The 57,671-nt window shown below is 71.6% G+C and carries 47 protein-coding genes and 2 tRNA genes (2 of these 49 cut by a window edge); 40 read left to right on the forward strand and 9 right to left on the reverse strand.

Annotated features, from left to right (window positions below; genetic code table 11):
* The 4 genes from ACFY3C_RS06050 to ACFY3C_RS06065 all read left to right on the forward strand — a co-directional run.
* Nucleotides 1–290, forward strand: partial view of an amino acid permease gene (locus ACFY3C_RS06050; RefSeq protein WP_390769867.1) — the end only. The gene continues 2,350 nt to the left of window position 1, outside the view; 290 of the gene's 2,640 nt are visible here — the last part of the coding sequence; its start codon lies off the left edge, out of view; it ends in the stop codon at nucleotides 288–290.
* 121 nt (nucleotides 291–411) lie between these two features.
* A complete protein-coding gene (locus ACFY3C_RS06055) occupies nucleotides 412–1,395 on the forward strand; it encodes a polyphosphate kinase 2 family protein (protein ID WP_390769868.1) in 984 nt (327 codons plus the stop codon).
* The gene (locus ACFY3C_RS06060) at nucleotides 1,392–4,109 is read left to right on the forward strand and encodes a cation-translocating P-type ATPase (protein ID WP_390769869.1); all 2,718 of its coding nucleotides are present in this window, start codon (nucleotides 1,392–1,394) and stop codon (nucleotides 4,107–4,109) included. The genes ACFY3C_RS06055 and ACFY3C_RS06060 overlap by 4 nt, the downstream gene beginning before the upstream one ends.
* A gap of 10 nt (nucleotides 4,110–4,119) precedes the next feature.
* Nucleotides 4,120–5,859 (forward strand): SulP family inorganic anion transporter, encoded by a 1,740-nt coding sequence (locus tag ACFY3C_RS06065; protein WP_390769870.1) that lies wholly within the window; start codon nucleotides 4,120–4,122, stop codon nucleotides 5,857–5,859.
* Between the two features lie 2 nt (nucleotides 5,860–5,861).
* Here the strand turns inward: ACFY3C_RS06065 and ACFY3C_RS06070 are convergent, their stop codons facing one another.
* The gene (locus tag ACFY3C_RS06070) at nucleotides 5,862–7,169 is read right to left on the reverse strand and encodes a diacylglycerol/lipid kinase family protein (RefSeq protein WP_390769871.1); all 1,308 of its coding nucleotides are present in this window, start codon (nucleotides 7,167–7,169) and stop codon (nucleotides 5,862–5,864) included.
* Between the two features lie 79 nt (nucleotides 7,170–7,248).
* Nucleotides 7,249–7,392, reverse strand: coding sequence for a hypothetical protein (locus ACFY3C_RS06075; protein ID WP_390769872.1), 144 nt, complete (start codon nucleotides 7,390–7,392; stop codon nucleotides 7,249–7,251).
* A gap of 119 nt (nucleotides 7,393–7,511) precedes the next feature.
* On the opposite strand from ACFY3C_RS06075, the gene ACFY3C_RS06080 reads away from it, so the two are divergent.
* Nucleotides 7,512–9,554 (forward strand): restriction endonuclease, encoded by a 2,043-nt coding sequence (locus ACFY3C_RS06080; protein ID WP_390769873.1) that lies wholly within the window; start codon nucleotides 7,512–7,514, stop codon nucleotides 9,552–9,554.
* Between the two features lie 58 nt (nucleotides 9,555–9,612).
* Here ACFY3C_RS06080 and ACFY3C_RS06085 read toward each other — a convergent pair whose 3' ends face one another.
* Complete coding sequence (locus ACFY3C_RS06085; RefSeq protein WP_386571827.1) at nucleotides 9,613–9,966, reverse strand: DUF805 domain-containing protein; 354 nt, start codon at nucleotides 9,964–9,966, stop codon at nucleotides 9,613–9,615.
* A gap of 117 nt (nucleotides 9,967–10,083) precedes the next feature.
* Nucleotides 10,084–11,298 (reverse strand): alpha/beta hydrolase family protein, encoded by a 1,215-nt coding sequence (locus tag ACFY3C_RS06090; protein WP_390769874.1) that lies wholly within the window; start codon nucleotides 11,296–11,298, stop codon nucleotides 10,084–10,086.
* A gap of 213 nt (nucleotides 11,299–11,511) precedes the next feature.
* Between ACFY3C_RS06090 and ACFY3C_RS06095 the strand changes: the two genes are divergently transcribed.
* From ACFY3C_RS06095 to ACFY3C_RS06145, 11 genes are all read left to right on the forward strand, one after another.
* Complete coding sequence (locus ACFY3C_RS06095; protein WP_390769875.1) at nucleotides 11,512–12,603, forward strand: hypothetical protein; 1,092 nt, start codon at nucleotides 11,512–11,514, stop codon at nucleotides 12,601–12,603.
* A gap of 46 nt (nucleotides 12,604–12,649) precedes the next feature.
* Nucleotides 12,650–13,426 (forward strand): TIGR03936 family radical SAM-associated protein, encoded by a 777-nt coding sequence (locus ACFY3C_RS06100; protein WP_386571832.1) that lies wholly within the window; start codon nucleotides 12,650–12,652, stop codon nucleotides 13,424–13,426.
* 262 nt (nucleotides 13,427–13,688) lie between these two features.
* On the forward strand, nucleotides 13,689–18,017 hold the full coding sequence (locus ACFY3C_RS06105) for an Rne/Rng family ribonuclease (RefSeq protein ID WP_390769876.1): 4,329 nt from the start codon (nucleotides 13,689–13,691) through the stop codon (nucleotides 18,015–18,017).
* A 240-nt stretch (nucleotides 18,018–18,257) separates the two neighbouring features.
* A complete protein-coding gene (gene rplU, locus ACFY3C_RS06110; protein WP_030749991.1) occupies nucleotides 18,258–18,578 on the forward strand; it encodes a 50S ribosomal protein L21 in 321 nt (106 codons plus the stop codon).
* Nucleotides 18,579–18,592: 14 nt separating this feature from the next.
* Nucleotides 18,593–18,847, forward strand: a complete 255-nt coding sequence (gene rpmA / locus ACFY3C_RS06115; protein ID WP_023550764.1) for a 50S ribosomal protein L27 — start codon at nucleotides 18,593–18,595, stop codon at nucleotides 18,845–18,847.
* 122 nt (nucleotides 18,848–18,969) lie between these two features.
* The gene (gene obgE / locus ACFY3C_RS06120; protein WP_386571835.1) at nucleotides 18,970–20,418 is read left to right on the forward strand and encodes a GTPase ObgE; all 1,449 of its coding nucleotides are present in this window, start codon (nucleotides 18,970–18,972) and stop codon (nucleotides 20,416–20,418) included.
* Nucleotides 20,419–20,741: 323 nt separating this feature from the next.
* Nucleotides 20,742–22,295, forward strand: a complete 1,554-nt coding sequence (locus ACFY3C_RS06125) for an alkaline phosphatase D family protein (protein WP_390769877.1) — start codon at nucleotides 20,742–20,744, stop codon at nucleotides 22,293–22,295.
* A gap of 60 nt (nucleotides 22,296–22,355) precedes the next feature.
* The gene (locus ACFY3C_RS06130) at nucleotides 22,356–23,510 is read left to right on the forward strand and encodes a hypothetical protein (RefSeq protein WP_390769878.1); all 1,155 of its coding nucleotides are present in this window, start codon (nucleotides 22,356–22,358) and stop codon (nucleotides 23,508–23,510) included.
* Nucleotides 23,511–23,696: 186 nt separating this feature from the next.
* On the forward strand, nucleotides 23,697–25,193 hold the full coding sequence (locus ACFY3C_RS06135; RefSeq protein WP_386571839.1) for a D-ribitol-5-phosphate cytidylyltransferase: 1,497 nt from the start codon (nucleotides 23,697–23,699) through the stop codon (nucleotides 25,191–25,193).
* Between the two features lie 172 nt (nucleotides 25,194–25,365).
* Complete coding sequence (locus ACFY3C_RS06140; protein WP_390769879.1) at nucleotides 25,366–27,477, forward strand: hypothetical protein; 2,112 nt, start codon at nucleotides 25,366–25,368, stop codon at nucleotides 27,475–27,477.
* Nucleotides 27,478–27,787: 310 nt separating this feature from the next.
* Entirely contained in the window at nucleotides 27,788–28,993 is a 1,206-nt protein-coding gene (locus ACFY3C_RS06145) for a glycosyltransferase family 2 protein (RefSeq protein WP_386571841.1), read from the forward strand.
* 21 nt (nucleotides 28,994–29,014) lie between these two features.
* Here the strand turns inward: ACFY3C_RS06145 and ACFY3C_RS06150 are convergent, their stop codons facing one another.
* The gene (locus ACFY3C_RS06150) at nucleotides 29,015–30,433 is read right to left on the reverse strand and encodes a polysaccharide pyruvyl transferase family protein (protein ID WP_390769880.1); all 1,419 of its coding nucleotides are present in this window, start codon (nucleotides 30,431–30,433) and stop codon (nucleotides 29,015–29,017) included.
* Nucleotides 30,434–30,645: 212 nt separating this feature from the next.
* Here ACFY3C_RS06150 and proB point away from each other — a divergent pair, with 212 nt between their 5' ends.
* The 5 genes from proB to ACFY3C_RS06175 all read left to right on the forward strand — a co-directional run bounded on the left by proB (nucleotide 30,646) and on the right by ACFY3C_RS06175 (nucleotide 35,497).
* Entirely contained in the window at nucleotides 30,646–31,752 is a 1,107-nt protein-coding gene (gene proB, locus ACFY3C_RS06155) for a glutamate 5-kinase (protein ID WP_390769938.1), read from the forward strand.
* 122 nt (nucleotides 31,753–31,874) lie between these two features.
* Nucleotides 31,875–32,303 (forward strand): hypothetical protein, encoded by a 429-nt coding sequence (locus tag ACFY3C_RS06160; protein ID WP_386571843.1) that lies wholly within the window; start codon nucleotides 31,875–31,877, stop codon nucleotides 32,301–32,303.
* An 89-nt stretch (nucleotides 32,304–32,392) separates the two neighbouring features.
* Nucleotides 32,393–33,679, forward strand: coding sequence for a glutamate-5-semialdehyde dehydrogenase (locus ACFY3C_RS06165; protein WP_389174563.1), 1,287 nt, complete (start codon nucleotides 32,393–32,395; stop codon nucleotides 33,677–33,679).
* 85 nt (nucleotides 33,680–33,764) lie between these two features.
* Nucleotides 33,765–34,337, forward strand: coding sequence for a hypothetical protein (locus tag ACFY3C_RS06170; protein WP_390769881.1), 573 nt, complete (start codon nucleotides 33,765–33,767; stop codon nucleotides 34,335–34,337).
* Between the two features lie 89 nt (nucleotides 34,338–34,426).
* The gene (locus ACFY3C_RS06175) at nucleotides 34,427–35,497 is read left to right on the forward strand and encodes a hypothetical protein (protein ID WP_386571847.1); all 1,071 of its coding nucleotides are present in this window, start codon (nucleotides 34,427–34,429) and stop codon (nucleotides 35,495–35,497) included.
* A gap of 24 nt (nucleotides 35,498–35,521) precedes the next feature.
* On the opposite strand, the gene ACFY3C_RS06180 is transcribed toward ACFY3C_RS06175, so the two are convergent.
* A complete protein-coding gene (locus ACFY3C_RS06180) occupies nucleotides 35,522–36,616 on the reverse strand; it encodes a M48 family metallopeptidase (protein WP_386571848.1) in 1,095 nt (364 codons plus the stop codon).
* A gap of 104 nt (nucleotides 36,617–36,720) precedes the next feature.
* Between ACFY3C_RS06180 and ACFY3C_RS06185 the strand changes: the two genes are divergently transcribed.
* The 9 genes from ACFY3C_RS06185 to ACFY3C_RS06225 all read left to right on the forward strand — a co-directional run bounded on the left by ACFY3C_RS06185 (nucleotide 36,721) and on the right by ACFY3C_RS06225 (nucleotide 41,718).
* Nucleotides 36,721–36,885 carry a hypothetical protein gene (locus ACFY3C_RS06185; protein ID WP_386571849.1) on the forward strand — a complete coding sequence of 55 codons (165 nt, stop codon included), beginning with the start codon at nucleotides 36,721–36,723 and terminating at the stop codon, nucleotides 36,883–36,885.
* 143 nt (nucleotides 36,886–37,028) lie between these two features.
* Nucleotides 37,029–37,193 carry a hypothetical protein gene (locus ACFY3C_RS06190; RefSeq protein WP_386571851.1) on the forward strand — a complete coding sequence of 55 codons (165 nt, stop codon included), beginning with the start codon at nucleotides 37,029–37,031 and terminating at the stop codon, nucleotides 37,191–37,193.
* A 55-nt stretch (nucleotides 37,194–37,248) separates the two neighbouring features.
* Nucleotides 37,249–37,977, forward strand: a complete 729-nt coding sequence (gene nadD, locus ACFY3C_RS06195) for a nicotinate-nucleotide adenylyltransferase (RefSeq protein WP_390769882.1) — start codon at nucleotides 37,249–37,251, stop codon at nucleotides 37,975–37,977.
* 16 nt (nucleotides 37,978–37,993) lie between these two features.
* Nucleotides 37,994–39,688: a LytR C-terminal domain-containing protein gene (locus ACFY3C_RS06200; RefSeq protein ID WP_390769883.1), complete on the forward strand. Its 1,695-nt coding sequence runs from the start codon at nucleotides 37,994–37,996 to the stop codon at nucleotides 39,686–39,688.
* Between the two features lie 124 nt (nucleotides 39,689–39,812).
* Nucleotides 39,813–40,256 (forward strand): ribosome silencing factor, encoded by a 444-nt coding sequence (gene rsfS / locus ACFY3C_RS06205; protein ID WP_386571855.1) that lies wholly within the window; start codon nucleotides 39,813–39,815, stop codon nucleotides 40,254–40,256.
* Nucleotides 40,256–40,924: a histidine phosphatase family protein gene (locus ACFY3C_RS06210; RefSeq protein WP_390769884.1), complete on the forward strand. Its 669-nt coding sequence runs from the start codon at nucleotides 40,256–40,258 to the stop codon at nucleotides 40,922–40,924. Before rsfS ends, ACFY3C_RS06210 begins: the two co-directional genes overlap by 1 nt.
* A gap of 82 nt (nucleotides 40,925–41,006) precedes the next feature.
* A tRNA-Ala gene (locus ACFY3C_RS06215) sits at nucleotides 41,007–41,079 on the forward strand.
* A gap of 228 nt (nucleotides 41,080–41,307) precedes the next feature.
* Complete coding sequence (locus tag ACFY3C_RS06220; RefSeq protein ID WP_386571858.1) at nucleotides 41,308–41,481, forward strand: hypothetical protein; 174 nt, start codon at nucleotides 41,308–41,310, stop codon at nucleotides 41,479–41,481.
* Nucleotides 41,482–41,484: 3 nt separating this feature from the next.
* Nucleotides 41,485–41,718: a hypothetical protein gene (locus tag ACFY3C_RS06225; RefSeq protein WP_386571860.1), complete on the forward strand. Its 234-nt coding sequence runs from the start codon at nucleotides 41,485–41,487 to the stop codon at nucleotides 41,716–41,718.
* Here ACFY3C_RS06225 and ACFY3C_RS06230 read toward each other — a convergent pair.
* Nucleotides 41,697–42,920: a glycosyltransferase 87 family protein gene (locus ACFY3C_RS06230; protein WP_390769885.1), complete on the reverse strand. Its 1,224-nt coding sequence runs from the start codon at nucleotides 42,918–42,920 to the stop codon at nucleotides 41,697–41,699. The two genes, ACFY3C_RS06225 and ACFY3C_RS06230, sit on opposite strands and share 22 nt — an antisense overlap.
* A 139-nt stretch (nucleotides 42,921–43,059) precedes the next feature.
* On the opposite strand from ACFY3C_RS06230, the gene ACFY3C_RS06235 reads away from it, so the two are divergent.
* Nucleotides 43,060–43,132 (forward strand) — tRNA-Ala (locus ACFY3C_RS06235).
* A gap of 114 nt (nucleotides 43,133–43,246) precedes the next feature.
* Here the strand turns inward: ACFY3C_RS06235 and ACFY3C_RS06240 are convergent.
* Nucleotides 43,247–44,857, reverse strand: a complete 1,611-nt coding sequence (locus tag ACFY3C_RS06240) for an NADH-ubiquinone oxidoreductase-F iron-sulfur binding region domain-containing protein (RefSeq protein ID WP_386571863.1) — start codon at nucleotides 44,855–44,857, stop codon at nucleotides 43,247–43,249.
* Complete coding sequence (locus ACFY3C_RS06245; RefSeq protein ID WP_390769886.1) at nucleotides 44,854–46,152, reverse strand: cytochrome b/b6 domain-containing protein; 1,299 nt, start codon at nucleotides 46,150–46,152, stop codon at nucleotides 44,854–44,856. Before ACFY3C_RS06245 ends, ACFY3C_RS06240 begins: the two co-directional genes overlap by 4 nt.
* A 416-nt stretch (nucleotides 46,153–46,568) precedes the next feature.
* On the opposite strand from ACFY3C_RS06245, the gene leuS reads away from it, so the two are divergent.
* From leuS to ACFY3C_RS06290, 9 genes are all read left to right on the forward strand, one after another.
* Entirely contained in the window at nucleotides 46,569–49,445 is a 2,877-nt protein-coding gene (leuS, locus tag ACFY3C_RS06250) for a leucine--tRNA ligase (RefSeq protein ID WP_390769887.1), read from the forward strand.
* A 180-nt stretch (nucleotides 49,446–49,625) separates the two neighbouring features.
* Nucleotides 49,626–50,366, forward strand: a complete 741-nt coding sequence (locus ACFY3C_RS06255; RefSeq protein WP_390769888.1) for a hypothetical protein — start codon at nucleotides 49,626–49,628, stop codon at nucleotides 50,364–50,366.
* Nucleotides 50,367–50,438: 72 nt separating this feature from the next.
* Nucleotides 50,439–51,284, forward strand: a complete 846-nt coding sequence (locus ACFY3C_RS06260; RefSeq protein WP_390769889.1) for a DegV family protein — start codon at nucleotides 50,439–50,441, stop codon at nucleotides 51,282–51,284.
* A 121-nt stretch (nucleotides 51,285–51,405) separates the two neighbouring features.
* Entirely contained in the window at nucleotides 51,406–52,503 is a 1,098-nt protein-coding gene (locus tag ACFY3C_RS06265; RefSeq protein WP_390769890.1) for a helix-hairpin-helix domain-containing protein, read from the forward strand.
* The gene (locus ACFY3C_RS06270) at nucleotides 52,500–55,028 is read left to right on the forward strand and encodes a ComEC/Rec2 family competence protein (RefSeq protein ID WP_390769891.1); all 2,529 of its coding nucleotides are present in this window, start codon (nucleotides 52,500–52,502) and stop codon (nucleotides 55,026–55,028) included. The genes ACFY3C_RS06265 and ACFY3C_RS06270 overlap by 4 nt, the downstream gene beginning before the upstream one ends.
* Nucleotides 55,029–55,056: 28 nt before the next feature.
* Nucleotides 55,057–55,893 carry an arylamine N-acetyltransferase gene (locus ACFY3C_RS06275; RefSeq protein ID WP_390769892.1) on the forward strand — a complete coding sequence of 279 codons (837 nt, stop codon included), beginning with the start codon at nucleotides 55,057–55,059 and terminating at the stop codon, nucleotides 55,891–55,893.
* 65 nt (nucleotides 55,894–55,958) lie between these two features.
* The gene (locus ACFY3C_RS06280; RefSeq protein WP_386571875.1) at nucleotides 55,959–56,204 is read left to right on the forward strand and encodes a hypothetical protein; all 246 of its coding nucleotides are present in this window, start codon (nucleotides 55,959–55,961) and stop codon (nucleotides 56,202–56,204) included.
* Nucleotides 56,205–56,290: 86 nt separating this feature from the next.
* On the forward strand, nucleotides 56,291–57,280 hold the full coding sequence (gene holA / locus ACFY3C_RS06285) for a DNA polymerase III subunit delta (protein WP_386571876.1): 990 nt from the start codon (nucleotides 56,291–56,293) through the stop codon (nucleotides 57,278–57,280).
* A 103-nt stretch (nucleotides 57,281–57,383) separates the two neighbouring features.
* Nucleotides 57,384–57,671, forward strand: partial view of a nuclear transport factor 2 family protein gene (locus ACFY3C_RS06290; protein WP_386571877.1) — the 5' portion only. It continues 108 nt past the right edge of the window; the window shows 288 of its 396 coding nt (coding positions 1–288); it begins with the start codon at nucleotides 57,384–57,386; the stop codon falls past the right edge of the window.

The raw sequence follows: 57,671 nt of genomic DNA on the forward strand, positions 1-57,671 counted from the left end.
ACCTGGCGTTCACCACCGAGCTGATCGTCAGCGAACTGGTCACCAACGCCATCCGCTACGCCGGCGGCGGCCCGATCCAGGTACGCCTGATCCGCGACCGGAACCTGATCTGCGAGGTCTCCGACACCGGCCACACCACGCCCAACCTGAAGCACGCGGAAAACGACGACGAGGGCGGCCGGGGCCTGTTCATCATCGCCCAGATGACCCACCACTGGGGCACGCGCTACACCCCCACCGGCAAGACGATCTGGACCGAGCAGGACCTGCAGCCGGCGGACGGGCCGTAGCCCCCCGCAACCACCCGCGGAGGGTGAGGCCGGCACCGCCGATCGGTTCGACCCTGTCGGGAGGGCGACCCGGCGCGAGGCCGGGCCGACGGGTCGGGCCAGGGTGGAAGGCGGGCGGACGATGGCCGACGACAGGGCCGAACGCATAGCGGAGTTCATCAGGCCACTGCGGGTCGAGCCCGGCAGGAAGGTGCATCTGGCGGACGACTTCGATCCCGGCTACAAGGCGGGCATCCGGAAGAAGAAGGAGGGCGTCGAGCTGCTCCGCACCGGTGTCGAGCTGCTCGCCGACTACCAGCGGCGGCTGGCGGCCCAGGACACGTACGGAGTGCTGGTCTGCCTGCAGGCGCTGGACGCCGGCGGCAAGGACGGGACCATCCGCCATGTGATGAGCGGCGTCAACCCGCAGGGCGTGCAGGTGTCCAGCTTCAAGGTGCCCTCGACCGAGGAGCTGGATCACGACTATCTGTGGCGCTACGCCTGCAGGCTGCCCGGGCGCGGCGAGATCGGCATCTTCAACCGGTCCCACTACGAGGAGGTCCTGGTCGTACGGGTGCACCCGGAGAACCTCGACCGGCAGCGGCTGCCGGACTCGGCGCGCGGCCCGGACGTGTGGGACCGGCGATACCGGGAGATCAACGACTGGGAGCACTATCTGACCGACAACGGGTTCCGGATCGTGAAGCTGTTCCTGAACCTGTCGAAGGAGGAGCAGCGGATCCGCTTCCTCAAGCGCATCGACGTTCCCGAGCGCAACTGGAAGTTCTCGCCCGCCGACGTCAGGGAGCGGGCCCGGTGGGACGACTACCAGCGCGCGTTCTCGCAGATGCTGTCCGCCACCAGCACCAAATGGGCGCCCTGGTACGTCGTACCCGCCGACCACAAGTGGTTCGCGCGCGTCTGTGCTGCCGCGGTGCTCGCGCACACGCTGATCGAGATCAACCCCCAGTACCCGCGGGTCAGTGACGAGACCCGGCGTGGGCTGGCCGAGGTCAGGCGGGAGCTGGAGCGTGAGGCGCCCAAGGGTGCCGCGCCCGACCCGTACGCCGCATCGGTTTCCAAAGGCGAATCCGGCAACAGGAAGCCGAGGAGGCGCGCGCCGTGACCGCGCAGACGGATGCCCCGCACGAGGGGGCGACGGACGACCGGGCCTGGTACGCGCGCTCCGCGGCGGAGGTCGCCGCCGGGTTCGGGGTGGATCCGGCCGTGGGGCTGTCCTCGGCGAGGGCCGCGGAGCTGCTGCGGGCGAACGGCCCGAACGCGCTGCCGGAGGAGAAACCCCTGCCGGGCTGGCGCCGCTACCTGGCCCAGTACCGCAGCTACATGCAGATGGTCCTGGTCGCCGCCGCCGTGGTGTCGTTCCTGATCGCGGAGTGGCACACGGGCATCCTGCTGGTCGTGCTGACGGTCCTCAACGCGGTCGTCGGCATGCGACAGGAGGGCAAGGCGGAGAGCGCCATGAACGCGCTCAAGTCGATGCTGAAGGCGACCGCCCGGGTGCGCCGGGACGGGACGGAGTCCGAGATCCCGGCCGAGGAGGTGGTCGTCGGTGACGTCGTCCTCCTCACCGCCGGGGACGAGGTCCCCGCCGACGGCCGGATCATCGCGGCCAGCGCCCTGCAGATCGACGAGTCGGCGCTGACGGGCGAGAGCGTGCCCGCCGCCAAGGACGCGACGACCCTGGCCGGCGGCGACCTGGGCCCCGGGGACCGGACGAACATGGCGTTCATGAACACGCCGGTCACGCACGGCAGCGCGACGGTGATCGTCACGGCCACGGGCGCCGGCACCGAACTCGGCCGTATCTCCGGGATGCTGTCGGCGACGCCCCGCGAAGCCTCCCCGCTGGACCGGGAGCTGAACCGGCTCACCCTGTGGATCACGGGCGCTGCCGGACTGACGATGATCGTGATGTTCGTCCTGGGGCGCAGCCGCGGCGAGGCGTGGGACACGCTGTTCGTGAGCGCCGTCTCGCTGGCCATCGCCGCCATCCCGGAGGCCCTGCCCACGGTGACCCAGACGATCCTGTCGATCGGCGGGGTGGACCTGGCCCGGCGTCAGGCGATCGTGAAGGACCTGCCGTCGGTGGAGTCGCTGGGGTTCACCTCGGCGATCAACTCCGACAAGACCGGCACCCTCACCATGAACCAGATGACCGTCGTGGAGGTCATCGATCCCGGCGACCGCTACACCGTCTCCGGCACCGGTTACGGGCTGGAGGGCAAGGTCCATCACGCCGTCGGCAGCACGCCCGGCATCGAGGACGCGATCCTGCCCTACGTGGTCGCCAGCGACGCCGGGCTCGTGGACGGCAAGGTGGTCGGCGACCCCACCGAGGGCGCCCTGCTGGTGCTCGGCAACAAGGCCGGGCTGGACATCGACGCCACCCGGGAGCGGCTGCCCCGGCTGGCCACGCTGCCGTTCGACCCGTCGTACAAGCTGATGGCCACCTTCCACTCGGCCACGGACGCGGCCGGCCGCCCGGTCGTGCGGTGCTTCGTGAAGGGGGCGGCGCCCGCGGTCATGGCCCGGGCCGCCACCGCGCTGCGCGACGGCACGACCGTCCCCTGGGACGCGGAGTTGCGCGAGCGGGCCCAGACACACGTCGAGCGCATGGGCGGCGAGGGGCTGCGGGTGATGGCCGCCGCGCGCCGCGACCTCGACCCGGCCGCCTTCGAACCGGACGGGGACCTGCTCGCCCACGTCACCGACCTGCAGATGACGAGCCTGGTCGGCATGGTCGACCCGCCGCGCGCGGAGTCGCGGGCGGCCGTGGCCGACGCGCAGGCCGCGCACATCCGGGTGCGGATGGTGACCGGCGACGACGTCGTCACAGGCGCTGCCATCGCCCGGCAGCTGGGCATCGAGGGCGAGGCGCTCCTCGGCGCCGAGTTCGCCGCGCTGCCGGAGAGCGAGCGGCTCGCCCGCATCGACGACATCGGAGTGGTCGGCCGCGTCGCCCCCGAACACAAGGTGCTGCTCGCCGACACGCTCAAGAAGAAGGGCGACGTGGTCGCCATGACCGGGGACGGCGTCAACGACGCCCCGGCCATCAAGGCGGCCGACATCGGCATCGCCATGGGCTCTGGCACGGAGGTCGCCAAGAACGCCGGGCGGATGGTGCTGTCCGACGACAACTTCGCGACGATCGTCTTCGCCGTCGAGCAGGGCCGCAAGATCTACGACAACCTCACGAAGTACATCCGCTTCGTCCTCGTGCTCCTCGTGGTGTTCGTCCTGACCTTCCTCGGCGCGACCCTGTTCGACATCGCGGCGGGCGAACCCTTCAGCCCGGCCCAGGTGCTGTGGATCCACTTCTTCGTCAACGCGGCCTTCGGCTTCGCGCTCGGCTTCGACCGGCAGAGCCCCGGACTCATGGAGCGCAGACCGCGTCCGCGCGGTGAACCCGTGCTGACCAGGGGCGTGATGGTCACGGTCGGGCTGTCCGGGCTGGTGATCACGATCGGCCTGCTCGCCCTGATCAAGCTCGGCGAGGCGCACTACGGCAGCACCGCCGTCGGCCAGTCCGTCGCGTTCACGTCCTTCGCGCTCTGCCTGATCGTGGCCGCGCTCGAATGCCGCAGCGAGACCGAGACCGTCCTGACCACCGCCAGCTTCGACAGCAAGCAGATGAACTGGGCGATGCTCGTGGAGTTCGTCCTCGCGGTGCTGGTCACACAGATGGACGGCTTCCAGCGGCTGCTGGGCACGACACAGATCAACGTGCGGCAGTTCGGCTGGGCGCTGGTGCCGGCGCTGATGCTGCTCGGGCTGTGGGAGCTGGGCAAGTTCGTCGCCAGGCGGGCCGCAAGGACGTGAGAGGCCGTAGATGGCGACCCGGCACGCCACCGCATGGGTACTGACCCGGCTGCGGGCCGTTCCCGGGGTCCGCGCCGCGTCGTCGTACCGGCGCGAGTGGCTGGCCAAGGACCTGGTCGCCGGAGTCGTCCTGACGACGCTGCTGGTGCCGCAGGGCATGGCCTACGCCGAACTCGCGGGCCTGCCGCCGATCACCGGCCTGTACACGTCGATCCTGTGCCTGCTGGGCTACGCGGTCTGCGGACCGTCCCGGATCCTGGTGCTGGGCCCGGACTCCTCGCTCGGCCCGATGATCGCCGCCACCGTGCTCCCGCTGGCCGGGGCGGGCGGAGATCCCGACCGGGCCGTCGCCCTGGCCTCGATGCTCGCCCTGATGGTCGCGCTCGTGATGATCCTGGCCTCGATGGCGAAGCTCGGCTTCGTCGCCGATCTGATCTCCAAGCCCACGATGATCGGCTACATGAACGGGCTGGCCCTGACCATCCTGATCGGACAGCTGCCCAAGCTGCTCGGCTTCAAGGTCGAGGCGGACACCCTGATCGGGGAGTGCGTCGGCCTCGTCGAGAAGCTGGCCGCCGGGGCGGTCGTACCGGCCGCGGCCGCGGTGGGGATCGGCGGGGTCGTGCTGCTGCTGGTGCTGCAGCGCCGGCTGCCGAAGGTGCCCGCGGTGCTGGTGATGGTGGTGCTGGCGATCGGCGCCGCCGCCGTGTTCGAGCTGGGCGCGCACGGGGTCGGCCTGGTCGGGGTGCTGCCGAAGGGCTTCCCGCCGTTCACCGTGCCCGACGTCCGGCTCGACGACCTCGGGCCGCTGTCCGCGGGCGCCCTGGGCATCGCCGTGGTCTCCCTGGCCGACACCATCTCCAACGCGTCGGCCTTCGCGGCCCGGACCGGACAGGAGGTCCGGGGCAACCAGGAGATGGCCGGGATCGGGGCCGCCAACCTGGCGGCGGGCTTCTTCCAGGGCTTCCCGGTGAGCACGAGCGGCTCGCGCACGGCGGTGGCGGAACGGGCGGGCGCGCGGACCCAGTTGACCGGGGTCGTCGGCGCGGCCCTGATCGTCCTCATGCTCCTGCTGGTCCCGGGGCTGTTCCGGAACCTGCCCCAGCCCGCGCTGGCCGCCGTGGTCATCGTCGCGTCCCTGTCCCTCGCCGACCTGCCGGGGACCGTACGGCTGTGGCGGCAGCGCCGCGTCGAGTTCCTGCTGTCGCTCGCGGCCTTCGTCGGCGTCGCGTTCCTCGGGGTGCTGGCCGGGATCGCGATCGCGGTCGCCCTCTCCGTCCTCAACGTCTTCCGCCGCGCCTGGTGGCCGTACGACGCCGTGCTGGGCCGGGTGCCCGGACTGGAGGGCTTCCACGACATCCGCTCCCACCCCGGCGCGCAGCGGCTGCCCGGCCTGGTGATCTACCGGTTCGACGCGCCGCTCTTCTTCGCCAACGCCAGGACCTTCCGCGATCAGGTCCGCCGGCTCGCCCACGGGGACCCGCGGCCGAGCTGGATCGTGGTCGCGGCCGAGCCGATGACCGACGTGGACACCACCGCCGCCGATGTCCTGGAAGATCTCGACGAGGCCCTCAACGCCGAGCACATCCATCTGGTGTTCGCCGAGCTGAAGGACCCGGTGCGGCGGAAGATCGAACGCTACGGGCTCACCCGCACCATCGACCCGGACCACTTCTTCCCCACGGTCGAGGCCGCCGTCGCCGCCTACCGCCTGCGCACCGGCGCCCAGTGGACCACCGGCGCCGGGTGACGTCACCTGCCCAGCGCGAGCCGTGCCACCCGTGGCCAGTCGGCGGCCGGCCGGGCGACCGGTGAACCGGGGCGGTGGCGCGGCACGCGGACGCGCAGGGCCCCGGCGTCTATCCGGCACACGACGGGTACGGGCAGCTCGACGTGCTCCCCGTCGATACCGGCCGGGACGGTGGACGCGTCCGTCTCGACGACGACCTCCCGCGCGGTCAGCCGGGTCAGCCCCGGCGGGCGCGGGCCGCGCAGCAGCCGGGCCGCCTGCGCGGTGCTGCCGACGCGCACGCACAGCACGCCGAGCCGTCCGGAGTTCAGGCAGACCCGGCGCCCCGGGCGGGAGACGTCGACGGCACGCCGGTAGGGGTTGTTGCTGACCAGCAGCGCCTGCAGGCCCGAGGCCCGCGTTCGTCCGGCCCGCATGCGCAGGCTGGGGGCCTTGTCACCGGTGAGGAGATCGGGCAGCTCCCGCAGGGCCGTGCGGACCTTCTGGTCCCGGTAGGCGGGATTGGCCACCACGACTGCGTACGTGCCGAAGGAGACGTTGTTGACGAACACCCGGTCGGCGGCGAACCCGAGGTCGACGCGGAACTCGTCGGCGTCGGTGAGTGCCGCCAGGGCGGCCGCAGGATCTTCCCGGTCCAGGCCGAGGTCCAGGGCGAAGTGGTTGCGGGTGCCGGCCGGGATCACGACGAAGGGCAGACCGTGCCGGGCCGCGACCTCGGCGACCAGAGCCTGCGTGCCGTCCCCGCCGGCCACCCCCAGCAGGTCGGCGCCGTCCGCCACCGCACGCCGGGCCAGCTCCGCCACGTCCTGGTGCCGTGTCGGGTCCAGCAGGACGACCTCGGCGCCCGCCGCCCGTGCCCGCTCCGCCAGGTGGCAGCGGGCCACCTTGCCGCCGCCGGAGTTCGGGTTCATCAGGACCCACGGATGGCGCGGCGGCTCGACGGGACCCCGGTCACGGTGGCGCGCGGAAGCACCCGCGGGCGTCAGGGCGATCTGCGCGGCCACCACCGCCAGCACCCACAGGCCCAGCGAGAGGAAGACCGCCCACAGCAGGTCGTGCGCGGCGTACAGCGCGAGGACCGCCAGAGGCGCGGCCACCGACAGCAGCGTCCCCACGGCCCGGACGACTCCGGTGTGCGCGAGGGCCCCCCACACCCCGGCGGCGGTGAGGGCCAGCCCCGCGACCCCCACCAGCACCCACAGCACGCTCTTCAGCCCGGCGACGACCAGCGGCACCGTCACGCTGCCCAGCAGGGCGAGCAGCGCCGCACGGGCCCAGCGGGCGGGAGCCGGGCCCAAAGCCGATCTCACTGTGTGCGTGGCCCACCTCGAAAGAAGTCGCAGAAGCCGTCATCGCGACCAGCTTGGCCACGGCGGACGCCGGACGGCTTCACCCGATGCGGGTGAACACGATCGGCGAGGTCACGGGCCGCAGGGTCACGCCCGGCGCCGAGCGGTGCGCACTCGCCGCATCCCGGATCAACCGCGGATCGCCCTCGGGCCCGGGAACCACCATGAACTCCGAACCCGGCATCTTGCACCTCGCATGTGCGGGACGGCACATGCCGGATAAAGTCGTCCGGTTACGACCGGTTGTGGGGGCAACCGGAGTTGGGTCGGCTGTGCCGACGTCCTGGGGAGGGCATACAGCGGATGAGTCGTCGCTCTGCTGGTTTGGTGGGGGTCTGGGCCGAAGTGCAGCGGCAGCAGCAGCGCCAGAGAGAAGCCGAGGCCCGGCAGCGTAGAGAGCAGGAGCGGCAGGCGCGGGCCCACCAGCGGCATCTTGCCCAGAGTCACCGTGAGTACCGGCAGGCCGAGGCGGGGCGCCGCACAGCCGAGCTGGACGCCCGGGTGGCCTCCCTGCAGGGGCTGCTGGCCGCCGGGTGCCGTGCCCCGGCCTTCCGGGCGGCGGTGCTGCTGCGCACCGAGGAGGTCCAGGCGTTCGACCCGGGACCCCTCGGATGGCCGGTGCGCATGCCGGATCCGGCGCAGTACCAGCCGCAGGGCGGCTGGACGGCGAACCGGCGCGCGCAGGCGCAGGCCGAGGCCCGGGCCCGGTTTGAGCACGACTGGCATGCCGCCCAGGCCGCCGAGGCGCAGCGGCAGCAGCAACTCGCCGCCTTCCGGAACGAGTACGAGCAGCGGACCGGCGCCCAGCTGTCGGAGGTGCGGCGGCACAACGCCGGTGTCGCCGAGCTGACCGAGGGCGTCAGGCGCGGCGAACCCGAGGCGGTGGTCGAGTACTTCTCGGCCGTCCTGTACGCCTCCACGACCTGGCCCGAGGGGTTTGCGCGGCAGGTCGTTGCCGCGTACGACGCACCGGCCCGGCAGCTGGTGCTGGACTGGGAGCTGCCCGGCTACGACGTCGTTCCCGAGGCGAAGTCCGTGCGGTACATGCCCACGCTGGACCAGGACAAGGAGACCCCGCGTCCCGTGGGACAGCGCCGGGCGCTGTACCGGGAGGTGCTCGCGCAGTGCGTGCTGCTCGTGGCCCACCAGCTGTTCGCGGCGGACGAGTTCGGGGCGCTGGAGTCCGTCGTGCTGAACGGAGTCGTGGACGACCACGATCCGGCCACGGGACGGCAGGCGCTCATCTGCCTGGCCACGGTCATGGCTCCGAGGGGCACGTTCACCGGTCTGCACCTGGCGCAGGTGGATCCGGTCAGCTGCCTGACCGAGGCGCTGCGGGGGCAGCTCTCGGCCCGGCCGGACCAACTCGCCGCGGTCCGGCCGAGCCGCCGGCCCCAGGACGTCCGGGACCGTCCGGTCACCCGTGGGGGTGACGAGGAACCGGATCTGTACGACATGGACCCGATCGCCTTTGAGTCCCTGGTCGCCGACCTGTTCCGGGCCATGGGCATGGAGGCGGTGACGACCGAGCGCTCGAACGACGGCGGGGTGGACGTCGACGCGGTGGATCCGACGCCGATCCGCGGCGGCAAGATCGTTGTACAGGTGAAGCGCTACCGCAACACGGTGCCGCCCACGGCGGTGCGCGACCTGTACGGGACGGTGCAGGACGTCGGCGCGAACAAGGGTGTGCTGGTCACGACGTCGGGCTTCGGACCCGGCTCTCGCACCTTCGCCCAGGGCAAGCCCCTCGAGCTGATCTCCGGCACCGAACTCGTCGACCTGCTCCACCGGCACGGGCTCCGCGGCCGTCTGGGGGAGCGGGGCCGGCCCGCTCCCAGGCCCGAGCCGGCGGCCCGCGAGGACTACAACGTGCTGGGGATGTTCTGGTCCGGTGACGTGGCGCTGGACATCTGTGCGCTGGTCTGCGCGGGCAACCGGGTACTGAGCGACGACCACTTCGTGTTCTTCAACAACCCGGCCACGCCCGACGGTTCGGTGCGTGCGGTGGCGGCCACGGCGCCCGACCGGGCCGCCCTGAGGGTGGCGTTCGACGCGCTGCCGGATCGCGCGGACCGTCTGGTGCTGGTGGCCGCCGTCGATCCGGAGGCCGACCCGCACGCGGATCTGTCCGGGTTTGCCGGCGCCGGTATCCGGTTGCTGGACTCCGCGATGACGGAGCTGGGCCGGCTCGACGTCTCGGACGGCCGGCCCTGCGAAACCGCCCTGGTGCTCGGCTCCTTCCGGCGTCGGACCGGCGGCGACTGGGACTTCGTCCTCGGCGGTCGGGGATACCCGGGCGGTCTGGCACAGCTCGTGCGCGATCACGGCATCGACGTCGAGTGAGCCGAGAACGGGAAAGGCCCGCCGGAGAACCCCGGCGGGCCTTTTCGCTGACGGCGGCTCAGTGGGCCGGTGCGTACTTCGGGTTGGGGCCGTACTGGTTCGGCTCCGACTTGCCCTCGGTGGCGAGGAAGACGATCAGGATGATCGTGCCCACCAGCGGGATGAGGGCGATGAGGATCCACCAGCCGGAGCGGCCCGTGTCGTGCAGACGGCGGACCGCGACGCCGAGGTACGGGAGCAGGACGGCGAGGGCGTAGATGACGCTGAGGATGTTTGAGTCGATGGCGTTGCCGACGACCGTCAGCACGATGCTGACGATCAGGTTGAACAGGAAGAACATCCAGAATTCCTGCCGCCGCGCACGGCCGCTGAACACCGCGTACTTCTTGAGTACATCCACATACCAGTGCATTGTCTCGCCCCCCTGGGATTCGCGTGATTGCTTCCCATCGAATCAGTCAGGGTGACTTGAAACCATAGTTTTGGCGTGCGCGGGTCAATGTGTTATCCGGCCGCTGCCGTTCGGTGATCAGACCCCGTCGGCGGCGGCGAGCCGGTCGTCCAGCCAGTCGAAGACGCGCTGTTCGAACAGAGCGCGGCCCAACGGCTCGCAGTGCCGGTGCGCCCCTTCCGCCTCGGTGAAGCGGACCAGGTGCTTAGGGCCGGTCAGGGTGTTGTACAACTCCCGCGAAGCGCCTGGCCAGAAGTGCTCGCCGTCCGGGTCGGTGATCAGCAGCGGGGTGGTGATCCGGTCGACGACCGGCATGACGTCGTACCGGGAGATCTCGGCGACGAGGTCGAACGGCGAGTCGATGCCGTACGGCTTGGCCCGCCAGCGCCAGGTCGCGGCGAGTGGCCCGTCCTCGGCGAGGGCGTCCTCGATGACGCGGTCGAAGGTGGCACGGTCACCGGACTCCCACAGGTAGCGCAGATCGGGGCCGAGGTTGTGCCACCAGCTGTCCACCACGCGGGTCACCCCCGGGTCGGCGACCGCGGCCGCGATCCGGTGCTCGTACGCGAGCGCGCGCGGGACCCAGTAGCCGGCCTGGCTGATGCCGGCCAGGACGATCCGGCGGGGGTCGACGTCGGGCCGGGAGAGGAGGAAGTCCACCACCGGGGTGATGACGTTCTCCCAGTCGGGCCGGAAGGTCACGCCCCGTTCGAAGAGCATCGACTGCTGGCCCGGGCCGTCGAAGAGCAGTACGCGGTACCCGCGGGCCACCGCCGGCGCGCCGAGCAGCGTCCAGGCGCAGCTGAGCGGGCCGTCGCTGCCGTTGTTGGCGATCAGCGTGGGAAGGGGGCCGGAGGCGCCGGGCGGGCTGACGAGGTAACCGGGCAGGGGCGTGTTCTCGTACGGGATGGCGACCGGCTCGGCGGGCGGGTCCAAGGACGTCAGAAAGCGGTCCAGGCAGGCGCGGTGCTCCGGGAACACCTCGGCCAGCCGTCTCTCGGGATCGGCGACCGCGTCGACGCCCACCAGGGCGGTGCCGAAGTAACCGGCGGCGCGCAGCAGGGCGTCCCGGGCGCTCACCGTCCGCCCCGCCGCCGCGCTGCGGCCGGCCTGTTCCCGGACTTTGCGGGCCAGTTCGACCCAGGCGGTGAACCAGGCCTCGCCGTCACCGTCCGCCACGGCGGCAGCGGTCGCCAGCACCTCGCCCACGTCGGCACCCTGCCGCCATGCGGCGCCCAGGGCGAGCAGGATCTCGTAGTCGAACCGGTCGTTCTGGCTGAAGCGGTAGGTCATGGCGGCTCCCGGCACCGTTCATCCGTTCATCCGGTCATCCGTTCCGGGAGGTGTCCCGAAATCGGAACCGAGAGCGAGGTTGCCCCTCGTACGCCCGCCCTGCGCGTGTGTCACGCCGGAACGCGCCGCCTTATCCATGGATCGGACCAACATCCGCGGACGGGACCGACGGACGGCTGCATCCGTAGGGGCTGCTCAGGCGTCTACCTCGGTATGGACCTCCAGAAGCCCCCGCCCGAGCCGCAGTACCCCGAGGGATGCCTCGCCGTCGCGATCCGCATTCCCGTGCGCATCGTCGTGCTCGTGCTGGTGCTGCCCGTGCGCATGGCGTGGGACGCGCTGGTGGTCTGCGGCCGGTTCCTCACCGACACCGTGCTGCGGCCGCTGGGGCGCGCGCTGCTGTGGATCGGCCGGGCGTTCTTCGTGTGGCCGTGGGTGGCGCTGTGGCGCTACGTCCTCGTGCCCGTAGGGAAGGCGCTCGGCTGGCTCGGGCATGTCCTCGTCGTCGTACCGCTGCGGTGGCTGTACACCTACGTGCTGACCCCGCTCGGGCGCGCCGTCGCCTGGGTCGCGCGGGGCATCGGGGCCGGCCTGGAGTGGCTGTACGCGCGCGTGCTCGCACCGCTGGGCCGGGGCGTCCTGTGGCTGCTGAAGGGAGTGGGCTTCCTGCTCGCCGCTGCCGGGGCGGGCATGTTCGCCGCCGTGGCCTGGCTGGTGCGGTACCTGCTCGTCGTTCCCGCGCGGTGGCTGTACGAGTGGGTCCTCGCCCCGGTCGGGCGAGCGGTGGCGTGGGTCGCCGGCGCCGTGGTCACCGCGATCGGTGCGGTCCTGTACTGGACGACCCGCGTCCTGTTCGTCCTGCCCGCCCAAGCCCTGTGGCGCTGGGTCCTCCTACCCGTCGGCCGGTTCCTCGCCGTCGTCGCCCGCGAGGTGGGCGAGGCCCTCGGGCACGCCTGGCGGGTCGCGGGGCGGATCTCGCGCGCGGTCGGCAGGGCGCTCGCGACCCTCTTCCGGTGGATCTTCGTGGAGCCGCTGCGCTGGGTGTACCGCACGGTCCTGACCCCCGTCGGGCACGTCGTACGGGACTTCGTCCTGCGGCCCGTCGCCGAGGCCGCGCGCGTGGTGGGGCGGACCACGCGGCAGGCGCTGACCACCGCCCGCGACACCGTGCGGCAGGCCCGCGCGGACCTGAGGCGGATGCTCTTCGGCGAGCCCCGGCAGCCGGTCGCGGTCGACCGGCGGGAACCCTCGGGACCCGGGACACGTACTCTTGGTAGCAGTACGACCGCTCTCACGAAGGACTAGGACACTGGGCAAGCGACAGCCCGAAGGCCCGCCGCCCGCACCCGCGGTGCAGCGCATCCGACTGCGCTACACCAAGCGCGGCCGCCTCCGGTTCACCAGCCACCGTGACTTCCAGCGCGCCTTCGAGCGTGCGCTGCGCCGCGCCGAGGTGCCCATGGCGTACTCGGCGGGGTTCACGCCGCACCCGAAGGTGTCGTACGCCAATGCCGCACCCACCGGCACGGGCAGTGAGGCGGAGTACCTGGAGATCGCGCTGACCGAGTCGCGCGACCCCGAGACCCTGCGCGACCTGCTCGACGAGTCGCTGCCCACCGGGCTCGACATCGTCGACGCGGTCGAGGCACGGACCTCGGGCCTCGCCGACCGGCTCACGGCCTCCGTCTGGGAGCTGCGGCTGGACGGAGTCGACCCGGTCGACGCACAGCGCGCGGTCGAGGCCTTCACCGAGGCCGACACCGTCGAGGTGCAGCGCATGACCAAGAACGGCGTCCGTACCTTCGACGCCCGCCCCGCGGTCGTGCACTTGGAAACCGACAGTCCACTGGCTGATAGGCCTAGCGACCAGCCCTGTGCGATACTGCGGCTGGTTGTTCGGCACGTGACGCCTGCCGTACGACCCGACGACGTCCTGTCCGGTCTCCGCGCCGTGGCCGACCTGGCGCCGCCGGTCCCCGCAGCGGTGACCAGGCTGGCGCAGGGGCTGCTCGATGAAGAGACCGGCACGGTGACCGACCCGCTCGCGCCCGACCGCGAGGCAGCCGAGGCCCTGACGGCCCAACCGGTTGCCGCCGCGACGGCGCCGACGCCGGAAGGTCCCGCGTAGGGACGGACGTCGTAGCGCCGCCCTCGTACTCGGGAGCCACCTGGGTCGGGCAGCGCACCGACCAGAAGACTTTCGCCAGGCCGTACCGACAAGGCGTACGGAACCGGCGAGACAGGACACAGAGTGCTCCCGTGCGGCGCCCGCGCCCCGGACGGCGGCCACCGCGCATCGCGCGGGCCGCGGACGTCAACGGCGGACGGTCCTTGGAGACCGACGCCGGACCAGGCGCGGCGCCCGGGAGCCTGACGGGAGAAACGCCCGCATGCTCGAGCCGACCGAGCCCCAAGAGGGCTCCGAACTGAACACTCCGAGCGACACCCTGCCGCCGCGCAGGCGTCGCCGTGCCGCCTCTCGCCCGGCGGGTCCGCCCGCCGCGGCCGAGGCACCCACCGAGGTCACCGTGCCGGCCATACCGGCAGCGGAGGCCGACGAGATCACCGAGGAGCAGGCCGAGGCCGTCGAGGCGCCCGCCGCCGTCGAGGAGCCCGCGCCCGCCGCTCGTACCCGCCGCCGCGCCACGCGCCGTGCGTCCGCGCCCGCCGGGGCGCCCGCGGCTGCCGAGGCCGTCGAGACGGCCGTTCCGGCTGCTACGGCTGTGACGACCGCTGCCGCCGAGGCCGCCCAGCCGACTGAGGCCGTTGAGTCGACCGAGGCCGTCGAGGTCGTCGAGACAGCCGAAGAGGCCGCGCCCGCCCCCCGTACCCGCCGCCGTGCCACCCGCCGCGCCTCCGCGCCGGCCGGAGCACCGGCCGCGGCCGAGGCCGAGGAGAAGACCGAGGAGAAGACCGAGGTGAAGACCGAGGTGAAGACCGAGGTGAAGACCGAGGTGAAGGCCGAGGTGAAGGCCGAGGAGAAGGCGGCGACCGAGACCGCGCCCGCCGTCGAGGCGGAGGCCGCGCCCGCCGCCCGTCCGCGCCGTCGCGCCGCCCGCCGCGCCTCCGCCCCCGCCGGCGCGCCGCAGGCCGCCGAGGCGCCCGAGACCGCGCCCGCCGCCGAGGCACCGGTCGTCACCGAAGCCGCCCCCGCCGTGGAGGCCCCGGCGGCCGAAGCCGCGCCCGCCGTCGAGGCGGAGGCCGCGCCGGCCGCTCGTACGCGCCGTCGTGCCACCCGTCGGGCGTCCGCGCCCGCCGGCGCCCCGGCCGCCGCCGAGGCCACCGAGACCGTGGTACCGGCCGCTGCCGCCGCGCCCGTCGCCGAGGCCGTGGAAGAGCCCGCGGCTGCCGAGACCGTCGAGGCCGCTGAGGCCCCTGCGGCCGCCGAGGCCGCCGAAGAGGCCGCGCCGCGCCGTACCCGCCGCCGCGCCACCCGCCAGGTCTCGGCGCCCGTCGGTGCTCCTGTGACCGAGGAGGCCCCTGTGGCCGCCGAGCAGGCCGCCGCCGAGCCCGCCGAGCCCGCCGAGCCCGTCGCCGTCCAGGCCACCGCCGAGACCCCCGCCGAGGGTGCGCCGCGCCGTCGCCGCCGGGTCGTGCGGCAGGCCGCGAGCGGGTTCTCCGCACCCGCGCACTCCCCGGCCGCCGAGGCCGAGGCCGAGGCACCGCGTCGCCCGGCCCGGCCCGCCGTGGCCGTGTTCCAGGCGCCGGTGTTCGCCGAGCCGCAGTTCCAGACCCCCGAGCGGGCCGCCGCCGAGGCCGCTGCCGAGGCCGCCGGGGCGGAGGAGACCGAGGAGACCACGGAGGCCGCGGAGACCGGGGCGTACGCGGAGGAGCGCGCCGAGGCCGGCTCGCGCCGTCGCCGTCGCCGCCGTGGCGCCGCCTTCGCCGAGGAGCCGCAGGCCGTCGAGGTCGCCGCCGAGGACGAGGAGCCGGAGGAGGAGGCCGAGGAGGCCGCCGCCGAGGACCTCGCCGAGGGCGACGAGACCGAAGAGGCCGAGGGTGCCGAGGAGGCCGGTTCGCGCCGCCGCCGCCGCCGGGGCGGCCGTCGCCGTCGCCGTGGTGACGCCGTCGAGGGCGAGGCCGGTGAGGGCGCGGAGGCCGAGGCCGACGAACTGGCCGCCGAGCAGGCCGCCCAGGACGCCGAGGACACCGCCGAGCAGGAGGAAGAGGACGCCGAGGAGGCACACGCCGACGAGGCCGGCTCCTCCAGCAGTCGTCGCCGCCGCCGGCGCCGTCGTCGCGCCGGTGACACTTCCGCCGACACCGAGCCCGGCGACGGCGACCCGGAGCGCACGGTCGTCAAGGTCCGCGAGCCCCGCAAGCCCGCCGAGCCGTCCGACGAGGTGCAGTCCATCAAGGGCTCGACCCGTCTGGAGGCGAAGAAGCAGCGCCGCCGCGAGGGCCGTGAGCAGGGCCGCCGCCGCGTTCCGATCATCACCGAGGCCGAGTTCCTGGCCCGCCGCGAGGCCGTCGAGCGCGTGATGGTCGTGCGCCAGCACGGCGAGCGCACGCAGATCGGCGTCCTCGAGGACGGTGTGCTGGTCGAGCACTACGTCAACAAGGAGCAGTCGACCTCGTACGTCGGCAACGTCTACCTGGGCAAGGTCCAGAACGTGCTGCCGTCGATGGAGGCCGCCTTCATCGACATCGGCAAGGGCCGCAACGCCGTCCTGTACGCCGGTGAGGTCAACTTCGAGGCGCTGGGCATGGCCAACGGCCCGCGGCGCATCGAGTCCGCCCTGAAGTCCGGCCAGTCGGTCCTCGTCCAGGTGACGAAGGACCCGATCGGCCACAAGGGCGCGCGTCTGACCAGCCAGGTCTCCCTGCCGGGCCGTTACCTCGTGTACGTCCCCGAGGGCTCGATGACCGGCATCAGCCGCAAGCTGCCCGACACCGAGCGCGCGCGTCTGAAGACCATCCTCAAGAAGATCGTCCCCGAGGACGCGGGCGTCATCGTGCGCACCGCCGCCGAGGGCGCGAGCGAGGAGGAGCTGCGCCGGGACGTCGAGCGGCTGCAGGCGCAGTGGGAGGACATCCAGAAGAAGGCCAAGAGCGGCAACGCTCCCACGCTGCTGTACGGCGAGCCGGACATGACCGTCCGGGTCGTGCGCGACATCTTCAACGAGGACTTCTCCAAGGTCGTCGTCAGCGGTGACGAGGCCTGGGAGACGATCCACGGGTACGTCTCCCACGTGGCCCCGGACCTGGCCGAGCGGCTGTCGAAGTGGACCTCCGAGGTCGACGCCTTCGCCACCTACCGGATCGACGAGCAGCTCGCCAAGGCGCTGGACCGCAAGGTCTGGCTGCCCAGCGGCGGTTCGCTGGTGATCGACCGGACCGAGGCGATGGTCGTCGTCGACGTCAACACCGGCAAGTTCACCGGTCAGGGCGGCAACCTGGAGGAAACGGTCACCAGGAACAACCTGGAGGCGGCCGAGGAGATCGTGCGCCAGCTGCGGCTGCGCGACCTCGGCGGCATCATCGTCATCGACTTCATCGACATGGTCCTGGAGTCGAACCGGGACCTGGTGCTGCGCCGCCTGCTGGAGTGCCTGGGCCGCGACCGTACGAAGCACCAGGTCGCCGAGGTGACCTCGCTGGGCCTGGTCCAGATGACCCGCAAGCGGGTCGGCCAGGGCCTGCTGGAGTCCTTCTCCGAGACCTGCGTCCACTGCAACGGCCGTGGCGTCATCGTCCACATGGAGCAGCCGACCGCGGTCGGCGGCGGTGGCGGCGGCAAGCGCAAGAAGCGCGGGCGCGGCGGTGACGGGCAGCTGCCCGAGCACGAGGTCGCCGCGGTGGCCGTGGAGACGGGCGAGGCCGTCGAGCCGGCGGCGGAGACCGTCGTCGAGGTCGCCGCGGAGCTGGCCGAGCCGGTCGCCCTGCCCGCCCCCGACTTCGCGCCGGACGAGGAGCTGTACAGCAGCGTCGCCGAGGCGGAGGCGGCGGCCGGCCGTGGCCGCTCGCGTCGCCGCGTCAGCCGTCGGGCCTCGGCTCCGGCCGGTGCGCCGAAGGCCGAGCGCCGCAGGGCCGCGAAGGCCACCGAGGCCGCGGAGACCGTCGAGGTCGTCACGCCCGCCGAGGAGGCCGTGCTTCCCGCGCTGCCGGAGCCTGAGCCGGAGCTGGTCGTCGAGGCGCAGGCCGAGCCGGTCGCCGTGGCGGCCCCGGAGCCCGCTGTCGAGGAGGCCGCGCCCAAGGGCCGTACGCGTCGTCGGGCGACCCGCAAGGTGTCGGCGCCGGCCGGTTCCCCGGCGGGCGCGGAGGCGGCCGTGGTGACGGTCGCCGAGACCGCGCCCGAGGCGCCGGTGGAGCAGCCCGAGGCCGAGGCCCCGGCTGCGGTCGAGGAGGCGCCCGCCGAGAGCGCCGCCCCGGCCCGGCCGCGCCGCCGTGCCGTGCGCAAGGCCACCGCGCCGTCCGCGTCCGAGGAGACGGCCGTCGTGGTCGTCCCGGCCACCGCGTCGGAGGCGGCTGCCGCCGAGGCGCCCGCTGCCGAGGCGGCGCAGGAGGCGGTCGAGGAGGCCGCGCCGGCCAAGAAGACCGCCCGCAAGGCGGCCAAGAAGGCCACGGCGAAGAAGGCCGCCACCAAGAAGACCGTGGCCAAGAAGACGGCCGCCAAGAAGACGACGGCCAAGAAGGCGGCCAAGACCGCCAAGACGGCCGCCGCCAAGTCGACGGCGAAGAAGACCACCACGGTCTCCGCGGTCGCCGACGAGGGCTGAACCCGCTGAGCGGTGTGCGGCCGGTCTGTGTGACCGGCCGCATACCGCGGGGGCCCGGCCCGGTTTGACCCCTTCGGCCACGGCCCCGTAACCTTGACCGTCGGCGTGTCCACTGAGCACGCCACATCCCCGTAAACCTCTTCCTCCCGGGCACACGGTTGGCCGGGAGAGGTTGCCCGTGTCATCGCTGGGCGGCTGGCCTGCGGGGGTGCCGTTTCTTCGAGCGAAAGAGAGATCCGCGTGTACGCCATCGTGCGCAGCGGTGGTCGCCAGCACAAGGTTGCTGTCGGCGACATCGTTGAGGTTGACAAGATTTCCACCGCCAAGGTTGGCGACACGGTCGAGCTCTCGACCCTGCTCGTTGTCGACGGCGACGCTGTGACCAGCGACCCGTGGGTGCTGGCCGGCATCAAGGTCCAGGCCGAGGTCGTGGACCACCACAAGGGCCAGAAGATCGACATTCTGCGCTACAAGAACAAGACCGGCTACCGCCGTCGTCAGGGCCACCGCCAGCAGTACACGGCGATCAAGGTCACGTCGATCCCCGCGGCTGCGAAGTAAGGGACTGAGGAGACATGGCACACAAGAAGGGCGCATCGTCCACCCGGAACGGTCGCGACTCCAATGCCCAGCGGCTCGGCGTGAAGCGCTTCGGCGGTCAGGTCGTCAACGCTGGTGAGATCCTGGTCCGTCAGCGCGGCACCCACTTCCACCCGGGCGCCGGCGTCGGCCGTGGCGGCGACGACACGCTGTTCGCGCTGCAGGCCGGTGCGGTGGAGTTCGGTACCCACCGTGGCCGCAAGGTCGTGAACATCGTTCCGGTCGCCTGACCGAACGTTCACTTCGCGAGGCGGACCTCACTTCCCGGTCGGGAAGGCGGGTCCGCCTTTCGCTTGTTCCTAATGGAACACAGCAAGCAGAGAAACACCTGTACTCACTGGAGGCACTAACCATGACCACCTTCGTGGACCGCGTCGAGCTGCATGTCGCCGCGGGTAACGGAGGTCACGGCTGTGCCTCCGTCCACCGTGAGAAGTTCAAGCCGCTCGGCGGCCCGGACGGCGGCAACGGCGGCCGTGGCGGTGACGTCATCCTGACCGTGGACCAGTCGGTCACCACGCTCCTGGACTACCACCACTCCCCGCACCGCAAGGCCACCAACGGCAAGCCCGGCGAGGGCGGCAACCGCTCCGGCAAGGACGGCGAGGACCTGGTCCTGCCGGTGCCGGACGGCACCGTCGTCCTGGACAAGGCGGGCAACGTGCTCGCCGACCTGGTCGGCCACGGCACCTCGTACATTGCGGCGCAGGGCGGCCGGGGCGGCCTCGGCAACGCGGCGCTGGCGAGCGCCCGCCGCAAGGCGCCCGGCTTCGCATTGCTGGGCGTGCCCGGGGACCTCCAGGACATCGTCCTGGAGCTGAAGACGGTCGCCGACGTGGCCCTGGTGGGCTACCCGAGCGCGGGCAAGTCCTCGCTGATCTCCGTGCTCAGCGCGGCCAAGCCGAAGATCGCGGACTACCCGTTCACCACCCTCGTCCCGAACCTGGGCGTGGTGACCGCCGGCGCGACCGTCTACACCATCGCCGACGTGCCCGGTCTGATCCCGGGCGCAAGCCAGGGCAAGGGCCTCGGCCTGGAATTCCTGCGGCACGTGGAGCGGTGCAGTGTGCTGGTGCACGTGCTGGACACCGCGACCCTGGAGTCCGACCGCGACCCGGTCTCCGACCTCGACATCATCGAGGAGGAGCTGCGGCAGTACGGCGGCCTCGACAACCGTCCCCGCATCGTCGTCCTGAACAAGATCGACGTGCCGGACGGCAAGGACCTCGCCGAGATGGTCCGCCCCGACCTGGAGGCGCGCGGCTACCGCGTCTTCGAGGTGTCCGCGGTCGCGCACATCGGGCTGCGGGAGCTGTCGTTCGCCCTCGGCGACCTGGTCGGCAGCGCGCGCGCCGCGAAGCCGAAGGAGGAGGCGACGCGGATCGTCATCCGGCCCAAGGCCGTGGACGACGCGGGCTTCACGGTCACGCGCGAGGAGGTCGACGGGGAGCCGCTGTTCCGGGTGCGCGGCGAGAAGCCGGAGCGCTGGATCCGCCAGACCGACTTCAACAACGACGAGGCTGTCGGCTACCTCGCCGACCGCCTCAACCGCCTCGGTGTCGAGGAGCGGCTGATGAAGGCGGGCGCCCGCTCCGGTGACGGCGTCGCCATCGGCCCCGAGGAGAACGCGGTCGTCTTCGACTGGGAGCCGACGGTCATGGCGGGCGCGGAGATGCTCGGCCGGCGTGGCGAGGACCACCGCTTCGAGGAGCCGCGGCCCGCGGCGCAGCGCCGCCGCGACAAGCAGGCCGAGCGGGACGAGACGCAGCGCGAGTACGACGAGTTCGACCCGTTCGAGTAGCCGGTCGCACCCCCCGGGCCGAGAAGGTGAGCGCCGGGCACCGCGCCTGCGGTGTCCCGGTGCCGGGCACACCTGCGGCGAATGGCCGGATCGGCTCGGGATTCGCCCGCTAACTCCCGTTACCGTAGGCATCTCCTGACAGCCAGTGAGACCCGCCCCGGCAAGGTCACGTTCCATCCGTGGTTCCTGTGTCGCGGCGGGTCTTCTGTTGTCTGCCTGTTTGTCATGCACGCGAATGCTCTCGTTCAGCGGGCGGGACGTCCGACCGTGGGAGCTTCCGAAGGTCCGAGCCCAAGAGGCCTCCGTGGCAAGGGAGTCAGCGAATGACCGGAGCATTACCGCCCGCCCGACGCCGCTTTCTGACCGCCGGAGCCGCCGTCCTCGGCGCCGCGGCCTCCACCCAGCTCTGGCTGCCGGCCACGGTGGCCCGGGCAGCCGAAACCCCGCTGCCCGACGGGGTGTTCACCCTCGGCGTGGCCTCCGGCGACCCGCTGCCCGACGGCATCGTGCTGTGGACCCGGCTCGCCCCCGACCCCCTGCACGGCGGCGGCATGCCCGACGCGGTCGTCCCCGTGGAGTGGGAGATCACCGAGGACGAGCGGTTCGCGAAGACCGCCCGCAGGGGAACCGCCGAGGCCCGGCCCGAGTACGGGCACAGCGTTCACGTGGATGTACGGGGACTGCGCCCGGACCGCCCGTACTGGTACCGCTTCCGCGCCGACGGCCAGCTCTCGCCCACCGGCCGCACCCGCACCGCCCCCCACCCGCACCGCAGAGGCGGCTCGCTGCGCGTCGCGCTCGCCTCCTGCCAGAACTGGCAGCACGGCTACTTCACCCCGTACGCCGACATGCTCGCCCAGGACCCCGACGTCGTGCTCTTCGTCGGCGACTACATCTACGAGTCCAAGCCCTCCGCCACCGCCGTACGCCGGCACGAGGGCAGCGACGAGCCGTACACCCTGGTCCAGTACCGCAACCGCTACGCCCAGTACCGCACCGATCCCGACCTCGCCGCGATGCACGCGAGCGCGCCCTGGGTGGTCACCTTCGACGACCACGAGGTCGACAACGACTTCGCCGGCGAGATCCCGCAGGACCCCGGCAAGCAGTCGCACGACGCGTTCGTGGCCCGGCTGACCGCGGCCTACCAGGCGTACTACGAGCACATGCCGGTCCGCGCCACCGCGATCCCGAACGGCCCGCACATCCAGATGTACCGCCGGCTGGAGTTCGGCCGCCTGGTCCGGCTCAACGTGCTCGACACCCGGCAGTTCCGCACCGACCAGGCGACCACCCAGGACGGCGCCGAGAGTCCGTCGATGACCATGCTCGGCGCCGAGCAGAAGCAGTGGCTGCTGGACGGGCTGTACGACTCCCCGGCCCGCTGGAACCTGATCGCCTCGCAGATCATGATGGCCGAGACCGACCTGCTGCTCGGCGAGGGCAAGCTCTGGTACTACGACGCCTGGGACGGCTACCAGGTCGAACGAGGCGCCCTGCTGGAGGAGTTCGCCGACATCCGCAACCCGGTCGTGCTCAGCGGCGACCGGCACCTGACGATGATCAGCGACCTCAAGGAGGACTTCGCCGACCCGGACTCCGACGTGGTCGGCGCGGAGTTCGTCGGCACCTCCATCTCCAGCAACGGCGACCAGGACCAGGCCGCCTTCCATGCCCAGTGGGACCCGCTGATGGCGGACAACCCGCACTGGAAGGTGATCGACGCCCACCGCGGCTACCACCTCTTCGACATCCGCCGCGACGGCATCGACGCGGCGGTCCGGATCGTCGACACGGTGGTCGGACCACAGGCCACGGCGAGCACGCTGGCGCGGCTGCGGGTGGAGTCGGACGAGCCGGGCGTGCGCCTGGTCTGACAGGTGAGACCCAGGTACGTCCAGGCGAGACCCAGGTAAGTCTCTTACCGTCCGTTGACCATGGAGACGGACTGCACGAAAGAGACCCTGCCCGCCGGGACCCGCCTGCTGCACATAGGCCCGCACAAGACCGGGACCACGGCCATACAGGGGGCGCTGTTCGCCGCGAAGGAGAGGCTGCCGGAGTGCGGCGTCGCCTTCCCGGCGCACAGCCGCCACCCCATAAAGGCCGCCCTGGCCGCCTGTACCCGGCCCGCGATGATGGGCGACACCGTGCCGACGGACCGGCACTGGGCCCGGCTGCTGGAGCAGGTGCGGGCCACCGGGGCGAAGACCTCGGTGATCAGCAGCGAGTTCTTCGCCGACGCCCCTGACGACGGGACGATCACCCGGATCGTCGAGCAGCTCGGCGGCGAACGGGTGCACGTCCTGGTCACGCTGCGTCCGCTGGCGAGGATCATGCCCTCGCAGTGGCAGCAGTACGTGCAGAACGGGCTGCGCATGGGCTACGAGGACTGGCTGGAACACATGCTCCGCAAGCCGCCGTACGAGAAGCCGAACCCCAGCTTCTGGCAGCGGCACCGGCACGACCGGCTGGTGGAGCGCTGGGCCCGGATCGCCGGACCGGAACGTGTCACCGTCGTCGTGGTGGACGACCGCGACCGCGGCGGTCTGATGCGCACTTTCGAGACACTGCTCGGCTTGCCGGTAAATTTTCTTCATCCGGCCGCGGACACCGCTAACCGTTCTCTTACCCTGCCCGAGACCGAGATGCTGCGGAATCTCAATGTGGAATTCCGCGGCAATGGACTCCCCGAAGAGCTGTATTCCCGGCTCGTTCGCAACGGCGCGGTGCTGCATATGAAGAACTCGTGCAGCCCGACGCCCCGGGACGTGAAGATCCCGACTCCCCGCTGGGCGGCCCGGGCGGCCGGTGAGATCGGCGCGGAGATGGCCGAAAGGATCGGTACGCTCGGCGTGCGCGTCATCGGCGACCCGGCCTTGCTCTCGGCGGTGCCCGAACTGCCGTTGCCGGCTGGGCCGGAGCCGCGGATCTCCCCGGAAGCGGCGGCCCGGGCGCTGTACGGCGCGCTCGCCGCTGCCGCCTCGGCATCCCTCGGTGCGACCCCTGCCCGGACCGTGCACCAGACGTCGTCGAAAGAGCTGGTCAGGGTGCTCGGACACCGCTTTCTGAAGCGGCTCGGGCGGCGCTGAGCACAGGCTGTGTACTTACTCACAGGAATTTCACAACCGTACACGGCAACCATGTCCAACCATCCGGAGTCTAAGGTGAATGACGGGTTGCGCTCGCATAGGCAGGGGATGTCGTCCGCCTTGCATCCCGCTTATCGAAAGTGAGAGCCTTTCACGGTTCCCTGTCGTCGCAAGGTAGGTCAGCCTGTGTCCCAGCACATAGCCAAGCCCCGAACCACCGCAGTGATCCTGGCTGGTGGAACCGGTCAGCGCGTGGGTCTGTCGATCCCCAAGCAGCTGCTGAAGATCGCCGGCAAGGCAGTCATCGAGCACACCCTGACCACCTTCGAGAACGCCGAGTCGATCGACGACGTCATCGTGCTGATGGCGCCGGGCTATGTGCCGGACATCGAGAAGATCGTCGCCAAGGCCGGGTTCCAGAAGGTCAAGAAGATCATCGAGGGCGGCTCGACCCGCAACGAGACCACCGAGCGCGCCATCGAGGCCCTCGGCGAGGGCCTGGCCGAGGGCGAGGACCTCAACGTCCTCTTCCACGACGCGGTACGCCCGCTGCTGTCGCAGCGCGTCATCGACGACTGCGTCGTCGCGCTGGAGCGCTACCAGGCGGTCGACGTCGCCATCCCGTCCGCGGACACCATCATCGTGACGCGCACGCACGGCGAGGACGGCGAGTTCATCACCGAGATCCCGGACCGCTCCCGGCTGCGCCGCGGCCAGACGCCGCAGGCCTTCAAGCTGTCCACGATCAAGCGGGCCTACGAGGTCGCCGCCGGTGACCCCAACTTCCAGGCCACGGACGACTGCTCCGTCGTCCTCAAGTACCTGCCGGACGTGCCGATCCACGTCGTCGCGGGCGACGAGTACAACATGAAGGTGACGCAGCCGGTCGACGTCTTCATCGCCGACAAGCTGTTCCAGCTCGCCTCCACCGCCACCCCTGAGCAGTACGGCGAGGAGACCTACCGCGAACTCCTCACCGGCAAGACCGTCGTGATCTTCGGCGGCTCCTACGGCATCGGCAAGGACATCGCCGAACTCGCCGAGTCCTACGGGGCGAACGTCTACGCGCTGGGCCGCTCCACCACCGGCACCCACGTGGAGAACCCGGAGGAGGTCGACGACGCGCTGTCCAAGGCGTACGCGGAGACCGGCCGGATCGACTACGTCGTCAACACGGCGGGCGTGCTGCGCATCGGCAAGCTCGCCGAGACCGACAACGCCACCATCGAGGAGGCGCTGAAGGTCAACTACCTGGCCCCGGTGCAGATCGCCCGGTCGTCGTACAAGTACCTGGCCGAGACCAAGGGTCAGCTGCTGCTCTACACCTCCAGCAGCTACACCCGCGGCCGCGCCGAGTACAGCCTCTACTCCTCGACCAAGGCCGCCATGGTGAACCTCACCCAGGCGCTGTCCGACGAGTGGGCCGGCGACGGCATCCGCGTGAACTGCATCAACCCGGAGCGCACCGCCACCCCGATGCGCACCAAGGCCTTCGGTCAGGAGCCGGCGGGTTCGCTGCTCTCCTCCGAGGCCGTGGCCGGCACCTCCCTGGACGTGCTGCTCTCCGAGCTGACCGGTCACGTGATCGACGTCCGCCAGCAGGACCCGACGGCGGGCGCCGCCAAGGCCTCAGGGTTCGAGCAGGCGCTGGCCTCCGTCCTGGACCGTCAGGACGGCGTGTAATAATTGCGGATCAATAGGATTTAGGAATTCAGGCCTCTGCGGCGCTCACTCACCGGGCATTCGCAGGGGCCTGAGTCCGTACATCGCCGATATCTTTACGCCGCTTGAATTACCGGCATCCCCGACATTACTGAACAAAACCGGCACTCCCCCTCCCAGAGCAGGTTTCTCTGTGATATCCACCGCTATTCGCGTCGCCCGGGTGGGCAGCGTGGCCGAGCTGGCCGCGGCGGCCCTCGTGATGCTGGGCTTCCCGGCGCTCATGCTGGCCGCGCTCGTCCCGAGCGTCTACGCCTTCGCGGCCGTGGCAGCCGTGACGTACCTGGCGGACCACTATCTGCACCGCAAGGGCAGCTACCTGATCAACCGCCTCAGCAAGGTCCGGGCCGGTCTGTCGATCCGGTTCCTGATCCGGCAGCTGCTGCTGATCCTGCTGCTGGCCCGGCTCGCGCACGCGAACGACCTGATCTTCTACGGCGCGGTCGCCTGCTTCATCGCCTTCTACGGCCTCCAGGCCCCGCACGGCGCGCTGGTCACCCTGATCCGCAACCGCCGCAAGATGCCGGTCGCCACCCGCAACGTCGACCTGAAGTCCCGCATCCGTATCCCGGACGCCCCGCCGCGCCGCCTGCTGCACCGCTCCGCGGAGAAGATGCTGCACCTCGACCTCTTCGCCGTCGTCGGCATCGTGGTCTCCGCGATCGTGGGCTCGGCCGTCGCCGGCTTCGTCGGCATCGGCCTCACCGTGGGCCTCGGCTGCCTGTACGTGCTGGTGCTGGTGCCGTACGTGCGCGGCACGAAGGTCCCGCCGAAGGCCGACGTCGTCCTCGCCGCCGTCGACGAATGGCTGGTCGGCTACAAGCCCGAGACGGTCCTGTACTTCTCCGGCTCCAAGGACTCCGCGTACCAGGTCAACATGTGGCTGGAGACGATGGAGCGACTGGAGACCCGGCCGCTGATCATCCTGCGCGAGCGCGCGATCCTGAACAACCTGGCGCCCACCACGGTCCCCGTCATCTGCGTGCCCGGAGGGGTGCACCTGATGAACCTGGACCTGTCGACCGTGCGCGTCGCCCTGTACGCGGCCAACGTCGGCAAGAACATCCACCTGCTGCGCGTGCCCACCATGAAGCACGTCTTCATCGGCCACGGCGACAGCGACAAGCTGGCCAGCGTCAACCCGTACAGCAAGGTGTACGACGAGGTCTGGACCGCCGGCCGGGCCGGCCGCGACCGCTACGCCATCGCCGACGTCGGTGTCCGCGACGACGACATCGTCGAGGTCGGCCGCCCGCAGCTGGCCCCCATCCAGAGCTGGCAGGGCGTGCCCGAGGGGCGTATCGCCACCGTTCTCTACGCCCCCACCTGGGAGGGCTGGGACGGCAACCCCGGCAACACCTCGATCGTGCTCGCCGGCGAGAACATCGTGAACGCGCTGGTGCAGGCCGACCCGCCGGTCCGCGTCCTGTACAAGCCGCACCCCTTCACCGGCACCGTCAGCAAGGAGGCGGGCGCCGCGCACCAGCGCATCACCGCCCTGGTCGAGCAGGCCGCCGCCGAGCGCGCCGCCGACTCCCGCTTCAGCGTGGACACCGCCGAGCAGACCCGGGCCAAGGCCGAGCTGGCCCGCATCGAGGCCCGCCTCGCCGAGCTGGCCGCCGCCGGCGGCGAGAAGGGCGACGAGGCCGAGGCCACCCGCGACGGCGTCGTAGACGTCCAGCAGCACGCGGAGATCGCCCGGCTGCGCACCGAGTGGAACGACGTCTACTGGCGCTCCTTCCCCTCGTACGAGCACCGCGTCATCACGGGTGCCGAGCCGCGCCTGTACGACTGCTTCAACGTCTCGGACGCGATGGTCTCCGACATCTCCTCCGTGGTCTCCGACTTCATCGCGAGCGGCAAACCGTACGCGGTGACGGACTCCGCCGAGCGGGGTGTGGAGGAGTTCAAGCGGCAGAACACCGCCGTGCGCGCGGCGACGATCCTGTCCAACAGCGCAGCCGAGCTGGGCGGCCTGCTGGACGCCGTGCGCGACCCCTCCACCGACCCACTGGCCGAGGACCGGGGCGAGCTGAAGCGGTACCTGCTGGGCCCGGACGAGCCGAAGTCCATCGACCAGTTCAACACCGCGGTCGCCGACCTGGCCCTCAAGGCCGAGGCCCGCAACGTCGGCCAGGACTCCCGGCCGGTCGCCGGGAACGCCGACACCGCCGAGCTGACCAACGCGGTACCGGGTCAGCGCGGGGCGTCCGCCGGTGAGACGGACGGCGTGACCGCGGGCTGACCCGCCCCCCTGCCACGCGGCCCCCGAGGAGCACTCCTCGGGGGCCGCTGCCGTGTCCGGCCGTCTTGCGCGGCTCTTAACCGCTGCTGAACCGCTCTTACTCCGGCTGCGTACTGTCTCGTACCGCCCGTCGTGCTCCGTGTCTGTCCGCTTCCTGCGAGGGTGGCAGTGGTGTGACATGCGCCACTGATTACCCGCTGTGAGGCAACCGCTTCCCACGGGTGCCCGTCTATCAGGTTGCGAATGAGGCGATACGGGGGAAATGTTTCGCTGACCAGCGGGAAAGCAGCAAGGGGGAAACGTGACCGTCGTGACGCAGCCTGATGTCACCGTGATCATCGGGGCGTACGAGGCGATGCCGTACCTGGTCGAGTGCCTGGCATCCGTCGAGGCACAGACCATCGACCCGGCACGCATGGAGGTCGTCGCGGTCGACGACGGCTCGACGGACGGCACCGGGGAGTACCTGGAGGAGTTCGCGGACCGCGCCCTCATGCAGGTCACCGTCATCCGCCAGGACAACTCCGGCGGCCCCAGCGGGCCGCGCAACGTCGGCCTCGGCAAGGCGGCCGGACGCTACGTCTTCTTCCTGGACGCCGACGACCGGCTCGGGCCCGAGGCCCTGGAGCGCATGGTCGCCATGGCCGACAAGAACGGCACCGACGTGGTGCTCGGCAAGGTCGAGGGCATCAACCGCACCCCGCCGAAGTCCATGTGGGGCAAGACCCTCGACCGGACCGACGTCTTCTCGTCCAACATCAAGTTCACGCTCAGCGCGCAGAAGCTGTTCCGCCGGGCGCTGCTGGAGAAGCACGGCATGCGCTTCGACGAGTCCCTGTGGACCGGCGAGGACGCGCTGTTCACCATGGAGGCCTATCTGCGGGCCGACGGCGTCTCGGTGGTCGCCGACTACCCCTGCTACTACCTGGTCGGCCGCGAGGACGGCAAGCACGTCACGAAGACCGGCAGCTACACGCTCCGCTTCGACTCCGCGCGCGCCCTGATGAAGCTGATCGCCGACATGGTCCCGGCGGGCGACAAGCGCGACACCCTGATGATCCGGCCCTTCCTCATCACCCTGCTGCCGCAGTTCGGGCCCAAGTTCCTGACGGACGACGAAGAGGTGCGCCGGCACAAGTTCGAGCTGGCCAAGCCGCTGATGGACGCCTACTGGACGCCCGGGGTGGCCCGCCGGCTCAAGGTGCACGAGCGGCTGCGGCTGCACCTCGTGGCCGTGCAGCGGCCCGAACTGCTGCTGGACGTCGTGAAGTTCGTCAAGGCGAAGAAGCAGGCCGCCGCGATCCTGGAGAAGCGCGGCACCCGCGTCTACCTCGTCTACCCGCACTTCCGGTCCAAGGCGGCCGGCATCCCCGACCACGTCTACCTCGCCGAACCCCGCGAGGCCCGGGCCTTCGAGGGCTACCGGGAGGCCGCCGCCAACTCCTTCCTGCGCCGGGCGCTCAGGAAGATCCGGCGGATGCTGCCGAGCGGAGGATTCGGAGCGGCGGCGGCCTGAGGCCCCCGCCGGCCGGGGGAGTCACTGCTTGCCGGACTGCAGCGCCCGGCGCAACGGCCGGCCCACCACGCGGCGGGCGCGCCGGTAGACGGAGGCGGTGGGCGCGGGCACGCCGTCCTGGGCCTTCCTCGCCCGCGCCAGCTCCCGGCGCAACTGGGTGTTGTCCTGCGTCAGTTCGCTGACCCGGGTGTGCAGCCAGCCGAACCGGCTGCTGAGCGAGGCGAGGTCGGTGTCGTTCCAGGGGCGCACACCCGGCGGGAACGACAGCGAGTCCATCTTCTTCTCGAAGGCCGCGCCGCCGTCGCCGTGCGTGAAGGTGTTCTGCAGCCCGTTGCGGTCCAGGAAGCCGGTGAACCGCTCGAAGCGCTCCCGGTGGTTGCCGACCAGAGCGCCGAAGTCGGCCTGCTCGTACAGCCGCGCCGGGTCGGCCGCCTCCGGGTCCTTGGCGACCTGGTCCAGCCGCTGGTGCGGGATCTCGAAGTACCGGCACAGCTCCAGCGTGCGCGAGTCGCCGCACAGCACCGTCGCGGGCGTCCCCGCGAGCAGCGCCGCGATGTTGCCGTGGATGCGCGAGCCGAAGGAGAAGTCGAAGGGGCGCAGCTCCTCGATCCAGGTGACCGGGTCGACGTAGACCCGCACCTTGTCCTCCCGGTACATCGGGTGGTCCGGGTGCGTCGGTATCGCGGTCACCGCGGCGTTCGGGTCGCTGAGGTCCCGCCAGTGCAACTGCCGTGCGTCGCTGAGGTTCTGGCCGATGAAACGCAGGTTCGGGTAGCGGTCGTGGGCGCGGGTGATGATCCGGCCGAGGCCCTGCTTCTTCACCGCGCTGTGCGAACCGTTGATCGCGATCCGCGCCTCGGCGGTCAGTGCGGGCACCCGCTTGCGTACGTCGAGTTCGCTGCCGTACAGGAACAGCGACGGGCAGCCGATGACCTCCACGTCCCGGAAGCCCATGTCCCGCAGGTACTGCTCGGTGAACTCGCCGCGCACCCCGATCGAGCTGCTGCGCTCCAGCACCGCCGCGCAGAACTCGCGCACCGTCGGCTCGATGCTCTTCAGCCGCGCCGGGTCGTAACTCACCCCGGTCTGCGCGCCGACGCCGAGGACCACGACCGGGATCCTCAGCCGGGTGATGAGCCGGGTCAGGCGCTTCAGTGCGGTCTCGAAGGACGGCCGGAAGGCGTTGGCGAGCGGCACGACGAAGGCGTCGTACTCCGCGTTGATGCGCGCGGCCGCGGCCACCTCGGTCCGTCCACCGTTCGAGACGACCTCGGTTCCCGGGACCTCGAGGATCTTGTGCGCCGCGTCCTGGAAGATCAGGTTGCCCGCGTTGGTGGCGATCACGTCCTGGTGGAGGGCTTCTTCCACGGTGAAGACGTCGTAGGGGCTCTTGCCGGAGCGGAGGAGTATGCGCCTCGATCGGCGAACGTTAGGTGACACGAAGGTCAAATTATGTTTGTCAGGGATTTAATTTCTATAGGCAACCAGTGCAACCTTTTTACCGTACGCAAACGGTGAGCAAGCGGTTACCCACCGCCTGTCCGGAGGCTGGACCGGTGCGCGGCGCACGGCCCCCTTCGCGTAGATTGCCGCACAGGCAGCCGGAACCGGGCGAGGGGACAGCAGGCAAGGTGGCAAGGGCAAGGCAGGCCGTGGGCGAGGCCCGCAGGATCGTCGTCAAGGTGGGCTCCTCGTCGCTGACCACCGCCGCGGGCGGCCTGGACGCCGACCGCGTCGACGCGCTGGTCGACGTCCTCGCCAAGGTCCGCAGCGGGGGAGAGAAGGAGATCGTGCTGGTCTCCTCGGGCGCCATCGCCGCGGGCCTCGCACCACTGGGCCTGCGCCGCCGCCCCAAGGACCTGGCCCGCCAGCAGGCCGCCGCCAGCGTCGGCCAGGGACTGCTCGTCGCCCGCTACACCGCCTCCTTCGCCCGCTACGGCGTGCGCGTCGGACAGGTCCTGCTCACCAGCGACGACATGAGCCGCCGCGCCCACCACCGCAATGCCTCCCGCACCCTGGACAAGTTGCTGGCCATGGGCGCCTTCCCCATCGTCAACGAGAACGACACCGTTGCCACGGACGAGATCCGCTTCGGCGACAACGACCGCCTCGCCGCCCTCGTCGCCCACCTCGTCCACGCCGACCTGCTGGTGCTCCTCTCCGACATCGACGGCGTCTACGACGGCGACCCCGGCAAGCCGGGCACCTCGCGGATAGCGGAGGTGCGCGGGCCCGCCGATCTCGAGGGCATCGAGATCGGCAGCGCGGGCAAGGCCGGCGTCGGCACCGGCGGCATGGTCACCAAGGTCGAGGCCGCCCGGATCGCCGCCGCCGCGGGCATCCCGGTGGTGCTCACCAGCGCCGTCCACGCCGCGGAGGCGCTGGGCGGCGGCGACACCGGCACCTTCTTCCACCCCACTGGCAAGCACTCCGGCGGCCGCCTGCTGTGGCTCCAGCACGCCTCCGCCCCGCAGGGCTCGCTCACCCTGGACGACGGTGCCGTCCGCGCGGTCGTGGAGCGGCGCAAGTCGCTGCTGCCCGCCGGAATCGCCGCCGTGGAGGGCGAGTTCAGCGCCGGCGATCCCGTCGAGCTGCGCGACGGCACCGGCCGCGCGGTGGCCCGCGGGCTCGTCAACTTCGACGCCAAGGAAATCCCCCAGCTGATCGGGCGTTCGACCCGGGAGCTGGCGCGCGAGCTGGGGCCGGCGTACGAACGCGAGGTCGTACACAGGGACGATCTGGTGCTCCTGCACCCGTAAAAACGGGCCGTAACGACGGCCCCCGGTGGGGGACGTTCCGTAAAACCGCCCCGCGGAGCCTTGGGGCCTGCTCAACTTTGTCTCAGGAACACGTTCCCGAGCGCTGCGTGAAGGAGGCCGTCGTGAGACGAGTGCGCCCTGGGGCGGCGGCGTCCCGCGGTGCTCTGACGAGCGTCGCGGCCGGGGGCACCTACGAGGAGCCCAGGGACCTGCCCCGCCTGTGGCACGTCACCCTCAGCGTCTCCGGGCAGGAGGTCCCCCTCAAGGATCTGCGGCGCGCCCTGGAACAGTTGGCCCATGACCACCCCTTCCTGCTGACCAGCAGATACGCGAACGACCACGCGGAGATCCGCTACTGGGAAGAGGCCCGCGACCTGCACGACGCCGCCGCCGTGGCCCTGCGCCTGTGGGGCGAGCACCGCCAGACCGCCGGACTCCCGGCCTGGGAGATCGTCGGCCTTGAGGTCATCGACCGGGAGACCTACCACCAGCGCATCGCCGAGGGCTACGGCCCGCCGCCCGCGACCCCGGTAGGGATTCATCCCTTCTGAGGTCGTACGGGTGCCTTCGCCCCCTTGATCCCGTCTCGGGGTGTGGAACGAGCGATGGACGGCCCCGTCCGGCGCACTACCCTTCCCTCATGACCACGCTCTCGCCGTACGACTCCATGTCCCCGGTCACCCAGGCCGCCTACCGGGCCAAGGCCGCCGCCGCCGACCTCGCGCCGCTCCCGCGCGCCGTGAAGGACGACGCGCTGCTCGCCATCGCCGACGCCCTGGAGGTCCGGACCGGCGAGATCGTCGAGGCCAACGCCAAGGACGTGGCCAAGGCCCGGGAGAACGGCACCAGCGAGGCCATCGTCGACCGGCTCACCCTCACCCCCGAGCGGGTCCGCGCCATCGCCTCCGACGTCCGCGACGTCGCGAAGCTGCCCGACCCGGTCGGCGAGGTCGTCCGCGGCTCCACCCTCCCCAACGGCATCGACCTGCGCCAGGTCCGCGTCCCGCTGGGCGTGGTCGGCATCATCTACGAGGCCCGCCCGAACGTCACCGTCGACGCCGCCGCCCTCTGCCTGAAGTCCGGCAACGCCGTCCTGCTGCGCGGCTCGGCCTCCGCCTACGAGTCCAACAGCGCCCTCGTCCGGGTGATCCGGGACGCCGTCGGCGGCGCCGGGCTGCCCGCCGACGCCGTCCAGCTGGTGCCCGGTGAGAGCCGCGACTCGGTGCGCGAGCTGATGCGCGCCCGGGGCCTCGTCGACGTGCTCATCCCGCGCGGCGGCGCCTCGCTGATCCAGACCGTGGTCAACGAGTCCACCGTCCCTGTCATCGAGACCGGGACCGGCAACTGCCACGTCTACGTCGACGCCCGGGCCGACATCGACATGGCGATCGAGATCCTCATCAACTCCAAGGCCCAGCGGGTCAGCGTCTGCAACGCCGCCGAGACCCTCCTGGTCCACCAGGACATCGCCCCCGAGTTCCTGCCGCGCGCCCTCGACGCCCTCGCCGAGGCCGGCGTCACCGTCCACGCCGACGAGCGCGTCATGGCCTACGCCAAGGACTCCAAGGCCACCGTGGTCGAGGCCACCCCGGAGGACTGGGAGACCGAGTACCTCTCGTACGACATCGCCGCCGCCGTCGTCGACTCGCTGGACAAGGCCGTCGAGCACATCCGGCTGTGGACCTCCGGCCACACCGAGGCGATCGTCACCACCTCCCAGCAGGCCGCCCGCCGCTTCACCCAGCTGGTCGACTCCACCACCGTCGCCGTGAACACCTCCACCCGGTTCACCGACGGCGGTCAGTTCGGCTTCGGTGCCGAGATCGGCATCTCCACCCAGAAGCTGCACGCCCGCGGCCCGATGGGCCTGCCGGAGCTGACCAGCACGAAGTACATCGTCACCGGCGACGGTCACGTGCGCCGCTGACGGCCCTGGCGAAAAGGCGTCTCAGCAGGCGGATGAATTTCCATACCGTCTGCCCAAATTGACCCCCCAGGTCTACTCTGGATCCGTGCCGGAGGACGTGGGGGGCACGCCGTTCCCTGACGGCTGGGAGCCCGACGACGACCACGACCACGGGGTGTCGGACGAAGAGTTCGCCTCCGTGGTCTTCGACGAGGCCTTCGTGCAGGCGGCCGTGGTGCACGAGCCGACCGCCGTGGAACGCCTCCTGGCCGCCGCGCAGGCAAGAGCCGAGGCCTCCGAGGCAGAAGCCCGCCGCGCCCACGCCAGAGGCGAGCGCTACGACGACGCGTACGGCCCCGAGGGGACCGATTTCGGTCATGATCGGGACGACGAAGAACTGGACGACACCTACGTCCTCGGCGACGGCCGCGGCTTCTTCGGGACCCACGGCAAGCAGGTCCGCTGGCACCGCCCCGTCGCCTGGGTGCTCGCCCTCGTGATGGGCATCGGCATGGTCGCGCTGGCCTTCGCCGCCGTCTACCGGGGCGCCTCCTCGAACACCCGCGACCGGGTGCCGTCCCCCGCCGCGACCGGCCTGGAACAGGGCGCGGCATCGCCCCCCTCGGCCTCCGCCGACTCCAACCCGCCGGCCGTCTCGGCCTTCCCGCGGACCCCCTGAACGCCCGTACCGGCACCTGTTGAGAACCTGTCAGAAGTTGTCGCGTAGCGGGGCGTTTACCCGAGGCTCACGAGACCTACTCTGAAAGTATGGGCGGGCCTGGAGACCCACCTGAGGGGACACCCGAGGGCGGCCCCGGAGGTGGAGAGGACGAGTACCGATCCGTCGTGTTCGACGAGTCGTTCGTCCGTGCTGCCCGCCTCCAGGAGTACTCGGCACAGGAGCGCATGGGCGACCACGCGCCCGCCGTGCGCCGCCGCCCGCACCTGCGCCGGGGACTGACCCGGCAGCTCCTGATCCTCGTCCTGCTGCTCGCCGTCGCCTTCGGCACCGCGATCTACATGGGCGTCCGTCACCCGTACAGCTCACCGCAGGCCCGGCGCTCCGCCGAGGCCCTGCGGATGACCGTCATCCCGCTCGCACCCCAGGGCAAGGTGCCCGGTGGTGCCGACGCCGAGCTGCTCTACGCGCACAGTCCCGCCCGCCAGTTCGAGGTCGGCGCCGCCGGGATCCCGCTGCCGGCCACCCGTAGCACCCCGCACTTCTCCGACAGCCAGGTCACGGCCGCCCTGAGCATCGCCAGGACCTACCTGGTCCGCTCCTCCCTCGACCCCGACGTGCTCACCGGCCGCCAGTTCCGCCCGGCCCGGGCCCTCCTCGACTCCGAGCAGCTCGACCAGTTCGACCAGAGCTTCGACCACCCCGCGGCGGACGGCCGTCACGCCCCCACCGGCTGGCTGGTCCGCCTCGACCCCTCCCGCGCGCAACTGGCCGACGACCGGATCCGCGTCCAGGGCACCCTGCAGGCCGACGAGACCGACGCGGCCACGCTGGAGGTCAGCGCCGACACGATCTTCGTCTACGCCCTGCGCCGGACCGGCGCCGCCGCCGACGCGCCCGTGTCGCTGTTCACGGTCCGCCGTGAGATGACCTTCCACTTCGACAGTGACGCACTGCGCGTGGGCCAGCTCCAGCTGGTCACCTCCTACGCCCAGGCCGGCCCCATGTCCTGCGCGGAGGACGCGACCTCCTACCTCCACCCCCTGCTGGCCGGGGAGACCGCGAGGACGGGCGGGCCGGCGGGGACCGACCCCTATGCGACGGACAGTGCCACCGCGCTGTGCGGGACGCTGGCCGCAGGGGCTCAGCCGACGGGGTGAGGGTGTGTTGTCAGGGAGTTGCGGTCACTCCTCGTCCTGCGGCGGGGTGTCGGTCGGCGCGTCCTTCGGCGGAGCCGGGCTCTTGAAGCCGTCGAAGCCCCGGCGGACTCGGCCGCCCAGGCCCGCCGTGCCGCCCGCCAGGTCCGTGACCAGCTTCATCAGCGGGTCCTTGGAGGTCTTCACGTCGTCCGCGTAACTCGCGGCGGACTCGCGGAAGGAGTCGCTGACCGAGGTGTCCTTGTCCTCGGCGCGCCGCGGGTAGTGGCCGTCCATGATCCGCTGGTAGTCCCGGGACTCGGACCACTTCTTCAGCTCGGCCGCCCGGATGGCGGCGAAGGGGTGCGAGCGGGGGAGCACATTGAGGATCTTCAGCACGGAGTCGCGCAGATCGCCGCCCGCCTCGTACTCCTCGGCCTGCTCCAGGAACGCGTCCACGTTCATCTCGTGCAGGTGGTTGCCGCCCGCGATCTTCATCAGGCCGCGCATCGAGGCCTTCGGGTCCTGCCCCACCAGCAGCCCGGCCCGGTCCGAGGACAGCTCCGACTTGCGGAACCACTCCCGCAGCGCCGTCACGAGCGCCATGATCGCGAAGTTGCCCAGGGGTATCCAGGCGACCTTCAGCGCCAGGGTGGTGAGGAACAGCAGGATCGTGCGGTACACCGCGTGCCCGGACAGGGCGTGGCCCACCTCGTGCCCGACGACCGCCCGCATCTCCTCCTCGTCGAGCAGCTCGACCAGCCCCGTGGTGACCACGATGATCGGCTCGTCCAGGCCGATGCACATCGCGTTCGGCTGCGGGTCCTGGTTGACGTACATCGGCGGGACCTTCTCCAGGTCCAGGATGTAACAGGCGTCCAGCAGCATGTCGTGCAGATGCTTGAACTGCCGCTCGGAGACGCGCACCGAGTCGGACAGGAACAGCAGCCGCAGGCTCCGCTCCGGAAGCAGCCCGCTGAGCGCCTTGAACACCGTGTCGAAACCGCTCAGCTTGCGCAGCGCCACCAGGGCCGACCGGTCGGCCGGGTGCTCGTACGCGCGCGAGGAGATCCCGGGGAAGCGCCTGCGCTGCCTGCTCGGCACGCGCTCGTGCCCCGTCTGCTCGCGGCCGTCGTCGGACATGTCATCCCCCATGTGCGTATGAGTGCCTCACTGTGCCCCCGAGGCAGGAGCCAGCCTAGGCGGAGATACCGTGGACGGGCAGTACAGCCGAAGGAGTCCACGTCATGGAGCACCACCCCGCAGCCGCCTGGCTGACCGAGGCCGCCGGCAGTGCCGTCCAGCAGCATGGGTCGGGGAATCTGCTCCGGGTCGTCCTGATCGTGATGGTCTTCGGCTGCGCACTGACCGCGTGGTTCCTGCTGCGCGGCTACAAGCGGAAGGACGACTGACCGCCCGCGAAAGTTCCCTCGCCTACGGCCGAACCGCGTCCGCGCCCGCACCAACGGCGGAGTCGGGGTGATCGCCGCCGGGCCGCCCGCTTACGATGAGCCGACGTCTTTATCCCGCCCACACGCGATAGGTCCTGCCGAAGATGAGCTTCCACAGCACCGCAGCCCAGTTGGTCACCCTCGCCGCCGGGGGCGAGGAGCACGGCGGCAACCACGACAGCCTGAACCCCGCCGTCACCGGCGGCAGCGCCCTCGTCATCCTGCTTCTGCTCCTGTGGATCACCACCCGCTTCAACCGGGACCGCTGACCCGGGACCCGTCCCCCGCCGGGGCCCTCAGGTGGGGCCGGTAGGGTCTGCACGCATGGGAGAGCAGGACATGCCTACCGGCCCGGCGCACGAGACGGCCGCACCCGCGGCCGCCGACGCCATCCAGCACGCCGAAACGGCGGCAGGCACGGTGAAGACCCCGGCCCACGGCCCGGGCAGCGGCCCCGCCCACTCGGGCAAGCGCCGCCTCGGCGTCATGGGCGGAACGTTCGACCCGATCCACCACGGACACCTGGTGGCGGCCAGCGAGGTCGCGGCGCAGTTCCAGCTGGACGAGGTGGTGTTCGTACCCACCGGCCAGCCGTGGCAGAAGACCCACCGCAAGGTCTCCCCGGCCGAGGACCGCTACCTGATGACGGTCATCGCGACCGCCGAGAACCCGCAGTTCTCCGTCAGCCGCATCGACATCGACCGCGGCGGCCCCACCTACACCGTGGACACCCTGCGCGACCTGCGGGCCCTCAACCCCGCCACGGACCTCTTCTTCATCACCGGCGCCGACGCCCTCGCCCAGCTGCTGACCTGGCGCGACTCGGAGGAACTGTTCTCCCTGGCGCACTTCATCGGCGTCACCCGGCCCGGCCACCACCTGACCGACCCCGGCCTGCCGGAGGGCGGTGTCACACTCGTCGAGGTACCCGCGCTCGCCATCTCCTCGACGGACTGCCGTGCGCGAGTCGCCAAGGGCGAGCCCATCTGGTACATGGTGCCGGACGGAGTCGTGCGCTACATCGACAAGCGCGAGCTGTACCGCGGCGAGTGAGCCGAGAGGGGCACCGGTGAACGACCGATACGACGCGGGGTACGGAGACGGCCAGTACGAACTCGTCGGCTACGACGAGTACGGCCGGCCGGTGTACCAGCAGGTCCCGGCACAGCCGTCTCCGCAACAGCCCTACGACCCGTACGCCCAGCAGGGCTACGGCTACGACCCGTACGCCACCGGGCAGCAGCCGGCCCAGCCCTACGGCACCGGCAACCAGCGCCCCGCCCCGTCCTACGACGCGTACGACACCGGCCGCCAGACGCCGGCCCAGCCCGGCTCCTCCTACGACACCTACGGCGGCGGCAGGGGCGCTTCGAACGCGTACGACCCGTACGGGCAGACCGCGACCAGCGGGCAGCACCCGCGCGTCGCCGAGCAGACCGCCTACATCCCGCAGCAGGCCGGCCCGGCCGGCGAGCCGGAGCCCCAGGCCGAACGCGAGTACCACACCGGGCAGTTCGCCTTCGTCGAGGAGCCGAGCGACGACTCCGAAGACGTCATCGACTGGCTGAAGTTCACCGAGAACCGCACCGAGCGCCGCGAGGAGGCCCGCCGCCGCGCCCGCAGCCGGATCGTCGCCCTGTTCGTCGTCCTCGCCCTCGTCGCCGTCGGCGGTGTCGGCTACCTCTGGTACGCCGGAAAGCTGCCCGGCCTGTCCTCCTCCGGCTCCAAGTCGGGCGCGGCGACGCCGGCGGCCGCCCAGAAACGTGACGTGATCGTCGTCCACCTGCACAACACCGGCAAGGGCGGTACCTCCACGGCGCTGCTGGTCGACAACACCACCACCGAGCAGGGCACGACCGTCCTGCTGCCCAACTCCCTCGCGCTCAGCGGCGACGACGGCAGCACCACGACCCTCGCCAAGTCGGTCGACGACGACGGCGCCTCCGGCACCCGCGACCAGCTCGACACCGTCCTCGGCACCAACATCCAGGGCACCTGGCGCCTGGACACCCCGTACCTGCAGAACCTCGTCGACCTGGTCGGCAACATCGACATCGACACCGACACCGACGTACCCGACCCGGACGCCAAGAAGAAGGGCACCGCGCCGCTGGTCCACAAGGGCAAGGCCCAGACCCTCAGCGGCAAGGCGGCCGTCGCCTACGCCACCTACCGCGCCTCCGGCGAGGCCCAGAACGCCCAGCTGGAGCGGTTCGGACAGGTCATGCAGGGCGTGCTGCGCAAGATCTCCTCGGATGCGCAGGGCGCCACGGTCACCGTGCAGACCCTCGCGCAGATCCTCGACCCGCCGCTGACCGACAAGGACCTCGGCGCCTTCCTGGCCAAGCTCGCCGACCTCGCCAAGGGCGGCGACTACAAGACGGCCCTGCTGCCCGTGCAGTCCGACGGCACGCTGAGCGCCCGGACCAGCGACAGTGTGGTGAAGAACATCCTCGGCGGCACCGCCAAGAGCCCCGACGCCGGCTCCGCGGTCCGGGTCTCCGTCCAGAACGCCACCGGTGTGAAGGACAACACCGAGAAGGCCCGCGTGGTCCTCCTCAACGGCGGCTTCACCTTCCTGGAGGGCGGCACCGCCTCCGCCGCCCGGACCACCTCGCAGGTGCTCTACGCCGACGCCGCCGACAAGGCGAACGCCGCCGAGGTCGCCAAGACCCTGGGCCTGCCCGCCGGCTCCGTGACCAAGGGCACCGTCTCCTCCGGCGCCGACGTCTCGGTCGTCCTGGGCAGCAACTACCGGCCCTGACCACCGGCCCGCCTCCTCCTGACAGCGGCAGGGGCACCCCATGTGATCCGTTAATCACATGGGGTGCGCCCGGCGGTCCGTGAGACCCTTGGTGTCAAGTGACCCCTTGACGGAAAGCCATGTAGTGACCGCCACTGATCGTTCCCTTGAGCTCATCAACACCGCCGCCCAGGCGGCGGCCGACAAGCTCGCCCACGACGTCATCGCCTACGACGTCAGCGACGTGCTGTCGATCACGGACGCCTTCCTGCTGGCCTCCGCGCCGAACGACCGCCAGGTCAGGGCGATCGTCGACGAGATCGAGGAGCGCCTGCAGAAGGAACTCGGCGCCAAGCCGGTACGCCGCGAGGGCGACCGCGAGTCCCGCTGGATCCTGCTCGACTACGTCGACATCGTCGTCCACGTCCAGCACAGCGAGGAGCGCGTCTTCTACGCCCTGGAGCGGCTGTGGAAGGACTGCCCCGAGCTCGAGCTGCCCGCCGACGCCAAGGCCACCCGCGGCAAGGCCGAGGAGCACGCCAAGCTGCAGGCCGCCGAGGTCGCCGACGAGCCGGGCGGGGAGTGGTGATGACCACCACCGGCGAGGTGAGCGACCGCAAGGACCAGGGCCGCCGCATCATCCTGTGGCGGCACGGCCAGACCTCGTGGAACGTGGAGCGCCGCTTCCAGGGCACCACGGACGTCGAGCTGACCGAGACCGGCCTCGGCCAGGCCCGCCGGGCCGCCCGGCTGCTCGCCTCCCTGGGCCCCGACGCGATCGTCTCCTCGGACCTGCAGCGGGCCGCGAAGACGGCCGCCGAGCTGGCCACCCTCACCGGCCTCGACATCGTCCGCGAGGAAGGCCTGCGAGAGACCTACGCGGGCGTCTGGCAGGGCCTGACGCACGAGGAGATCATCACCCGGTACGGCGAGCAGTACGCCGCCTGGAAGCGCGGCGAGGCGGTCCGCCGCGGCGGTGGCGAACTGGAGACCGAGGTCGCCGACCGCGCCGCCCCCGTCGTGCTGCGGCACGCCGAGAAGCTGCCCGAGGACGGCACCCTGGTGGTGGTCAGCCACGGCGGCACGATCCGCACCACCATCGGCCGGCTCCTCGGCCTGGAGGCCCAGTACTGGGAGAGCCTCGGCGGCCTCTCCAACTGCTGCTGGTCCGTGCTCGGCGAAGGCGCCCGCGGCTGGCGGCTGCTGGAGCACAACGCGGGCACCCTCCCGGAGCCCGTCCTCGGCGACGACGACTGACCCCTGACCCCGGATTTCACTTTCCGGCAGGTCACAGGCTAGAGTTCTTCTTGTTCGCCCCCGCCGAGCGGGAAGAACACCAGGGGCTATAGCTCAGTTGGTAGAGCGCCTGCATGGCATGCAGGAGGTCAGGAGTTCAATTCTCCTTAGCTCCACAGTGACGAAGATCCCGTCCCCTCAAGGGGCGGGATCTTCTGCTACTTCCTGGCAGATGACCACCTCAGGCTTGAGTCACTCGTGGGCCTGCGCTCGTATACCTCCGTGGAGGCGCCCGCGCCGAGAGCCGTGTCCGGACTGGTACTGAGGCGTCGCTGACCGTATTGGTCCGGCCGTGGCAGAATCAAACGGCCGGAAGGGGACGCGGCCCGACGGGAGGAGTAGCGATGCCTGCGAGCATCCTTGAGGAGGGCGGCCACCTCCTCGGTGCGGCGTTGATACGGGACACGGCAACCCGGCTCAGCTGCCCTTCCTGCGGTTCCGCGCGTGTCGCCCAGGTTCTCGGGGACAACGGCGGAATCTCCTACGTGTGCACGGCCTGCGGCCACAGCTGGAGCTGATCGATGGGTGCACACAGGCGAAGGTGCGACTGGTGCGGCAGCGGTACGCCGATCGTCCGGGACATGGAACCGATCAACCCCGACTACCAGTACTGGTGCGAGGAATGCGCGCGGGCGCTGATCATAAAAGGCGACCCGATCGAGACCTACCGCGAGCTGGAGGGCGAGCCGATCTACGGCCGGCTGCTCGAGGAGCACTGCACGCTCAAGAGGTTCTACTCCTTCGTGACCGCCTGACGCGCCGCTGACCGCGGCCGCGGGCTCGGCAACGATGTCCGGGCCAGCACGAGGAACAGTGCGACGGACCCTCCGTAGAGGGCCGACAGCGTCAACTGGATGGCCGTCTGATGCAGTTCGGGCCGTCCCGGGCCGTGCGGCACCCACCACGGGGCGTACGAGCAGAAGACCAGCGCCGTGCCCAGGGCGGCCGCCCGGTGTCCGCGCGTCCACAGCAGCAGCACCACGGGCACGCACCACACCCAGTGGTGCGTCCACGACACCGGACTGATCAGCAGCGCCGTGACCGCGCAGGCGCACACCGCCCAGGGCCGCATCCCCCGCAACTCCGCCGTCACCGCCGTCGCGAGCCCCAGGACGGCCGCCACGGCCGCGGCGGCGACCCAGAGGGCTCCCGGGTCGGGTGTGTGCAGCAGACGGGCCAGAACGCCGCGCAGGGCCTGGTTCGCGGTGTCCTCGACGTGCCCGGCCCGGTCCGCGCGGAACACCATGTCCGTCCAGAACCGCCACGAGTCGTACGGCAGCGCGGCCGCCGCGAGCAGCGTCGCCCCGGCGAACGCGGCGGCGGCCCCGCGCGCGTGCCGCAGCCAGGGCCTGCCCTCCCCGCCCCCGAGCCGGGCCACGACACCCGTGGCGAGCAGGAACGCCGGGAACAGCGCGGGGGTCAGCTTGACCGCTGCGGCGAGCCCGAGCCCCGCCCCGGCCAGACGGCCGTACCCGCCGGTGGGGCGACGGGTCAGATCCCACAGCACCAGGGCGGCCAGCAGCAGGTTGACCTGGCCGTAGCGCAGCGTCGTCCACACCGGCTCGCACCAGACGGCCACCGCCGCGACCCAGCAGACGCTCTCCGCGCGCGCGTGGCCGACGAGTTTCAGCGACAGCCGTACGAACACCACGAGCAGGGCGAGATTCCCCGCCGTCGCCAACACCCGCAGCGTCAGGGGGTCCGGCAGGGTCAGCGCGGTGAACAGCAGGGCCGCGAACGGCGGGTAGGTGGAGGGCAGGTGCGCGGCGGTCGCCCGCAGCGCGTACAGATCGCCTCCCGCGCGGACGGCGGCCCCCTCGGCCCGGTACACCATCAGGTCGATCATCGTCACGTGCGCGGCTCGCTGTGCCAGCCAGAACGCCGTGAACGACACCAGGCACGCACCCACGGCCACCGGCACCCGGCGCCGGGCTCCAGCGAACGCGATCAGGGTCACGAAAGCAGACATTAGCCCCCGTACAAGGGCAGAGCGGAAACCGATTTGGTGCTGCACCCCAGGGACCGTGTAATGTTGGCGTCGCCGCCGGGGAAACCGGGCGACACGGAAAACATGCGGCTCCGCCGCGTGGCCGCAAGGGGCTATAGCTCAGTTGGTAGAGCGCCTGCATGGCATGCAGGAGGTCAGGAGTTCAATTCTCCTTAGCTCCACAGAAGTCGAAGGCGGATCATCCGAACGGATGGTCCGCCTTCGGCGTGTTCTGCACTATTTCCGAGGCAGGCCGAAGGCGGCCACCCGGCTCGGGTGACCGCCTTCGGTTTCGCTCAGCGTCCGAGGGCGCGGCGGCCGCGGCCCTGGGACAGGACGGGCAGGTTGCGCGAGGGCGCCTGCCCGCGCGTGTCCTCCTCGATGCGCAGCGCCAGCGCCGGGCAGCGGCGCACCGCGCGCAGTGCCTTCGCCTCCGCGTAGCGCGGCACCTGTGCCTGCGCCACGGTCGGGAAACCGTCCGCGCCCAGTTCGAAGACCTCCGGGAGGATGTCGGCGCACAGACCGTGACCCCGGCACAGTGTCCAGTCGACGTAGATCTTCTGGCGGCTGGAGCCGCTCTCCTCGGCCTCTGAGCCGCCCGGGATGCCCGCAGGGGCCCTGCCTCCCTCGAAGAGCGGCAGAACGCCCTCCACGGGCCGTCCGCAGCCGTTTCCGAGGACGTGCGCGGCCAGGTCGTCGGTGAACGCCTTGATGGTCGACTCCAGGAACATCGCGGAGCCGTCGGGGTGCGAACACGCCCCGCGCCGCTTCACGTTCTTCGCGACCTGCTTCAGCGCCTCCAGGGCGGCGGGTCCGCCGCCGTTGAGGATGTCCTCCATACCGCGCGCGGCGGCGGGCAGTCCGAGATAGCAGGGGCCGCACTGGCCGGCGCTCTCCTCGGCCAGCCACTGGGCCACCCGCAGCGACTCGCCCAGCGGGCAGGTCTCCTGAGTGATCGGCAGGATCGCGCCCGCGCCCAGCGCACCGCCCACCGCGTCCAGGGAGTTGCGGGAGACGATCGCCTCGTTGACCGTGGCCGCGTCGATCCACTTGCCGTGGTAGCCGCCGGTCAGCACGCCCTGCGGCACCGGCGGGGCGCCGGCCAGCTGCAGGACGTAGCGCAGCGGCACGCCCGTGGGGACCTCCAGCACCATCGGGCGGGCGACCGCGCCGGAGACCGTCAGCATGACGGTGCCCGGCTCGTCGTACAGACCGGTGTTGCCGTAGCGCTCGGGGCCGATGCGGGCGGCGATGGCCAGCTGCGCGAACGTCTCCGCGTTCGACAGCAGGGTGGGCGCCCCGCCGACGCCGGACTGCGAGGCGCTGATCTTGCGGCCGGGCGGGATCGCCGGGCCGCCGTCGACCGAGCGGATCAGCGACGCGGCGGCGCCGGTGACCATGCGCACGGGGTTGCGCTGCACCCACGCGCGCAGTGCCGATCTGCGGCTGTTGCTCAGGCCGCGCTCGGCGAGCGCGGCCTCCATGGAGCGCTGGGTGGACTCCCGGGTGACCCCGATCACGAGCGTGCGGGCGCCGAGGGCCTCGGCGCACAGCAGGGCGCCGTCCAGGATGAGGTGCGGGGCACGGTTGATGAGCACCGTGTCCTTGCGGCAGGCCGGCTCGTCCTCACTGCCGTTGACGACGACGACCGGCCGCACCCCCCGCTTGATGGCGGACTCGGCGACCGATCGCAGCTTCTTGTGAAAGGGGAAGCCCGCGCCGCCGCGGCCCTTGAGGTTGATGGCCTCGGCGAGTTGGGCGAGCTTCTCGCCGCTCAGCGGGTCGAGCGGCCCGTGCACCTTCAGATGCATGGGCAGGTCGAGCCGCTCCACAAGGTCGAAGCCCGACGTGAGCTGCGGAAGTCCGACCACGCGGACTTCGGGTACGTCGGGCAGGGCCTCGTTCACCTATAGCCTCCGGAAGGCGTGTTCCAAGGTTCGCCCGAACCCGGCGTCTCGTACGAGGTGCCGGGGTTTGGTTCTGTGGCGGGACCGCTGTTGAACGTGTCACCCGAGTTGTACGTGCCATAGAGGTTGTTCGGTTCACCGGTGTCGTACATGTCACTTCCGCCGTATCCACCGGTGCCCGTATTGCCATAGGCCGGGATGGTGTATCCCGTGTCCTGGAGCGGGTCGTACGCCGACGGCGGGGCCTCGCCGACCGGCGGCGGGGACGGGATCGGCCAGCTGCCCGAGGTGCTGGACGGGCCGTCCACGCGCGGCATCGCCTCCGTGGCCTGCAGATCCAGCGGCAGGTCCATGCGTGTGGTCTGGCCGGCCGCGTACGACTGCTGCTGGGGTCCCGGAGTGGACACCGCGCGGTAGGCCGCAGCGAAGCCGGACGCGGACGCGGGCTCGGGTGCCGGGCTCGCGGGGGTCTGGTACAGCGACGAGGCGGCAGGGGCCGGCCTCTCGGCCGGCGCGGCCTTCGGCTCGCGTCGGCCCTCGAAGCCCTGCGGGCCGGACTCGGCGACCCGGGAGCGGCTCGCCTCCAGGCCCTCGAGGCCCTGCCGCTCCTCGGTGCCGATGAGTGCGACGATCCGGTCGGCGACCTTGCGCTTGAACGGGCGCGGCGCGGCCCGCAGCGCGAGCGCGGCCATGATGCCGACCAGGCACAACTCGTACGAGATCATGAAGAACGGCTTCGCGGGGCGCCCCGCGAACAGGCCGTGGATCAGCGCCGCGCACAGGGCCGGGTAGGCCAGCATGTGCATGGCGCGCCAGCGCGCCGCCACCGGGGCCGGGGAGGCGAACTGGTTGCGCAGCGCGCCGGTGACACCCACGAAGATCATGAGCAGGGCGGCCAGCGAGCCGAGGCCGATCAGCCCCCCGCTGCCCGCGACGCCGAGGCTGAAGGGGATCAGCGCGGCGATCAGGACGGTGTGTCCCAGGGCCAGCTTGATCGTGATGTGCACCAGGAGGAACGCGATCGAGGCCACCGCGAGCACCCGGTGGATGGCTTGGGCGACGATCCGCTGACGGGTGTTGAGGATGAGCCGGTCCTGCGTGACCAGACCCCAGATCACCGAACAGGTGAGGCTGACGAGCGACAGGACGCCCGCACCGAAGTTCAGGAAGTCCTGGAGCCAGCCGCCTCCGTACACCACAACCACGGGTATGAGCAGCAGGACGACAGCAGTCGCCACCCCATAGGCCGACCGGCCCGGTTTGGGGAGTGAGCTGTTACTACGACGAGGGTTCATGGGGGCAACTCCGAGCAGTTTCGGGAAGGCGGTCCCGCTGCCGAACTCTAGGTGGCGCCATACCGATCAGTACGAGGTTTGAGTTATTGCGTTGTTATCAAAGGACAATGCGACCGTGCCGATGCCCTTTAGTGGGTGTTACGCGAAGTAATCTTTGACCTTCGTTCAGTTCTGGTCGGGTTCGTGGCATGTCCACATGGCATACGGACGTTCGTCGCCGCTTGCTCAAGGGCTGCGGTACCCTAGCGCCATGCGTGCCGTACGCCTTCTGCTTAGCGGGCCGCGCTGATCAGTACCGACCCCCGGTCGAGCCGGGCGGGTCGGCATCGGCGCGGCGTCCCCTCCTGTGCGAGGGGTTTTTTCGTTTCTCAAGGACACAGCCGCAGGCAGAGACGATCGATGGAGCTTTGAGGATCATGAGCGAGACGAACCCCGCTGCCCCCGCCGAGGTGGCCGCGCCGCACCGCTACACGGCCGCCCTGGCTGCCGAGATCGAGGCACGCTGGCAGGACTTCTGGGACGTCGACGGCACCTACGCGGCGCCGAACCCGAAGGGCGACCTGGCCGGTGACCCCGAGCTGGTCGCCAAGCCCAAGAAGTTCATCATGGACATGTTCCCGTACCCCTCGGGTACGGGCCTGCACGTCGGTCACCCCCTGGGCTACATCGCCACCGATGTCTACGCCCGCTTCCAGCGCATGACCGGCCACAACGTCCTGCACACCCTGGGCTTCGACGCCTTCGGCCTGCCCGCCGAGCAGCACGCCGTGGCGACCGGCGAGCACCCCCGCGTCACCACCGAGGCGGCCATCAACAACATGAAGTCCCAGCTGCGCCGGCTGGGCCTGGGCCACGACAAGCGCCGGTCGTTCGCCACGATCGACCCGGACTACTACAAGTGGACCCAGTGGATCTTCCTGCAGATCTTCAACTCCTGGTACGACGACGAGGCCCGCAAGGCCCGCCCGATCGCCGAGCTGATCGCCCAGTTCGAGTCCGGTGAGCGCGCCGTACCGGGCGACCACGGGCGCGGGTGGAACCAGCTGACCGCCACCGAGCGCTCCGAGGTTCTGGGCGAGTACCGCCTGGCCTACGCCTCCGACTCGCCCGTCAACTGGTGCCCCGGCCTGGGCACCGTGCTGGCCAACGAGGAGGTCACCGCCGACGGCCGCTCCGAGCGCGGCAACTACCCGGTCTTCAAGGCCAAGCTGCGCCAGTGGAACATGCGCATCACCGCCTACGCGGACCGGCTGCTGGAGGACCTGGCGGAGCTGGACTGGCCCGAGGCCATCAAGCTGCAGCAGCGCAACTGGATCGGCCGCAGCGAGGGCGCCCGCGTCGACTTCCCGATCGACGGCGAGCGCATCACGGTCTTCACCACCCGCCCGGACACCCTGTTCGGCGCGACCTACATGGTGCTGGCCCCCGAGCACCCGCTGGTCGACAAGTTCACCCCGGCCGCCTGGCCGGAGGGCACCCACGACGTGTGGACCGGCGGCCACGCCACCCCGGCCGAGGCCGTCGCCGCCTACCGCGCGCAGGCCGCCTCGAAGTCCGACGTCGAGCGCCAGGCCGAGGCCAAGGACAAGACCGGCGTCTTCATCGGCGCGTACGCGACCAACCCGGTCAACGGCGACCGGATCCCGGTCTTCATCGCCGACTACGTCCTGATGGGCTACGGCACCGGCGCGATCATGGCCGTCCCGGCGGGCGACCAGCGCGACTTCGAGTTCGCGCGGGCCTTCGAGCTGCCGATCCACTGCATCGTCGAGCCGACCGACGGCCGGGGCACCGACACCTCGACGTGGGAGGACGCCTTCGGGTCGTACGACGCGAAGATCATCAACTCCGCCAACGACGAGATCTCCCTGGACGGCCTGCCCGTCGCCGAGGCCAAGGCGCGCGTCACCGAATGGCTGGCGCGCAAGGGCATCGGCGAGGGCACCGTCAACTTCCGCCTGCGCGACTGGCTGTTCAGCCGCCAGCGCTACTGGGGCGAGCCCTTCCCGATCGTCTACGACGAGGACGGCATCGCCCACGCGCTGCCCGAGTCGATGCTGCCGCTGGAGCTGCCGGAGGTCGAGGACTACTCGCCGCGCACCTTCGACCCGGACGACGCCGACACCCAGCCCGAGACCCCGCTGTCCCGCAACGAGGACTGGGTCAACGTCACCCTGGACCTGGGCGACGGGCCGAAGAAGTACCGCCGCGAGACCAACACCATGCCCAACTGGGCCGGTTCCTGCTGGTACGAGCTGCGCTACCTGGACCCGCACAACAGCGAGAAGCTGGTCGATCCCGACATCGAGCAGTACTGGATGGGCCCGCGCGAGGGCCAGCCGCACGGCGGTGTCGACCTGTACGTCGGCGGCGCCGAGCACGCCGTGCTGCACCTGCTGTACGCGCGCTTCTGGTCCAAGGTCCTGTACGACCTGGGGTACGTCTCCTCCGCGGAGCCGTTCCACAAGCTGTTCAATCAGGGCATGATCCAGGCCTTCGTCTACCGCGACAGCCGCGGCATCGCCGTGCCGGCCGCCGAGGTGGAGGAGCGCGACGGCGCGCACTACTACGAGGGCGAGCGGGTCACCCGGCTGCTGGGCAAGATGGGCAAGTCCCTGAAGAACGCGGTGACTCCGGACGAGATCGCCGCGGAGTACGGCGCGGACACGCTGCGCCTGTACGAGATGGCGATGGGCCCGCTGGACGTCTCCCGGCCCTGGGACACGCGTGCGGTGGTCGGCCAGTTCCGGCTGCTGCAGCGGCTGTGGCGCAACATCGTCGACGAGAACACCGGCGAGGTCACCGTCACCGACGCCGAGCCCGACGAGGACACGCTGCGTGCCCTGCACAAGGCGATCGACGGCGTGCGCCAGGACCTGGAGGGCCTGCGCTTCAACACCGCCATCGCCAAGGTCACCGAGCTGAACAACCACCTGACCAAGGGCGGTGGCGCCCTGCCGCGGTCGGTCGCCGAGCCGCTGGTCCTGATGGTCGCCCCGCTGTCCCCGCACATCGCCGAGGAGCTGTGGCGCAAGCTGGGCCGCACCGACTCGGTCGTCCACCAGGACTTCCCGGTCGCCGACCCGCGGTACGTGGTGGACGAGACCGTGACCTGCGTGGTCCAGATCAAGGGCAAGGTCAAGGCCCGTCTGGAGGTGCCGCCGGCCATCTCCGAGGAGGAGCTGGAGAAGGTGGCGCTGTCCGACGAGAAGGTCGTCGCGGCGCTGGACGGCGCGGGCATCCGCAAGGTGATCGTGCGGGCGCCGAAGCTGGTCAACATCGTTACGGCCTGAGACGACGTCTGAGCGGACATCCCAGTACCGGAACACCCGGGGTCCCGGGCGTCGGGGAATCCGGCGTCGGGGTAGTCCCCTACGGGCAGGTTCGGGGTTTTTCTGGAACTCCGGGCCTGCCCGCTGCGTTTACCGTGGAGAACACAGCGGCTGTGCCGCACCCGGCGGAGGAGAAGCGTCATGGAAGCAGTGATCACCGTGTTCGCCCTGCTCTTCCTGCTCTTCGTCGGCCTCGGCGCCTTCGTCACGATCAAGGCGTTCGGCGCCGCCAAGCGCGGAGTGGACCGTACGATCGCGCAGGCCAGACGCACGGTCGAGGACCACACGCTGCGTGCCAAGTCCTTCGCCCAGGTCGGCCCGGCCGGGGAGATCGCCCAGCTGCGGCTCACGCTGCGCACCTCGATGCGTGCCACCCAGGAAGCCCTGCACGCGGGCGTGCCCGAGGACGAGTCGCTGAAGGAGTCCCTCGGCCTCTTCGAGCGGCTCAGCGCACACGGCCGTGAGCTGGACGCCGACCTCAAGCGTCTGGAGTCCGAGCCGGACCGGGCCACGCTCGCCGCACGGCTGCCCGAGCTGCGCGGCCGCACCGAGCGCATCACCAAGTCCGCCGACTCCCTGCGCTGGGCCGCCCGCGACCGGGCCCGCCGCTTCTCCGAGGACGACCTGGACTCGCTCAGCGCCCAGATCGACGTCGAGGCCGGGGCCCTTCGCCACTGGACGCGGGCCGAGCCCACTCCGGCACCCCCGCCGTGGCCCGGCGCCCCGGCCGCCGCCGACGGCCCCGAGGCACAGCAGCAGACCTGGCAGGAAACACCCGGCTCCCGCACCGCCGATGAGCCGACGGCCCAGGCGATCACCCCGCCGGCGCAGCGCCCTTCCTACCCCTGGGAGAAGAAGCCGCGCCCCGAGAGCACCGCATGACCGGTCCGCTTCCGGACCGGCAGACAGGGGCTGGGCTGCCGCGCGAGCGCTACGGCAGGTAACCTCCAGCTCATGTCCCGCCATGTCGCTATCGTCACCGATTCAACGGCCTACCTGCCGCCGCGGACGATGGAGCGTCACGGCATCACAGCGGTGCCCCTGACCGTGGTCCTCGGCGACCAGGCGCTCGAAGAGGGCACCGAGATCTCGACCCGTTCCCTGGCCCAGGCGTTGCAGAAGCGGCGCCCGGTCACCACGTCCCGCCCCAGCCCCCAGATGTTCGCGGAGACCTACCGCAGGGTCGCCGAGTGCGGCGTGAGCGGCATCGTCTCCCTGCATCTGTCCGCCGAGCTGTCCGGCACCTACGACGCGGCGGTCCTCGCGGCGCGTGAGGCACCGGTGCCGGTGCGGGTGGTGGACACCGGGATGGTCGCGATGGCGCTGGGCTTCTGCGCGCTCGCCGCGGCCGAGGCCGCGGAGGCCGGCGGCACGGTGGACGAGGCCGTGACGGCGGCCGAGAAGCGGGCCGCGGGCACCTCCGCCTACTTCTACGTCGACACGCTGGACTATCTGCGTCGCGGCGGTCGCATCGGCGCCGCACAGGCCCTGCTCGGTTCCGCACTGGCCGTCAAGCCGCTGCTCCAGCTGGACGGTGGCCGCATCGAGCTGCTGGAAAAGGTCCGTACGGCGTCCAAGGCGATCGCCCGCCTGGAGGAGATCGTGGCCGACCGGGCGGGCGGCGCCGAGGTCGACATCGCCGTCCACCATCTCGCCGCCCCCGAGCGGGCCGCCGCCCTCGCCGACCGGCTGCGGGAGCGGGTGCCCGGGCTGTCCGAGCTGCATGTCAGCGAAGTCGGGGCGGTGATCGGGGCGCACACCGGGCCCGGGCTGCTCGGAGTGGTCGTCTCGCCGCGCTGACACCCCCGCTTCCCGGGCTGCTGTCACTCGTGTGAGTGGTGGAGTTCTCCACAACCGGGCGGTAATCCCCGGGAATTGACCAAGATCATCGTGAAGTGGCGAGATGTTCCATCCTCGTCGCATGGCACTTCGATCACGCTCACGCACCGCCACCCCGACCAGCGGACCGGGCCGTGGCCCCACCTCCGACGGGCGCGTCCGCCGCCACCCCACCGACCGTCGCCGCGCCCGTCACCGCGTGCCCGCACCCGCGGATGAGCTGCGCCGCCGCGCGGAACTCCTCTTCGGCGAACGAGCCGTGCAGTGGCGGGAGTCGGGGAACGCCCCGCCGGAGAGGCAGCAGCCGGCGCGTACGGCGATGGCAGCGGGGCCGGCGCCTGGGTTGAGGACGGGGTTGCTCGAATCCGCCGGGGCTCGCGTGCCGTCCACCCAGCCGAGGCCGGCTGAAGCGCCCGACGAGCAACTGGCCGACCCGGCAGTTCATTCGGAGCCGACGGAGCCTGTCGTGCCGGGCCTGCGGGAGCGGGCCGGGCTCGCTCTGCGGGAGCGGCTGCCGGTGTGGTTGCAGGTGCGGTGCGGGGTGGAGCGGCGGGGAGTGGTCGCGCTCACCGTGGTGCTCGTGGTGGCTGCCGTGTTCGCCGTCCAGCACTTCTGGGCCGGGCGGACACAGACCGTGAGCGCTCCCCAAGTGGTGCGTGCCGAGACGCCGTTCGCCGGGAAGGAGGAGGACGCGAAGTCCGGTGGCGCCGTGAGCGCCTCGGCGAAGCCGGGCGGGGAGATCGTCGTCGACGTCAGCGGCAAGGTCCGCAGGCCCGGGATCCGGCGGCTGCCGGCCGGCTCGCGGGTGGCGGACGCGCTGCGGGCGGCGGGCGGGGTACGGCCCGGTGCGAGTACCGAGGGGCTCAACCGGGCCCGCTTCCTGGTGGACGGCGAGCAGGTCCTGGTCGGCGCGACCGCCGGAGCGGCGGCCGTCCCGCCCGGGCCGGGCGGCGGTGCGGGTTCCGGACCGGCGGGGACGGGACCGGCGGCCCCGGTCTCCCTCAACACGGCGACCGCGGACCAGCTCGACACCCTGCCCGGAGTCGGCCCCGTGCTGGCCCAGCACATCATCGACTACCGCACCCGGCACGGCGGCTTCCGCTCGGTGGACGAGCTGCGCCAGGTCAACGGCATCGGCGCCCGCCGCTTCTCCGACCTGCGGACCATGGTGCAGCCATGAGCGCCCCCTCCGAGCAGCAGCCGCCGACCCCGACCGACCTCCGTCTGGTGCCCCCGGCACTCGCGGCCTGGGCGACGGCTGCCCTGGTCCTCGATGCTCCGCCGGGCTGGAGTGCCGGCCTTTCTCTCGCCTGTCTGCTCGCCGGAGCAGTCCTGCTGTCGGCCTGGCGGTGGGGGAGACCGGTCGGGGCGCCCGTCCGGTTCGCCTGGGCCCGTGCCCCGGTCGCCGCCGTGCTCCTGTGCGTGACCGCGGCGGCCGCCTCCGCCGGGCTGCACGGGGCGGATGTGCGGCGCGGGCCGGTGCCCGAGCTGGCGCGGCGGTTCGCGACCGTGACCGCCGAGGTCGAGCTGACCGGCGACCCCTGGCTCAGCAGGCCACGGGTGCGGGGTGATCATGCGGCGCCCGTGGCGGTGCTGGCCAGGGCGGAGGTGCGGCGCGTGGCGGAGGGCGACGGGGCCGGGGTACGGACGCGGACTCCGGTGCTGATGGTCGTCGACACCGACGTGCCCGCGCCGCGCGCACCTCCCACGGGGGACGCGGCCGGCGTGCGGGGCACGAGCGGTGCGCGCCCGGGCTGGCTCGGGCTGCTGCCGTCCACCCGGCTGCGGGTGAACGCCCGGCTGGCGCCCGCCCTGACGGGCGGCGACCGGACAGCGGCCGTGCTGCGGGTGCGGAGCGAGCCCGTGCCGGAGGTCGTCGAGGGGCCGAGCGGGCCGCAGCGGCTGGCGGGCCGGCTCAGGGCCGGGTTGCGGGAGGCGACCGAAGGACTGCCGGCGGACGCCCGGGCGCTGCTTCCCGGGCTGGTCGTCGGCGACACCTCCCGGATCACACCCGAACTGGACGACGCCTTCAAGGAGACGGACCTGGCGCACACGCTCGCCGTCTCGGGCAGCAACCTCACGATCCTGCTCGCGTTGCTGATCGGGCCGCCCGGTCTCGCCCAGCGCGTCGAGCGCCGCGGACTCGCCCCTCGCCTGGGGCTCTCGCTGCGGGCCACCGCCCTGCTCGCGGGAGCGCTCACGCTCGGCTTCGTGATCGTGTGCCGGCCCGACCCCAGCGTGCTGCGGGCCGCGGCCTGCGGCGCGGTCGCCCTGCTCGCCCTGGCGACGGGGCGCCGCAGATCCCTGGTCCCGGCGCTGGCCACGGCCGTCCTCCTGCTGGTGCTGTACGACCCCTGGCTGGCCCGCAGCTTCGGCTTCCTGCTCTCCGTGCTGGCCACCGGTGCGCTGCTCGTACTGGCGCCCGGCTGGAGCGAGGCGCTGCAGCGGCGCGGGGTGCCGGCCCGGCTCGCCGAGGGGCTGGCCGCGGCCGCCGCCGCACAGGCCGTGTGCGCGCCGGTCGTCGCGGTGCTGTCGGCCCGGGTGAGTCTGGTGGCGGTGCCCTGCAACCTGCTGGCCGAGGTGGCGGTCGCGCCGGCCACCGTGCTGGGGTTCGCCGCGCTCGCCACGGCGCCGGTGGCGATGCCGGCGGCCAAGGTGCTGGCCTGGTGCGCCGGCTGGCCCGCCGGATGGATCGCGCAGATCGCCCGGACCGGGGCGGCGTTGCCCGGAGCGGGAGTGGACTGGCCGGGGAGCTGGCCCGGGGCGCTGCTGCTCACGGCGCTCACCGTGGCCGTCGTCCTGGCCTGCCGGCGCCTGCTGCGGCACCCCTGGTGGTGCGGTGCGCTCGGGGTACTGCTTCTGCTGGTGGTGGTGCGCCCGGCGCCCCTGACCCGGGTGATCACGGGCTGGCCGCCGCCGGGCTGGCGGTACGCGATGTGCGACGTCGGGCAGGGCGACGCGACCGTGCTGGCGGCCGGTGAGGGGGCCGGGGTGGTCGTGGACACCGGACCCGACCCCGCGCTGGTCGACCACTGCCTGCGGGAGCTGGGCATCACCCGCATCCCCCTGGTCGTCCTGACCCACTTCCACGCCGACCACGTCACGGGGCTGCCCGGGGTTCTGCGCGGCCGCTCGGTGGCCGCGATCGAGACCACGGACTTCGAAGAACCGGCGGAGCAGGCCGAGTTCGTGAGAAGGGAGGCTGCCGAGCGGCACATCCCGCTCACCCGGGCCGTGGCCGGGGAGGAGCGCCGCAGCGGACCGCTGGCCTGGCGGGTGCTGTGGCCACCCGCCGCCCCGGCCCCGGGGCAGGCCGCGGCAGCGGAGCCGGACGGACCGAACGACGCCAGTGTCGCCCTGCTCGTCCGGTCCGGCGGACTGCGGATGCTGCTTCTCGGGGACCTCGAACCCCCCGCTCAGCAGGCCCTGTTGCGCTCCCCGGTCGCGGCCCGGCTGGCGGGAGTGGACGTGCTGAAGGTGGCCCATCACGGCTCGGCCTATCAGGACCCGGACCTGATACGGCTGGCGGCCCCGCGGGTGGCGCTCATCTCCTGCGGTGCCGACAACCCCTACGGCCACCCGGCACCGGCGACCGTCGCCGCGCTGCGGGCCGGCGGGGCGGTGGTCCTGCGCACGGACCGGGACGGCGCGCTCGCGGTCGGCGGGGGCGGGACGGACGGGGAGGTGCGGGTGGCGAGAGACTGAGGAGTGGGTGATCACCGAGACTGGATGCATGAACCCAGCACAGGCGGACGCATATCTCCGCCGCATCGGGGCCGTCCGCCCGCCGCACCCCACCACCGAGGCCCTGCGCGAGCTGCACCTGCGCCATCTGCGGACCGTGCCCTTCGAGAACCTGTCCATTCACCTCGGCGAGGAGATCGTGCTGGAGGAGAAGCGGCTGCTGGACAAGGTGGTCGAGGGGCGGCGGGGCGGCTTCTGCTACGAACTCAACGGTCTGTTCGGGGCGTTGCTCGCCGCTCTCGGATATGAGGTCCAGCTGCTGGCGGGGCGGGTGTACGGGGACGAGGGGCGCCTCGGCATCCCGTACGACCATCTCGCGCTGCGGGTGCGGACGGCGGACGGTGGGGACTGGCTCGCCGACGTCGGGTTCGGGGCGCACAGCCACTATCCGCTGGCGTTCGCGGAACGCGGGGAGCAGCCGGATCCCGGCGGGACGTTCCGGGTGGCGGAGGCCGGCCCGGACCTCGCCGGAGTGCTCGGTGGCGGGGGCGACTCGGCCGCGGCCCCGGACCTGGACGTCGTACGGAACGGCAGGCCGCAGTACCGGCTGGAGACGCGGCCCCGCGCGCTCGGGGACTTCGCGGCCGGGGCCTGGTGGCACAGCACCTCGCCGCAGTCGCACTTCACCCGGTCCCTGGTGTGCTCACGGGTGACGGAGGACGGCGGGCGGATCACCCTCAGCGGCCGGGCGTTGACGACGACGGTCCCCGACGGGAAGAAGGAGACGACGGAACTGGGGACGGACGAGGAGGTGCTGGCGGTGTACCGGGAGCGGTTCGGGATCGGGCTGAGCCGGGTGCCGGCCGTGCGGAATCGGAACGACTGACAGCGACTGATTCGGAGGGGCTGCCCGGGCCGTTGGGTGTGCGGCGGGTGCCGGAGAATGGGGCGGTGAGCGATGTGAGACACGTGCTGGTGCTGCCCGACCGCGATGCCGCCGAGGAGGCGGCCGAGGCGCTCGGGGAGCGCTTCGCCGTCGACGAGGAGCCCCAGCTCGTCCGGGACGCCCTGGCCGGCGAGGACGACGCGGAGGACGCCCAGTGGCTGCTGGTCCTGCACGACGAGGCCGGACGCCTGGACCCCGCCGAACTGGACGCCTTCGCGGGGGAGTGGGACGGCTGGCGCGAGGAGCCGTGACCCCGGGGCCGGCTGCGGGAGCGGTCCGGGACCGGTCGGGGTGCGCGGCCGGTTCGTTGTCAGTGCCGCGTGGGATGCTGTAGGCGATGGCCAGGAAGACTGCGAATGACGACCCTCTCGCCCCGGTGACCCTTGCCGTGGGCCAGGAGGACCTCCTGCTCGACCGTGCCGTGCAGGAGGTGGTGGCCGCCGCAAAGGCCGCCGACGCCGACACGGACGTACGGGACCTGACCCCGGACCAGTTGCAGCCCGGCACGCTCGCCGAGCTGACGAGTCCCTCGCTCTTCGCCGAGCGCAAGGTCGTGGTCGTGCGCAACGCCCAGGATCTCTCGGCCGACACGGTCAAGGACGTGAAGGCGTACCTGGGGGCGCCCGCGGAGGAGATCACCCTCGTGCTGCTGCATGCGGGCGGTGTGAAGGGCAAGGGCCTGCTGGACGCCGCGCGCAAGGCCGGGGCGCGGGAGGTGGCCTGCCCGAAGATGACCAAGCCGGCGGACCGGCTGGCTTTCGTGCGGGGCGAGTTCCGGGGGTTCGGGCGGTCGGCCACGCCCGAGGCGTGCCAGGCGCTGGTCGACGCGATCGGCAGCGACCTGCGCGAGCTGGCCTCGGCGGTGGCGCAGCTCGTCGCCGACGTAGAGGGGACGATCGACGAGGCCGTCGTCGGGCGGTACTACACCGGGCGGGCCGAGGCTTCCAGCTTCACGGTCGCCGACCGGGCGGTGGAGGGCCGTACGGCGGAGGCGCTGGAGGCGCTGCGGTGGTCGCTGGCCACCGGGGTGGCTCCGGTGATGATCACCAGCGCGCTGGCCCAGGGGGTGCGGGCGATCGGGAAGCTGTCGTCGGCACGCGGCGGCCGGCCCGCCGATCTCGCCCGCGAGCTGGGCATGCCGCCGTGGAAGATCGACCGTGTGCGCCAGCAGATGCGGGGCTGGACGCCCGACGGGGTGGCGGTGGCGCTCCGGGCGGTCGCCGAGGCCGACGCGGGTGTGAAGGGCGGCGGTGACGACCCCGAGTACGCGCTGGAGAAGGCGGTCGTGACGATCGCCCGCGCCGCGCGGTCCAGAGGGCGGGGCTGAGCCTTAGGGCCGGAGCGGTGATCCAGTCGCCCGGTGGCCGTAGGCGAGGAGAATCGGAGCTGTCAGCCGTACATCGCCGAAGCACTGGAAGGTGGCGATCGCCATGGCTGAACATCCGCACGCAGCCCTGGTCCGTAAGGGTTACGACGCCTTCTTCCGAGCCGACATGGACGCCCTGCGGGAGCTGATGACGGCGGACGTGACCTATCACGCGCCCGGCAGTCATCCGCTCTCCGGCGACTTCAAGGGCCGGGAAGCCGTGATCAAGATGTACGGCCGGCTCTTCCAGGACAGCGGCGGCAGTCTGCGCGTCGAGCTGCGCAGCGTGTTCGTCGACGGCCGGGGGCATGTCGTGGCCCTGCACCACGTCACCGCGGAGCGCGGGGAAAAG

Source organism: Streptomyces sp. NPDC001410 (assembly GCF_042895235.1).
Taxonomy (GTDB): domain Bacteria; phylum Actinomycetota; class Actinomycetes; order Streptomycetales; family Streptomycetaceae; genus Streptomyces.

Excerpts from the sequence above, each read along its gene's own strand:
- ACFY3C_RS06275 (WP_390769892.1), top strand. The coding sequence starts at position 55,057 with ATGAACCCAGCACAGGCGGACGCATATCTCCGCCGCATCGGGGCCGTC.
- ACFY3C_RS06065 (WP_390769870.1), top strand. The coding sequence starts at position 4,120 with ATGGCGACCCGGCACGCCACCGCATGGGTACTGACCCGGCTGCGGGCC.
- nadD (WP_390769882.1), top strand. The coding sequence starts at position 37,249 with ATGGGAGAGCAGGACATGCCTACCGGCCCGGCGCACGAGACGGCCGCA.
- ACFY3C_RS06270 (WP_390769891.1), top strand. The coding sequence starts at position 52,500 with ATGAGCGCCCCCTCCGAGCAGCAGCCGCCGACCCCGACCGACCTCCGT.
- ACFY3C_RS06265 (WP_390769890.1), top strand. The coding sequence starts at position 51,406 with ATGGCACTTCGATCACGCTCACGCACCGCCACCCCGACCAGCGGACCG.
- ACFY3C_RS06095 (WP_390769875.1), top strand. The coding sequence starts at position 11,512 with ATGGACCTCCAGAAGCCCCCGCCCGAGCCGCAGTACCCCGAGGGATGC.
- ACFY3C_RS06180 (WP_386571848.1), bottom strand. The coding sequence starts at position 36,616 with ATGTCCGACGACGGCCGCGAGCAGACGGGGCACGAGCGCGTGCCGAGC.
- ACFY3C_RS06225 (WP_386571860.1), top strand. The coding sequence starts at position 41,485 with ATGGGTGCACACAGGCGAAGGTGCGACTGGTGCGGCAGCGGTACGCCG.
- holA (WP_386571876.1), top strand. The coding sequence starts at position 56,291 with ATGGCCAGGAAGACTGCGAATGACGACCCTCTCGCCCCGGTGACCCTT.
- ACFY3C_RS06220 (WP_386571858.1), top strand. The coding sequence starts at position 41,308 with ATGCCTGCGAGCATCCTTGAGGAGGGCGGCCACCTCCTCGGTGCGGCG.
- ACFY3C_RS06190 (WP_386571851.1), top strand. The coding sequence starts at position 37,029 with ATGAGCTTCCACAGCACCGCAGCCCAGTTGGTCACCCTCGCCGCCGGG.
- ACFY3C_RS06085 (WP_386571827.1), bottom strand. The coding sequence starts at position 9,966 with ATGCACTGGTATGTGGATGTACTCAAGAAGTACGCGGTGTTCAGCGGC.
- ACFY3C_RS06255 (WP_390769888.1), top strand. The coding sequence starts at position 49,626 with ATGGAAGCAGTGATCACCGTGTTCGCCCTGCTCTTCCTGCTCTTCGTC.
- ACFY3C_RS06075 (WP_390769872.1), bottom strand. The coding sequence starts at position 7,392 with ATGCCGGGTTCGGAGTTCATGGTGGTTCCCGGGCCCGAGGGCGATCCG.
- ACFY3C_RS06125 (WP_390769877.1), top strand. The coding sequence starts at position 20,742 with ATGACCGGAGCATTACCGCCCGCCCGACGCCGCTTTCTGACCGCCGGA.
- ACFY3C_RS06090 (WP_390769874.1), bottom strand. The coding sequence starts at position 11,298 with ATGACCTACCGCTTCAGCCAGAACGACCGGTTCGACTACGAGATCCTG.
- ACFY3C_RS06260 (WP_390769889.1), top strand. The coding sequence starts at position 50,439 with ATGTCCCGCCATGTCGCTATCGTCACCGATTCAACGGCCTACCTGCCG.
- leuS (WP_390769887.1), top strand. The coding sequence starts at position 46,569 with ATGAGCGAGACGAACCCCGCTGCCCCCGCCGAGGTGGCCGCGCCGCAC.
- ACFY3C_RS06055 (WP_390769868.1), top strand. The coding sequence starts at position 412 with ATGGCCGACGACAGGGCCGAACGCATAGCGGAGTTCATCAGGCCACTG.
- ACFY3C_RS06175 (WP_386571847.1), top strand. The coding sequence starts at position 34,427 with ATGGGCGGGCCTGGAGACCCACCTGAGGGGACACCCGAGGGCGGCCCC.
- ACFY3C_RS06165 (WP_389174563.1), top strand. The coding sequence starts at position 32,393 with ATGACCACGCTCTCGCCGTACGACTCCATGTCCCCGGTCACCCAGGCC.
- ACFY3C_RS06080 (WP_390769873.1), top strand. The coding sequence starts at position 7,512 with ATGAGTCGTCGCTCTGCTGGTTTGGTGGGGGTCTGGGCCGAAGTGCAG.
- ACFY3C_RS06185 (WP_386571849.1), top strand. The coding sequence starts at position 36,721 with ATGGAGCACCACCCCGCAGCCGCCTGGCTGACCGAGGCCGCCGGCAGT.
- ACFY3C_RS06130 (WP_390769878.1), top strand. The coding sequence starts at position 22,356 with ATGGAGACGGACTGCACGAAAGAGACCCTGCCCGCCGGGACCCGCCTG.
- rpmA (WP_023550764.1), top strand. The coding sequence starts at position 18,593 with ATGGCACACAAGAAGGGCGCATCGTCCACCCGGAACGGTCGCGACTCC.
- ACFY3C_RS06245 (WP_390769886.1), bottom strand. The coding sequence starts at position 46,152 with ATGAACCCTCGTCGTAGTAACAGCTCACTCCCCAAACCGGGCCGGTCG.
- ACFY3C_RS06105 (WP_390769876.1), top strand. The coding sequence starts at position 13,689 with ATGCTCGAGCCGACCGAGCCCCAAGAGGGCTCCGAACTGAACACTCCG.
- ACFY3C_RS06210 (WP_390769884.1), top strand. The coding sequence starts at position 40,256 with ATGACCACCACCGGCGAGGTGAGCGACCGCAAGGACCAGGGCCGCCGC.
- obgE (WP_386571835.1), top strand. The coding sequence starts at position 18,970 with ATGACCACCTTCGTGGACCGCGTCGAGCTGCATGTCGCCGCGGGTAAC.